The following is a 57671-nucleotide window of genomic DNA, read 5'->3' on the forward strand; positions in this document are numbered from 1 at the left end:
TCGTTGTCCAAGAAACGGGAGGCAGTTCAGTCGTGATGGGCGGGGCTTCTTGCTGTCTATGGTGCCCACGGCTACTGATGCCTACTATTGCGGCGTGCTCAGGCGGCACTCAGATACGACCGCTTAGCGGGTGTGGCGCGGCTTCTGGCCCTCTTCACGAGCGAACGGAACCTTATCGCCAGCCAGCTGCGCACGCAGGTCCGCGATGATGGTTTCCGCGGTCAGACCGACCTCCTCCAGAATCTGCTCGCGGGAAGCGTGCGGAATGAACTCCGCCGGAAGACCCAGCTCGCTCAGCGCGGTGTCCACGCCAGCCGCACGCATTTCCTGGCGGATGCGCGAACCCACGCCGCCGGAACGCACGCCGTCCTCAATGGTCACCACAATGCGGTGATCGCGAGCCAGCTCAATGACTGAAGACGGCACCGGCATCACCCAGCGCGGGTCAACCACGGTGGACTGGATACCCTCGGCGGCAAGCACCTTGGAAGCTTCCAGAGCCACGCGAGCCATAGCGCCCACGGCAACGAACAGCACGTCACGCTGACCGGTCTCCGGGTGGGGTTCACCGGTGCGTGCCAGCACGTCCACGCCATCGCTGCGGCGCTCCAGGGCGGGAATGTCCTCGCCAACGGAGCCCTTCGGGTAGCGAATCACGGTCGGTGCGTCGTTAATAGCTACAGCCTCACGCAGCTCTTCGCGCAGGGTCGCGCCATCACGCGGAGCCGCCAGGTGCAGACCCGGAATGAACTGCAGCATCGCCAAATCCCACATGCCGTGGTGGCTTGCACCATCCGGGCCGGTAATGCCGGAGCGGTCCAGCACCACGGTCACGCCCGCCTTGTGCAGGGCAACGTCCATGAGCAACTGGTCAAAGCCGCGGTTCAGGAAGGTTGCGTAGAGGGCAACCACCGGGTGCATGCCGCCGTACGCCAGGCCGGCACTCATCGCCACGGCGTGCTGCTCAGCAATACCTACGTCAATAACGCGCTCGGGGTGGCGCTTCTGGAATTCGCGCAGACCCACGGGAATGAGCATCGCGCCGGTAATACCAACGACGTTCTCCTGCTCGTCCGCAATATCTGCAATTTCGCGGCCAAAGACGCCGGTCCACGACTCGGAGGTGCTGGTCGAAACATCCTCACCGGTCAGCGGGTCAATCTGGCCCACCGCGTGGAACTGGTCGTCCTCATTCGCGCGGGCGGGCGCGTAGCCGTGACCCTTCTCGGTAATGGCGTGCACAATCACCGGGCCGGCGTAATTCTTCGCCGCGGTCAGTGCGTTCTCCACAGCCTGCTGGTCGTGGCCGTCAATCGGGCCCACGTACTTCATGCCCAGGTCTTCAAAAATACCCTTGGGCACGACGACGTCCTTAATGCCCGCCTTCATGCCGTGCAGGCCGCGGTACACCATCTGACCGACGGGGCCGCCACGCTGCAGACCGATGCGCACCGCATCCAGTGCGTGGTCGTAGCGGTGATCGAGGCGCACACGATCCACCTGCTGCTGCACACCGTGCTTCAGCTCAGAGAGCTGGTTCGCGAAACCGCCAATGGTCGGCGCGTAGGAGCGGCCGTTATCGTTGACCACAATCACGACCTTGCGGGTGCGGTCGGCAGCAATATTGTTCACAGCCTCCCACGCCATGCCGCCGGTCAGCGCGCCGTCACCAATGAGGACCACGGTGTAGCGGTCATCTTCACCGTTGAGCTTGTGCGCGCGAGAAATACCGTCAGCCCACGAAATCGAGCTGGAGGCGTGCGAAGACGCAATAATGTCATGCTCAGACTCGCCGCGATCCGGGTAGCCCGACAGGCCGCCCTTCTGGCGCAGAGTCTTAAACGCGTGACGGCCGGTCACCAGCTTATGCACATAGGACTGGTGGCCGGTGTCGAAAAGAATGTTGTCCTTGGGAGATTCGAAGACACGGTGAATGCCAAGGGTCAGCTCCACAACGCCCAGGTTCGGGCCCAGGTGACCGCCGGTCGCCGACACATTCGTTACGATGAACTGGCGGATTTCCTTAGAGAGCTCCTCCAGCTGCTCGTAGCTGAGGTTCTGCAGGTCCGCCGGGGACTGAATACCCGGGAGCAACTTGGCAGTGGCACCATCGCCAATGCTGTAGTCGGCGGTGGGTGCGCCACCGGCGGCGCTATTCGGGGTCTCCTCCTGCGGCAATGCGTTTTCAGCGGACATACACCCACACTCCTCAAGGTCGGGGCACGGCTCATTCCGTGCGTTGGTTCTTCAATGATTCTACCGTTTACGATGCCAAAAAGCAGATTTATGCGCCCGCAGAGCAAGACGCACCGGGTTGAGCGAAAACGGCCTGAAATAACCCCTAGTGGGCAGGCTGGTGAACAGCCCAACCCGTCCAACACGGCGATTATTTGCTGCTTTGTTACGGCTACTAGCCTCGCGCTACTCTCCGCACTACTTGGTGCGGCGGCGGCGCGGACGAGGCTTCGCCGGGGCACGCTCAAAAAGCGCAACCGTCTCCACATGATGCGTATTCGGGTACATATCAAACGCCCGAAGCTGCACCATATCCCAACCCAGCTCACGCAAAATACCGGTGTCACGACCCAGGGATGCCGGATCGCACGCCACGTACAGAATACGCTTGGGGTCCAGCGCATCCAGGCGTTCCAAGGTGGTGCGGTTCGCGCCCTCACGGGACGGGTCAAGGACCACCGCATCAATGGCGGGGATTTCGCCAAACTCAAGGGCGGTCTTCAAGTCCACCAGGTGACGTGCCACGTCGCCGCGAATCACCTCAATGCGGGTGTCCGCAGAGTTCTCGGTGCGGGAGCAGCCATCCGGCGCGAAGTTCGAGCGCGCATCCTTATGGGTCACCGGGGAGCCCTCAATGCTGACCACGGTGCCGGTGGCGCCCACGGCGTCCGCGAGCGCGGCGGTGAACAGACCCGCGCCGGCGTACAGGTCGAGGGTGCATTCGCCTTCCTGCGGGCGGAGCATGGTGAGCATGGTTCCGACCATGGTGGAGGGGGCAGCGCGGTGAATCTGCCAGAAGCCGCCGGCGGATACCTGGTAGCTGAATCGGCGGGAGCCGAAGGTGACTTCTTCGGTGACGGAGCGCAGGCCCGCGCCGAGCAGCTGGTCGCCTTCGGGTACGCGGCGGTAGGGGCTGTGGGCGGAACCGGGGCGGCGGCGCTTGGGCTTGCCGTTGGAGGTGGACTGCGGGGTAAAGAACAGCGAAATCTTGCGCTTGGCGAGCAGACCCCAGGCGTCGGATGCCTGCTGTTCGATGTCCTTAGCGACCTCCTCGACGGAGAAGCGCGGGTCGACGATGAACTGCAGCAGGACCCTACCGCGGGAGGAGACGGTCGCCTCGACTTCGCGTACGCCGCGCAGGTTCAGCTGTTCAAGCTGCAGGTTACGCAACTCGGTGGCGGCGAGGGGAAAGTCGACGACCGGTACGGGCTGGGAGGCGCGGTACGGGTGCATGCCGACGCGCCAGGTGACGGCAGGGCTCTTCTTGCCGCCGTTCTGCTCTTCGCTATTGTGCGCGCGGACCTTGGTCACGTTGTAGCGCACGCGGCTACGCCAGGACAGACCCTCGTTGTTATCGCGCAGGGGCAGCTCTTCAACCATGAGGTTGGTCAGCAACGGCGATTCGAGGGGCAGGCCGCCCAGGCGGTTGATTTGGGTGCGGACGATATCGGTCTTGTAGCGTCGCTGCTCATCCAGGTTGATGTGGCCGTACTCCATGCCGCCGAGTAGTTCGGGTACGCCGGTTGCTGCGGCGCGTTCCTCTTCGGTGGCGAGCGCATCCGCCTGAATCCAGGGGTGGGCACGGCGCGCCAGGGAGGGTACGGGTACGGAAATAACGTCCGCGAAGTAGAAGCGGCGCTTGGGGCCGATTGCGGTGATGCGCACTTCAGCCTGTTCGCCGACGATGCCGTGACGCACAAAGATGACGCCCTGTTCGGTGCGCGCTACGAAGGCGCCGCCGTGTGCGGGTGCCTCACAGGTGACGGTGAGGGTCTGCCCGACGCTGTATCCGTCTACTTTTTTGGAGGCGGCAGGCGTGGTAGCAGTGTGAGTCACAGCATTGTCTCCTAAAGAATCACTTAATGTGAACTATTTTACACCGGTTTGTATCTTTATTCCGATTCCGACGCCCCGCTAGGGGTACCGAATAGGGCGTAAAGGGCAAAGTCCAGGCGCTATGCGGGGTGCTCAAGCAAAGTTGCGGGGCAATTGACCGGGCTCGGCACTGGGCAATCATACTGGGCACCAGGCAAATATTTCTGGGCGCTGGGCAGTCATGCTGGGCGCCGGGCGAATATTATGGCTGGCGTTTCTTCTCGCGCGCCACAGCGTCCGCCTCGTGCAGGCGGCCGCGGTACACCGCGTGGCGGTTGCTCTGAATCAGCTCGCGGCCACCACCGGCTGAACGAGTAATCTTCGGGGCGACTGCAGCCGCAGAGCCGTCAGTATCAGCCTCTGCGGTCAGCTCATTGGTAGCCGAGTCCTTACCCTGCAGGCGCTGATCAAAAATCTCATCATACACCTCATCCTCGTGCATCGCCCAGGGCACGGTTGCCGTCATAACGCCTGGCTCATGCAGAAGCGCCTGCTTGAGGCGGCGCACCGTGCGGCGGTGCAGAAGACGCTGCCACCAGTGCTCCACCACGAATTCCGGCAGGTAGACCACCAAAATATCGCGCGGTGACTTCTTGCGGCGGCGGCGAATATACGAGACGACAGCATCCACCGCGTCACGGTACGGCGAGTCAATGACCGACAGCGGCACCGGAATACCGAGGGCGTACCAGCGCTTCTTCACGACCTCCAGGGCGGCCCGGTCGTTGTTGACCGTCAGCGCCTCAATCGTGGAGGGGCGACCGGCACGCGCATAGGAGAGAGCACGAACCACCGGGCGGCGCACACGCTCCACGTACACGATGGCGTGCACACGCGAAGGCAGGGCCGCCACATCCGCAACGGATTCGGCGTTCAGGGGGACGTCCAGGGCGGCATCCACCGCATCGTAGTGGCGGCGAGTCACAACCATACCTCCAACCATCAGGGCAATCATTCCAAGGGAGAGCCACGCACCGGCGGCGAACTTCGTCACCACGACGATGACCAGCACCGCGGCGGTTACGACCACGCCCACCGCAGAGACAGCGATATCACGTAGCAGGGCGCGACGCGGCATCTGTGCGAGAGTAATACGCAGCAGGCGCATGCGGTAGCGCACCACCGCCAGCTGCACCAGCACCATGGACAGGCACATGCCCACGATGTACAGCTGAATCAGCGAGTACACGTCCGAGCCGAAAACGGTGGTGAGGAAAATTGAGAATGCCGACAGCGCCAGCACACCGTTCGCATACAGGCCGCGTGATTCCATGCTGCGGAAGAACACCGGCAGGTACTGGTAATCAGCCAGCGACGAGGCAATCACCGGGAAGCCGGTAAACGCAGTCAGCGAGGCAATAATCAGCACGCCCACCGTGGCAAACACCAGCAGCTGCGCGAAGAACGGAACACCCTGATAAATCGCCAAAGCCACCTGGTACAGCGCCGGCTTCTGGTGGAAGTACTCCCCCGGCGCGTGCCCGTCAATGAACAAGAAACGGGTCGTATCGTGCACCATGTGCACGCGGGTTGCCGCCGCAAAACCGAGCAGGCTCACCAGCAGGACCGAGGTAATCAGGCCCATCATCATCATGGTGACCGCCGCGTTATATTTCTTCGGACGGCGGAAATACTTCACAGAATTAGAGATCGTAGAAACACCCGAGAACGCCACCACACCGGCGGAGAACGAACGCGCCAGAAGCAGCACCAGCGCCAAGCCTTCCAGGGCATGATCGTGGTATTCGGGGGCAATCACGTAGGTCGCCGACTCAGCCAGCGGCAGGGTACCCGTCGCGGCACGAATCCAACCCACAATGAGGGTCGCTCCTAACAGCGCCAAGAAAACGTACAGCGGCCAGTACGCAATCTTGCCCAGCAGCTGCACGCCACGCAGCGCAAACAGCGTCAGCGCGACAATGAGTAGCACAGCAATGTGCGTGCGCCAATCCTGAATCTGCGGATACAACGCCACCAAAAACGAGGACGCCGAAGACATCGACACCGCCACTGTGAGCATATAGTCCATCAGCGAGGAAGCGCCCATCACAATCGACGGCAGCGCACCCAGTTTGCGGTGCACCAGCTGAATATCGCCCTCAGAAGCAATCTGATTAATGTTGTACCGGTACGTGCCAATCACCAGCAGACCCACCATCGCCACCCCCAAACCAATCCAGGGCGAAAAAGCGAGCGCAGAGGCACCCGCGGCGGCAAGGGTCAAAATCATCTGGTCGGCGGCGTAGGCGACCGAGGAGATGCCGTCGGCACCGAAAAGAGGCAGGGCGTAGCGCTTCGGCAGATTGACAGCCGAAAGATTTCGCGTGCTGACCGGCCTGCCGGTCAGGGCGATGCGCATCTTATCCCAACGATTCCTCACGCTGTTAAGGCTATAGGTCGCGGCTTCAAAGCTCAATTTTATTCAGCCGAATAGTGGGCATGGCGAGCGGAATATCACGGAGCATCGGCGCGGAGGCTCACCCGCCCATTACACTGGTAGGGGTAGGCGGTAACGCCTTATCGACACAAAACATCAACACATTCGGAGGGTTGTATGCCTCACTTCGTCATTATGGGTGCCGGGCGCGTGGGCGTCATGTTGGCGCGCACTCTGGAAGCTTCGGGGCATACGGTCGCCGTCATTGACCAGGACGAACGTGCTTTCCAGCCGCTGCGTAAGGGCTTTGAGGGCCGTCTGGTGACCGGTGTTGGCTTCGATGAGGACACCCTCAAGCGTGCCGGTATCACCGAGGCGTACGCTTTTGCCGCCGTCTCTTCGGGCGATAACTCGAATATTATTGCCGCCCGTGTGGCACGCGAAATGTTCAAGGTGAAGAACGTTGTGGCGCGTGTGTACGACCCGAACCGCGCCGAGTTCTTCCAGCGCATGGGCATTCCCACGGTCGCTTCGGTGCGCTGGTCCACCGACCAGGTGCTGCGCCGCCTGCTACCTGAGCAGGCGCTCAAGGGTGATTTCCGTGAACCCTCGGGCCGCCTCATGCTCACCGAGATTCCGCTCGACGACGGCTGGGCGGGTCACGCCCTGACCAGTATCGAACGTGCCGCCGGGGTACGCATCGCCTACATCACCCGCTTTGGTGAGGGCATGCTCCCCCGCCCAGACAGCGCCTACCAGCAGGGCGATAGCGTGCACGTCATGATGCGCACCGACGACGTTGCGGACGTAACCCGTATTCTCTCCCGCCCGCCGCGCGTTGAAGACGAAGAAGTGGAGGTGGACTATGCCCCCGCCTCGGGCCACCGCAAGCACCCCCACGCCCCGAAGAAACCCGCCGAGCAGAAGCACAACGACGGCCCCGTTGTCGAGCATGAGTTCCACCTCGGTGACACTCCCCCGGAGCTGCCCGACCCCCTCGAACTCATCGGCCGCCATCGTGATTCCTCGAAAGGTGAGAAGTAAGTGAAGGTCCTCATTGTTGGTGCTGGCTCCGTGGGTGCCTCCATCGCTAAAGAGCTCATGATGAACGGCCACGACGTGACCATCATCGACTCCAAGCCCGAAGTCAAGAAACGCGCCGATCTGCCCGGTGTGCGCTGGCATATTGGTGACGCCTGCGAACTGTCCGTGCTGCGCCAGGTGCACCCGAACAAGGCGGACGTGGTCGTCGCCGCAACCGGTGACGACAAGGCAAACCTGATGGTCTCCCTGCTGGTGCGCAGTGAGTTTGGTGTGCCGCGCACCGTGGCGCGCGTGAACAACCCGCGTAATGAGTGGCTCTTTGACGACTCCTGGGGTGTGGACGTTGCGGTGTCTACCCCGCGTCTAATGACCGCCCTCGTCGAGGAAGCCGTGGAAGTCGGTGATGTGGTGCGCCTGCTGACCCTGCAGGCAGGCGGCGCGACCCTCGCCGAGTACACCGTGCCGGATGACCACCCCGTCATTGGTTACCGCGTGGACCACGTGCAGTGGCCCGCCGACACGGTACTCACCGCGATCCTGCGTGACGGGACCCCCATCCCGCCCAGTGCCGACGTGGCGATTGAGAGCGGCGACGAGCTGTTCTTCATCACGACCATTGCCGGTGAGGACCAGATCCGCGCACTGTTTGCATAGCACTGTTCGCATAGCGTTTATACGTAAGTTTTTGAGGAGGCGAAAGCCCCGGTCACGGGTACCGGGGCTTTCGCGTACTTCTACGAAGTTCTTCTATGTATGAAGTTGTGGAGTTAGCGGCTTTCTGAACCGTCAACTTCGGCAGCTTCGGAAGCTTCGGCAGTTTCGACAGCCTCGGGGTCCTCGCTCACCGGTGCCTCCTCGGGAGCCGACACACGCCACGCCAGCCACACACCCAAAGCGTACAGCGGCAGACCCATAATCAGGCGGGTCGCCCCCAGCGCCTCCACATTATTCGCAAAATACAGGGGCACCTGCACGGCAAGGCGCAGCATCATCAGCACGGTAATAATCCAGGTCGCCAGCATGTACTGGCGCAGGCGCACCGGGTTCTGGCGCCAGCTCAGCGCCTCACCGCGAATGACCGCAAAAATCAGGCCCGTAATCGGCCAACGCACCAGCATCGACAGCAGGTACGCCAGGATGTACACGCCGTTCGTCCAGAAGCCCACCACAAAGTAGTCGCTCGCATTACCGGTACGGTACGCCGCAAACGCACAAATTGCCACGCCCACCAGACCGGTCAGCGCGCTCACCAGCTTAGAGCCCTGCACCAGGCGAATCAGCGTGAACACGCCCGCCGCAGCCAGCGCCGCAATCAGGGACAGGTTCAGTTCCTTCGTCACGGTGAACAACACCAGGAACGCCACAGCGGGCAGGGAGGATTCCACCAGGCCGCGCCAGCCGCCGATAGCGTGCAGAATATCCACATCGCCGTTGGCGGTGCGGCGCATATTCGCACCCATGGAGGCGCTCAGGCTCTGCGCCAGCTGATTTTCCTCCCGCGCCGGGTCATCAGCCGGGCTAGTTGCGGGGTTAGCGTTCGGATCGGGCTGGGTCGAAGACTGCTCAGCGCTCATGTTTTCCCTTCTCAGCAAAGAATTGCGGCACGATCTCATAGCGCGGGTTATAAATCACCGGCTGATGAGCCCTCACCGACACCACACCGGAACAGCGCAGCAAGGCACCGGCAAGCACGCCGGGCACCATCCGCTGCCCCTGCCACTTCAGCAGCACCCTATCGCCCGGGTTGAACGGCGCATACGGTGGGAAAGACACCTCGTGAGGCTCCTGCACCGCCACAGTCGCCAAAGATGCCGTGTTCAAATGGTGCTGCTTCTCGAGGTCCTCGGACTCCTCCTCGAAATCCTCACCGGGCGGCTCCACAATCGGCATACCAATCAGCGCCAGCGGGCTCGACCACTGCAGGGGCTTCGACTTAGCCACCACCAGCTCGGCACGGTACATCGGCTTATCCTGCAGCGCAGGCAGCCATACCTGCTCCACGCGTCCGGCAAGGCGTACGCGAAAGCGCTCGGGGTACCCGGGAGCAAGAATCTGCTTCTCAGGAACCGCAAGCGCACTCGAGTAGTTCGAGAACTCAGGCATTAGCCAATCTCGGTAATCTCAGGGCCGCGGCGAGGCATCGGGCGCAGCTTGCTGTGCTCGTTCTCGGTTTCTTCCTCCACGGCGGGCTCTTCCTCAGCCGCAACGACCAGGTCGGCGGGCAGAGTCATGGGCAGCAGCTCGCGCGGCGGGCGCGGCTCGTCGCCACGGTCCACCACGACAGTGCGGAAGACTTCCTCCACGGAGGCGGCAGCCTTATCGTCACCGAGCACAGCCGCGCCAGAGATGACGCCGCGCAGGAACCAGCGGGGGCCGTCCACACCCACGAAACGGGCGATGCGCTCACCGGGCTGACCGTCCGGGGTGACGGCGGGCAGGCGGGTCAGCATCTCGGCGCCGAATACGCCGGCGTAGATTTCGACGATGCCGCCCTGCGATGCGACGGACTCGGTCAGATCGTGACGGATATCGTCCCAGATGCCGGTGGTGCGCGGTGCGGCGAATGCCTGCACCTGCAGGGTTGCGCCGTCGCGGGTGATGGTTGCGGCGATAACCGCGCCGGTTGCGTCGTCAGTTTCGAGGCGCAGGTTCATGCCGTCGAGCAACTTGATGCGCAGCGCACCCAGGTCGACGTAGTCTTCGAGGTCTTCGGCGGTGACTTCTTCAATATCGTGCGGGCCGTTGACGCGGTCGTACTTGATGACCTCGGGAGAGTTCTCCTCTTCCTTCAGCTCCTCAACTTCGACGTTGGTCTCCTCAATCTCTTCGGCGACAGCCTTGTCGATGGCGGCCTTTTCAGCCTCCTCGGCGTGCTTCTTTTTACCAAATCCGAACATGGTATTCCTACTTTCACCGCACGCAGGGTGCGGGGGTTTCTTCTCTTCTCTCGTGCGGTTTTCGCGGTGAGAGCAGACTAGTGGATTCCGCTGGAACCGAAGCCGCTGGAGCCGCGTTCGGTCTGATCCAGTTCGTCCACCACGGTAAAGGTTGCGTGCTCGTACTTCTGAATGATCAGCTGGGCGATACGGTCGCCGCGCTGCACGTGGAAGGACTTGGTCTTGTCAGTGTTGAGCAGGGTGACCATCAGCTCGCCGCGGTAGCCGGAATCAACGGTGCCGGGTGCGTTCACAATGGTGATACCGTTCTTGGTTGCCAGGCCGGAGCGCGGGTGCACCAGGCCAACGTAACCTTCGGGCAGGGCGATTGCCACGCCGGTGGGTACGAGGGCGCGTTCGCCCGGTTCCAGTTCGAAGTCGATACGGGAGCGCAGGTCAGCGCCGGCGTCGCCGGGCTTTGCGTAGGCGGGTGCGGGCAGCTCGGGGTCGAGCAGCTTAATGTGGACGTTTACGGGGGTCATCATGGTCAATACTCTAACCTTTCGCGGGTGTCTGTGCCATCACCTCGCGCTGTGTTGAGGCTCTACTGCGGGGTGTTTTCGTTGCGTGTTCGCGTTCAGCGCGTGCCGCGGCGTGCCGTGTTGGGTGCGACGCGGCGCTGTTCTTGCGTGCGCGGCTTTCACATACTCAACGGGGCGGGTGCACTCGGCACTCGCCCCGTCATGAGGTGTATGTCGGGTGGGTGTTAGCCCTTCCCTAAAGTTTTAGCCCTCGCACTCGATGCAGTAGGACAGGCCGCCCTCTTCGCGTGCAATCTGCGAGCGGTGGCGCACCAGGAAGCAGGATGCGCAGGTGAACTCGTCGTCCTGAGCGGGCAGAACAACAACGTTCAGCTCCTCGTTGGAGAGGTCAGCACCGGGCAGCTCGAAGCTTTCTGCTGCGCTGTTTTCGTCTTCGTCCACCGCACCGGACTGCATCTCGGAACGGCGGGCGTTCAGCTCCTCGTAGGACTCTTCGTTCTGCTCTTCGTCCTGCTTGCGAGGTGCATCGTAATCAGTTGCCAAACTTTCACGCTCCGTTGGTTCTGTGGCTGTGTGTTGAACTAGGCCACGCTGGTTTAATGAGTGCTCTAGGTGCCGCTGGTGAGGATTTAACCCCGACGGCATGCCAGGTATTGTTCACCATTGGCACCCTATTTGTCTAATCCTGGGTAGGCTTTGGACGGTTTAGGCGTCACATTCTAGCTTTTTCGGTCCGAAAAGTACATCTTTTTTTGGGGAAAATCCCGCCTCCGCTACTGATTTACCGCGCTTTCACGGTACCCTGGAAGGTAGTTTGCGTTCCGTGCAACACATTCACGAACGCGTCCGGTTCACCTATGGAGGTTCTCATGCTTGAACTGCGTCTGATTGGCGTTCACGATGACGGCGAAAATCTGGTGCTTGAGTCTGCTGACGGCACCCGCTTCTTGCTGCCGATTGACGCGAACCTGCGCACGAGCATCACCAAGGCTCGCCGTATTCAGCCCGCCCGCGGTCTGGGCGCTAAGGGCACCTACGGTCCGCGCGATATTCAGACCCGTTTCCGTCAGGGTGCCTCCGTTGAGGAAATCGCTGAAGAGTCCGGTTGGGAGCCGGAGCGCGTGCGCCGCTACGAGTGGCCGATCGTTGCTGAGCGTGCCCACATTATTCGTGCCGCTCAGAGCGTGAAGATTGGTCGCCGCAGCTCCGCTTCGGGTACCGCACAGATTCCCGTGACCCTGAGCGCCCGCATTGAGGAAGTCTCCGAGCGTTACGGTTTTGAGGACGCAACCCAGGACTGGACCACCCGCCAGCAGGAGAACGGCCAGTGGCGCGTTGAGGTTGATATTGCGCTGAAGGATTCGGTGCGTCAGAACCTGCCCGCGCAGGTCGTCTTCCCCGCACGTTGGGTGTACAACCCGGCAAACCAGGGCCTGTACGCTTCGAATGAGGCGGCGTACTTCCTGATGGGCAATAGTGAGGACGCTGTTGCCGCCGCCGCGAAGAAGGCTCCCGTGGAGGTTCCTCCCGCCCGCCTGCCGAAGGCACCCGAGCCCGCACCGGCACCCCTTACTTCCTCTGAGAGCGCTGATGAGCGTAAGCTCAAGGAGCTTTTGGAGCGCGCCCGCTCGGTGCGCCCGGCGCAGGTTGAGGAGCCCGAGGTGTTCGTGCACCGCGAGTCCGCTCAGCCCGCTGAGGCACCCGAAGCTGCTGCACCGGCAGAAGCTCCGAAGGCTGAAGAACCCGCACCGGTTGCAGAGCCTGCGGCACCCGCAGCACCCGCTACTGAAGCGCCCGCCGAGGCTGCATCTGCCCGCGGCCCGCTGACCGGTGCACCCGCCGCACACACCCCCGCGGCGCATCCGGCACCGGAAGATTACAGCGAGCACGCACCCGCCGAAGAGCCTGCTGAAGCACCGGCTGAATCCGCACCCGCAGAAGCTGCTGAAGCTCCCGCATCGGAGAAGCCCAAGTCTTCCTCGAAGAAGCAGCGCGTGAGCGTTCCCGCTTGGGACGACATCATCTTCGGCGGCCGCAAGTAAGCGACCGCCCTCGCGCCGCCCGATAGAGGCATCAAGACGAGAGCATCTAGACATACGAAAGCCGCCGGTTATTCGCGTGAATAACCGGCGGCTTTTCTATCTTCTCAGCCTGTATCCGCTGAGCGGGGCTCTTCCGAATCTTAGAAGGTCTTGAGCATGCGCAACGGCACCAGACGCTCAGCGTCCGTGAGCGAACCGTGCTGACCAACCATGTGCAGGGCACGCTCCTGGTAGTGGCGCATATCGTACAGCGCCCAGTCATCGCGAGCGCACACCATCAGGTCGCCAATACGGCCGCGCGCCGCATCCGTGATGACCGGGCCGAAGTAGCCGGCACGCATCAGCTCGCGAGAGTCAATCACCCAGGCGCGCTCGCCCCAGTACTGCGCCCAACGCTGAGCGGTGGCGGTGCGTGCCGCCTCCGAGGTGTCTTCGAGGTACAGGTGCACGGCGCGCGGTTCACCGGCGGTCATGGCGATATTGCGGGTCAGCTCCTCCACGCCAGAGTAGTCGATGCGCTGATGCTCGGGCACGTTCACCATGCCGTGATCGGCGGTCACGAAGAGTGCCGCCCACGCCGGGGCGCGCTCCGCCAGACGCTTCAGCGCCGAGTTCAGTTCCTCCAGCTGCTGTAGCCATTCGTCGCTGCCCACGCCGTAGCGGTGGCCCGCCGCGTCAATCTCGCCCCAGTACAGGTACACGGTGGTGGGGGTGCGACTGGAGAGCGCCTCCAGGGCGTAGGTGACGCGGGCGTTGTAGCCGACGGCGTCCACGAAGTCGCCGCCGCGTAGCGCCGCCTCCGTCAGGCCGGTACCGCGGTACTTACCCAGCGAAATGGTGAGCACGCGGCGGTTCGTATGGTGGCGTTCCAGCACGGTCGGCAGCGGCTGCCAGGCGTGCGGGTCCACCGACTGATCCCAGCCGGACAGGTGGTTCATGACCGAGCCCACTCCCCCATTACCTGCCGGGTTACGCACCTCGTAGCCGGCAATGCCGTGCGCGCCGGGTGCCGTGCCGGTGCCCAGCGAGGTCAGGGAGGCGGCGGTCGTGGTGGGGAACGCGGCGTCCAGCGGGCCCAGGTTCAGGGTCTTACGCAGGGCGGGCGCGTAGCCGCCGTAGCTGTTGAGCAGCTGCTCGCCCAGGCCGTCCACCATGATCACGCAGGCGTGGCGGAACGACGCCGGATCAACGTCCTGCTCCGCGAGGCGGCCGGCAAGGTTCAGCGGGTCGGCAACAGAGTTGAACGCCGGGTCGGAATCTAGCGCGTGCGCGGGGCGCGCCAGGCTTCGCTGAGCCACCAGAGAGGAGGCGGACTCCAGCACATCGGCAATGCTATTGCTGCCGTAGGCGGGCGCGGGAGGCAACGGCGCGCCCAGAACATCGTGCAGGGTGGTCTGTACCGTCATAAGGTCCTCTCAGGGGTGTGGCGGGTGTGTGAAAGTACGGGGCGCCGCGAGGGATTTATACTGTGCGGGCTGTTATTGTGCGGCGAGCGCTACCACCGGTGCTTATCGGTGGTGCTTATCGGCGGGTTGCGTACATGCGGGCACGGTGCAGAGCACGGGCAAAATGCTGCGCACGCTGAACCGACTCCGGGCCGTCAGCGGTCGCAGAAACACGCACCGCAATATCCTCACGGCGCGCATCGCCCGTGAAGCCGTGGTCGGCATTGCACTGCGGATCCTGGCAACCGGCAGGAGCCAACTCCATGTGCAGCGAACCGGTCCACGCAATCTGGAAGGAAATCTCAGTCGGGGCGGTGCTACCGGCGTTGTACGCCTGCGGCTGGCTGAAACCATAGCTGATGGTGACCGCGTTCAGGGCGCTCAGGTGCACCGCCTCCACGCTCACATGCGCCACGGTGCCCTGCGCGTCACCTTCAAGGTGCTGGTCGTCCAGGTGCGCAAAGATGACGTGCTCGCCGCAGAGCACCATCACGGTGATGTGGCGGTGAAAATCATCGCGGGAGAAGTGGGTTTCATGCTGTACGAAGTGCGCGTCCGGGTTCATGCCCGCCAGCGCGTCATCCACCACTTCCAGCACGAGGTCGGGGTAGAAACCGGCATGCTTAATGTCTGCGACCAGTTGCTCGCGTTCGGGGGTGGTGGCGTACATCGTACCTCTTTCGTGCGGTGCCCTCATGAGGCGACGTCGGTCGGCGCACACGATGAAGGCGGTTAGGTATTACTCCCCTCTACCTTAGAGGGTTCCAGCCGGGCTGTGCTACTTGACCACGCTAATACAGGCTCATATGACGGTGTGCAATCCCCCGGTATGCTTCGGTTACTGCCCCGCAACCGCCTTGGCGCACCCCACAGATGACGCCGACCAACCAGCCCGTCTCATCCGCTACCACCCGCTAAAATAGGAGGAGCGAAAACACACCGACACGAGGAGATATATGGCTCGCCGATCCAAATCCGCCGTCAGCGACTACCCGGTGGATGTGGTAGAGAATATCGTCGACATCGACGTATCCGCCGAGATGGAAACCAGCTTCCTGGAATACTCCTACTCGGTGATTTATTCGCGCGCCCTCCCCGATGCCCGCGACGGCCTCAAGCCCGTGCAGCGCCGCATCCTCTACATGATGCAGCAGATGGGTCTGCGCCCCGATAAGGGCCACGTCAAGAGCGCCCGCGTGACCGGTGAGGTCATGGGTAAGCTCCACCCGCACGGCGACGCCGCCATCTACGACGCGATGGTGCGCCTCGCTCAGCCCTTCGCGCTGCGTCTGCCCCTCGTGGACGGTCACGGTAACTTCGGCTCCCTCGACGACGGCCCGGCAGCCGCCCGATACACCGAGGCGCGCATGGCACCCGCCGCGCAGGCGCTCACCGCGGACCTCGAAGAAGACGTGGTCGACTTCGTACCGAACTACGACAACCAGTTCATGCAGCCTTCCGTGCTGCCCGCCGCGTTCCCGAATCTGCTCGTCAACGGCACTACCGGCATCGCGGTCGGTATGGCAACCAATATGGCGCCGCACAACCTGCGCGAGGTCATCGCCGGTACCTGCCACCTCATCGCGCACCCCGAGGCGACCCTCAAAGACATCATGAAGTTCATTCCCGGCCCCGACCTGCCCACCGGCGGCACCATCGTGGGTCTGAGCGGAATCCGTGACGCCTACGAAACCGGCCGCGGCACCTTCAAGACCCGTGCGAAGGTCTCCATCGAGCAGATCAGCCCCCGCAAGCAGGGCATTGTCGTCACCGAACTGCCGTACATGGTCGGCCCCGAAAAGGTCATCGAAAAGATCAAGGACGGCGTCAACTCCAAGAAGCTCACCGGCATCTCCGACGTGGTCGACCTGACCGACCGCACCAACGGTCTGCGCCTGGTCATCGAGATTAAGAACGGCTTCAACCCCGAGGCGGTGCTCGCCGCCCTCTACAAGCACACTCCGCTTGAGGATTCCTTCGGCATCAACAACGTGGCGCTCGTGGACGGTCAGCCGCAGACCCTCGGCCTGCTCGACCTGATGCGCGTGTACATTGACCACCGCCTGAACGTGGTCCGCCGCCGCACCGAATTCCGCCTGGGCAAGCGCACCGACCGCCTGCACCTGGTCGAGGGCCTGCTCGTGGCGATTCTCGACATTGACGAGGTCATCCAGATCATCCGTGAGTCTGACGAGACCGCTCAGGCACGCGAAAAGCTGAAGGTCGTCTTCGATCTGACCGACACCCAGGCGAACCATATCCTGGAGCTGCGCCTGCGCCAGCTCACCAAGTACTCCCGCCTGGAACTCGAGGCAGAACGCGACACCCTGCAGCAGGAAATTGCGGAATTGCAGCGTATCCTCGGCTCCGATGCGGCACTGCGCGAACTGGTCTCCGACGAGCTCGCCGAGGTTGCCGAACGCTACGGCACCGACCGCCGCACCCAGCTCAAAACCAAGGACGACATGCAGGTCGCCATTGAGGCGGTCACCGCGCAGTCCAAGGCGAAGAAGAGCCTGGGCCTCGCCCTCGAAATCGCGGACGATCCCTGCTGGGTTCTGCTCTCCGCCTCCGGCATGATGGGACGCACCCCCGGCAAGCCCATCCGCGAGGCGCTCGTGGATCCCGGCAAGCGCTTCAAGCACGACGTGTTCACCTCGATTGTGCCGACCACCGCGCGCGGCGAGATTGGTGCCGTCACCTCCGCAGGACGTATGGTGCGCCTGTCCGTCATGGACATTGCGGTGCTGGACGAGAACGGCGGCACCCCCTCCATGGCGTCGGCGGTGAAGGCCGCCGAGCTGGTTCAGCTCGCCAAGGGTGAGAAGCTGGTCGCCCTCGTACCGCTGAACACGGTGCTGGCACTGGCAACCGCGGGCGGCGTGATCAAGCGCCTCAACCCGGATTACCCGCTGAACCAGACCGAGTGGGACATCATGAAGCTCAAGGACGACGACGAAATCGTAGCCGCCGCCCCCTGCCCCACCGATGATATGGTGCTCACCTTCGTCACTCGCGACGCGAAGCTACTGACCTTCGACGCGGCAAAGGTCCGCCCGCAGGGACGCACCGGCGGCGGTATCGCAGGCATCAAGCTTGCCGACGGTGACCGCCTCATCGCCCTGGGCGTGACCGCGCCCGGCGACGCGGCGGAGGTCGTGACCGTCACCAACGGCAAGGACGGCCTGGCGAGCGCCAAGGTCACCGCCCTGAGCGAGTACCCGCAGAAGGGCCGCGCGACCGGCGGCGTGCGTGCGCACCGATTCCTCACCGGTGAGAGCCAGCTGGCTCTGGCGTGGGTGGGCGTGGGCCCGGCGAAGGCGGCGTCCACCGGCGGTGTGGCTCGTTCCCTGCCGACTGAGCACGGTGCCCGTGATGGTTCCGGTGTGATGCTCACTCAGAGCATCGGCATTGTGGGCCCGAACTATGCGGCTGTTTCTGCTGCGATGGCGGTTAGCCCGGAGGGTGAAAAGCTCTTCTAGGCGCGCCGTTCACGGCCTTTTGACCTTAGGTTGTTAACGAAGCCGGGGGTGAAGACACGTTGTGTGTGTCTTCACCCCCGGCTTTTATGTGGTGTACCTTAAGTAACACAGCACACATTCATTGACGCATTATTCCTAGAGGATTTGTCGTGCTTGATTTACTGTCCGTCACACCAGAGTTATTTATCGTGCTCCTGCTCGCCGCCTTCTGCGCGGGATGCATCGACTCTGTCGTGGGCGGAGGCGGCATGATCCAGCTCCCCGCACTGCTCATGGCACCCGGATTCTCACCCGTCGCCGCCCTGAGCACCAATAAAGTTGCCAGTTCCATGGGCACTTTGACGAGTGCCTCAACCTATATTCGCTCACTCAAAATCCCGTGGAAAATCCTACTCCCCGTAGCGTTCGTGGCGTTCTGCGCCTCCGCCGCCGGCGCCTACTGCGCCACAATCCTGCCGGCACATATTTTCCGCCCCGCCATTGTGGTGGTTCTAGCCGCTATCCTCGTCTTCTCGGTGCTACAACCGCGCATACCTCGCGGACAGTCTCGCGCGCTCACAACCTCATCGTTCCTAGTGCGCGGCTTTGCGCTGGGTCTGATTCTGGGCGGCTACGACGGCATCCTCGGGGCTGGCACCGGCGCGATGATGCTCGTCGCCCTGCAGATAGCCATGGGCTACGATATGCTCCACGCGACCGCCGCCGCCAAGGTTCTCAACACCGCCACCAACCTCGGCGCGCTCCTCTACTTCATTCCGCTGGGCTCAATTCACTGGCTCCTCGGAATCGCCATGGGATGCGCCAACATGGCGGGAAGCTGGGTTGGTGCCCGCACCGCAATTCACCTGGGCGAACGATTCATTCGCCGCGTGCTCGTTATCGTTATGACCCTCATGCTACTGCGGTTGAGCGCGCAGATACTCGGCTGGGTCTAGCTCCCTCCTCTCTCCCCCCCTCACCCGAACCTATCCGCGCGGAGATATAAACACTCAGAACTATCTGCGCACACAGAAATGCCCCGGTACTTCCGTGAAGTACCGGGGCCTTCCTCGCAGTTTCTTGCGGGCAGTTTCTTGCGTTCAATCTCGCACGCGGTGCCTGCGCCCGGGTGCGTTTAGAGGCGAACCACCTCGTCGCAGTGGGCGACATCCTCGGGACGATGCGACACCAGGACCGTGGCCACCGAGCTGGCGCGGGTTGCCGCATCCAAGTCGGCCATGAGCGCGCGGGCAGACTCGGCATCCAGGTGCGCAGTCGGCTCATCCAGCAGCAGAACCGGCGAGTTCACCAGCAGGGCGCGAGCCACCGCCAGGCGCTGACGCTGACCGCCCGACAGGAAGGAACCGCCGGCACCCACGGGAGTGCGCAGGCCCTTCGGCAGGGCGTCAAACCACTCGCCCAGACCCACGCGGCGCAGAACCTCGATGAGATCCTCCTCGCTCGGTCGATCCGAACGGTCGCGGGCCAGCAGCAGGTTACCCTCGAGGGTCGACTCGAAGATATGCGCCGCCTGCGGGCACCACGCCGCGTAACCGCGCAGCTCTTCGGGGGCCAGTGCCTCGCCGGAGGCCTCGATGCGGCCCGACTCCAGGGGCAGGAAGCCCAACAGGGTAGCCAGCACGGTGGACTTGCCGGATCCGGAGGGGCCGGTCACCGCGGTCCAGGAGCCCTCGCGAGCCGTCAGGTTCAGGTGTGCGAAGACCGGGTGGTCCATGCCGGGCCAGCGGGCGGAACCGTCCTGCAGACTCAGGGCGGGTTCGGTAACCTTCACACCGAGTTCCTGCGGGGTGCCGCAGCTGACCAGGGTGGGTTCACCGGGCTTCGGCGGGCGCGGGGTATCGCTCTTAGAACCAGCCGCAGATTCGGGACGGTCAAAGCGGTGGGCACGCTGACGGTCAGCCTCCAGCAGCTCCTTCATCTCAGCCTCCGCGCGGGCACGCAGACGCTCAGCACGACGCGGCAGAACGTGAGTGTCCACCTCAGCCTCGGTCGGCACGGAACGCTTCAGAGTCGAGGTGGCGACAATACCCTCCAGGGATACGTCGCGCACGCTCGGGGCAATCGTCGCCAGCAGGCGGCTGAACGCGGGCCAGGAGCGGACCGCCTCAACATGGCCCAGGGAGCTTTCCAGCATGCCGGTGCACAGCAGCACCACAATCGCGGCTTCGGGGGCACGCACGGTGCCGTCAACAGCCAGCGGGTACGCAATGATTGCGCTCGCCAGAGCCGCACCGAACCAGCTGAGGGTCACGAGGGCACGGCCCACGCCCTGAGCGGTCGAGCCCTTCTGCAGGGCGGACAGATTCTCAGCGTCCAGGGCGCCGTTAGCCTTCTCAGTGGTGGTTGCCACGCCGTTAGCGCGCAGGTCCTCAGCCGCCGAGAGCATGCCGGTACCCAGGCGCAGCATCTGCGCGGTGGAGCGGCGAGCCAGCGCCTCCGCGCGGGCATCGGCGCGGAGCACAATCCACGGAGCCACAAAAGTGCTGACCAGCACGGCAAGCAGAACCGGAATCAGAGCCTGCGGCAGGATGCACGCGGTCGTAATCAGCGCCGCGGTCATGACCAGCAGGTGCGCGGCAGGCGGAATAATAACGCGCGGCACGCCGTCACGCAGCTCATCGATACCGCCCACGAGGCGTTCGAGCAGCGCGTCACCACGCAGCAGGGCACGCACGCTGCTCACGCTCTGCCATGCACCAACCCAGGCGCGCAGACGCAGAATATTTGCGGCGGCAAGAACCTTCGAGTGGGTCATCAGACGCTCAGCGTAGCGGGCGCAGGCACGACCCAGGCCGAAGAAACGCACGCCCACAATGGCGACCATCAGGTACATCATTGCCGGGCCTTCGGCGGCGCGAACAATCAGCCAGCCGGACAGCGCGGTCAACGCCGCAGCCATCAGGGAAGTAATCGCAGCCATGATTACCGGACCGGTTGCGGCGCGAACACCAATACCGGTCAGTTCCTTCAGGGTGCGCAGGCTTGCGAACAGACCGGCAGGCGTAGCTTCCTTGACCTCGGCAGCTGCGGAGGCGCCCGCCAGGGCGGTGCTTTCAGCCTCGTACTCTGCCCTGTCCTTGAGCAGGTGCGCGGGGGCTTGCGCGGGAACCGCAACGCGGGCGGTGTTCGCCTCGGCGGTCCAGGTGTAGCCCTGGGCGGTCTGCACGGCACGAACGAGGGTGTCGCAGCCAGCGGCGAGTTCCTGCTCGTGGGTCACGATCAGCACGGTTGCGCCAAGTTCCGCCAGGCGGTGCAGGGCGCGGGTCACCAGGTATGCCGAGTAGGCGTCCAGGTGCGCGGTCGGCTCATCCACCAGGACGGTCAGCACGGTCTGCTCACCGCCGGCACGGTAGATAGCCTCGGCACGAGCCAGGGTACGTGCCACGGCGAGGCGGCGCGCCTGACCTGCACTGAGGGCACCGGGTTCAAGGGCGGTCAGCTTCTGCATGCCCAGCTGAGCCAGCGGGCCAACCAGCAGCGCGGACTCGGCATCGGTGACGGACAGCTTCTTGGAGTCCATCGCTTCGCCGAGCAGAGCGGCTGCACGCTCACGCTCCGCCTCGGTGGCGCTGAGTGCGTAGAGCGCCATTTCGGTCTGCACGGTCGGCGCGGTGAAGACCGGTGACTGCGGAATAACCAGGGTAGTTCCCAGACCGGTCACGCTACCGGTCAGGTGCACGGGCTCCTCCGAGCCGGTGGGCACCAGACCTTCACGCACGGCACCGGAGAACACGTTCAGCAGGGTGGACTTACCGCAACCGGATTCACCCATCACGCCGATAACCGCACCGCGCTCACCCTGGGCGGTTTCACCCTGGGCGGTGGCAACGCGACGGTCCAAGTTCAGGGACAGGTTAGTCAGCACCGCAGGACGCGCCGGGTAGCTCACCGACAGGTCCTCCACAGCGATGGTGGAAGGCTGAGCCTTCTGCGCTGCCGAATCCTGCGCTGCCGAGTCCGCAGCGGCGGCGGGCAGGGGCGCATCAATAATCTTCTGAGCGCTACGCAGGGCGGCAACGCCGTCCTCCGACTGGTGGTAGGCGGCACCCACATCACGCAGCGGCTGGTAGCATTCGGGAGCCAGCAACAGCACGAGAATTGCGGTGTCCAGGCCCAGGGTGCCGTTGACCAGGCGCACACCAATCAGCACAGCAATCAGCGCCACCGAAATGGTGGTGATGAGCTCCAGCGCGAGCGAAGACATGAATGCGCTACGCAGGGTCTGCATGGTGCGTTCACGGTAGCGCTGACCGAGGGCGTTCATGGCGCGGGTCTGCGCGCGTTCACGGCCCAGACCGATAATGACGGGCAGGCCGCGTACCAGCTCCAGAATATGGTCGGAGAGTCGGTGCAGTTCAGCCTGCGCTTCCGCGGTTTCGTCGCGGGTGTTCTTACCAATCAGGATCATGAACACCGGAATAAGCGGCAGGGTACATGCCAGGACCATGGCGCTCATCCAGTCCAGGGACGCCACAACGACCCAGAGGATGAACGGTACAATCGCGGTGGACACGAACGCAGTCAGGGTCTTGGTGTAGTAGTCATCCAGGGCGTTCAAGCCGCGGGACAGCAACACAGCGGTCGCGCCGGTACCCTCGGGGGTGTCTGCGCCACCGGTGGCGAGCACACGCTTGAGCAGCGAGGAACGAATCTGAGACTTCGCCCCGGAGGCGGCACGCTGCGCGCTCACAGCCAGCAGGTAGTCGGTACCCGAGCGGACAAGCAGGGCAGCCACGGCGACCGCAATCAGGCCGGGGGTAATGGTGTCTGCGTCGCCGAAGATACCACCGAGGCCGAGCAGCCAGCCGCCGTGCGCCTCCAGCTGCGCCTGTGCGGAGCCCGAGAACTCAATGTAGGCGCGGTACACGTCCGGGGCGCTCGTCTCTTTGAGGCGCGCGTGCTCGGCGGCAACAGCGGCGAAACCGGCGTGTGCTGCGCGGGCAATAATCACAGCCAAGGCGGCACTGAAAAGCACCGTCGCGATGGTGTGCACGGCGGTGATGACACCGAACGTGCTGAGGGTTTTACGGGCGTCAGGGCCCAGAGGTGGGCGGCGGTCAGTGCGGTCATTGCGCTTTCCTTCGGTCACCTCTGGTGCCTCAGTGTTCTGATGTTTGTCAGCGTGACGCGGTGTGTGCGTTCGACTCACGTGTTGTCCTTAGTCTTCTGCTGTTTTTACCTCCCATCAGTTTAAGGGTTGGGCTATCTAATACCTATTTGACCAGTCAGGTTTCAGGTAATTAGTTGGTCCTCACCCGGCGCTCACTCTAGCCGCGCATAGCGTCGGCGGGGCTCTTGCGGGATGCCACCCACGCCGGGTATGCCGAAGACACCAGACCGGTAAGGGCGCCAACGCCCACGCCGAGCACCACGAATCCCGGGGAAAGAACCGCCTGCCAGCCCTGCACGAGCGAAAGAATTATGGTCGCAATCATGCCGGAGCAGGCGCCGATGGAGCCGCCGAGCACGCCGAGCATGACGCCCTCCATGAGGAAGATGCGGGCAATCAGCCATTTACTCGATCCGATGGCGCGGCGCAGCGCAATCTCTGCGGTGCGCGATTGCACGGACAGATACATGGCGGTTGCCGCCGAGAGGGAGGCGAGCACCAGCAGAATACCGGAGAGCACACCCACGTACAGGCCCAGATCCGAGGCGATAGACGCGCGTAGGCTCTGCAGGTCGGAGGGGGTTTCCACGTTGATCTGGCTGGGTTCAGCGGGCTTGAGGGTCAGCGGAATCGCCTTGGCGACCGCTTTGCCGTAGCCCCGTTCGGTTTCGGCAATGTAGGTCACCTGGCCGCGTCCGGTGCGCTGAAGTGTGCCCGGCGAGACAATGACCGTGTTCCTGAATTCGTAGCCGCTATTGCCGGGGTCGAAGAGGCCGACGACCGGCATCAGCTGACCGTCCACCCAGATGCTCACACCGGGTGCCACCTGCGGCAGCCCGCCGAGCTTAATGCCGTAGTCGACGACGGGCATCTCGCCGGGTCTGGGCTCGGTTGTGGCGTTATCTGCCGCCTTATCTTCGGGAATAATGCCGAGGGCACGGGCAGCGGAGACCGAGACGATAGCGCCGGAGAGCTGCTCGGAGCGTTCACGGTCAGCAACGTTCTGTTGGGTGAGGGTCGAGTTCATCTGTTCGAGCGCACGCAGGGTTTCGGGGTTCATGCGGGCACCGATTTGCTCGAGCCTGGTCTTCGAGGTGGAGCTGAGGCCAATCGCGGTTTTGGGTTCGTCCTCGTAGGGGCTGAACCGGGTGATTCGCACGTCGGCGGGCGCCACGCTGCTGACGAATCCGGTGTTCTTCACGTAGTCCAGCGCGCTAATGCGGTCGGCAACATTCTGCGCGGATTCACCCTGCCGGTAGGTTCCGAGCATGTTCTGGTCATTGTCCCTGTCGCTGATGTAGAGCGTGGATTGTTCGGATCCGAGCAGGCGCTGGTTCACCTGGTAGCTGGCGGATTCGCTCATGCCGGAGGCGCTGATGAGTCCGCCCACGCCCAGCGCGAAAGACAGGCCCAGCAGCAGGGTGCGTAGCGGTCGTGAGGTGAGCGCCGAGATTGCCTCGATGCTGTCGTCGGTGAGGAAGCTTCCGCGGCGATGCGTAGCGGGCTTCTCCCCCGGTGCGAGGCTGGTGGTAGCATCTACCGGGGCACCAACCGTGGCTTCTGCCGGGGTGTCCGTTGCAACCGGCACAGCCTCGGCAACCGGCACCTCAGCGACCGGCACCGTAGCCAAGTCGGCGCGGCTCTGCTCGTGCAACTGCCCATCCTCAATGCGAATCACACGGCGGGCGGCGGCGGCAACCTCCGGGTCGTGGGTAATAACCAGCACGGTACAGCCGGTCGCGTTAATGCGCTGCAAAATCTCAATGACCTTGGCGCTATTGTGGCTGTCCAGGTTGCCGGTGGGCTCGTCGGCAAGAATCAGCGGCGGGCGCGTGGCGAGGGCACGAGCAATGGCGCAGCGCTGCTTCTCGCCGCCGGAGAGGTAGCGGGTGCGGATGCTGGCGCGGTCGCTCAACCCCAGAAATTCTAGGGTTTCTTCGGTGCGTTGCAGGCGCTCGCTGTAGGGTACGCCCTGCACGCGCAGACCCATGGAGGCGTTGGTTGTGCTGGTTTCGTCCAGCAGCATGTTTGAGGATTGGAAGATGAAGCCGAGGTGGTCTCGGCGCATTTCGTCGCGTTCTCTGTCGCTGAGTCCTTCCGTGTTTTTGCCGAAGAGGCTGTAGGTTCCGCTGGTGGGAGTGTCGAGCAGGCCAATGGCGTTGAGCAGGGTGGATTTACCGGAGCCCGACGGACCAATAATGGCGAGGAATTCGCCGCGTTCGACCACCAGGTCGAGGTGGTCGAGGACTGCTCGTTCGCTCCCCTCGAAGATGCGGGTAATGCCGTGCATTTCGATAGCGGGCGCGGTACCGAGCCCGGCGGCAGGTGTAGCGGCGGACGCTACGTTGGGCGCAACTGTAGGCGCACGTCCTGGGCTTGTGTCGGGGGTTATCTTGCGGCGGCTCATGAGACAAGCACCTTCTGTCCCGCGCTGAGGTTAGCGTTAATGGCGGCGTATCCGCCGGCGGTGCGCAGGACCTCAACGTTGACTCGTTCGGTGGCGGGCGCGTCCTTGCTGGTCGCAGTGGAGCTTCCTCCCTTTTCAACGAGCACGTAGGTGCCCTGGGAGTCCTGGCGTACCGCGGTGGTCGGCACGGCGAGGGTGGTTGAGGTGTTGCCCTTGCTGGTGATGGAGGCGCTCTGACCCGGAGTGAGCTTGCTCGGGTCGTCGGCACTAAATCGCACGCTCTTCGCCGCACCCTTGGAGGGGTCGTTCTGCAGCTCACCAATGCTGGTGATGGTGCCCTCCACACTGCCGGTGGAAGTGCGCAGGCTAACGCGGTCGCCGGCCTTGACCTTATTGGCAACAGAGAGCTCAACGCTGGATTCCACGTAGGGTTCGCTGGTTTCTACACTCGCGATGGGGTTGCCGTCGCTGATGAGCTGACCGACCGCGGCAACGGCGGTGACGGTGTGGCTGCCGCCGGGCAGAATCGCGTAGTTGCTGCGGGCAATGCTGGTGACCCCCTCGCTGGGCACGCCGGTCAGGTGCGCGCGGTGCAGGCGCGTGACGGCGTCGAGGGTGTCTTCGGTAACGGTGCCGCTTTGAGCGGTGGCATACCCGGCGGAGTTCAGTGCCTTCTGGAAGGCGAGCACGTCGTCGCCGTTATCGCCCAGGTTCAGGTCGCGGTATAGCGGTAGCGGCCCGTCCAGCACGAAGACGGGGTCGGCACCGATAATGCCGATGAAGTCACCAGCTTTGAGTACGTTACCGGGCTTCTGGTTCTGGTAGACGAGCACCGGCTCACCGTTGGTGCGTGCGCTAATCGGGGCGGTCTCTCCAGCCTTGGTGGTTCCTGCAATGGCGAGTCCCTCGCTGACGGTGCGTTCTTCGACCTTCGCCCAGACCGGGATCACGGTTTTCGCTTGCACGGTCGGGTCGGGGCCTGTTGCGGCGTAGCGGGTGCCAAGGTAGAAGGACAGCATGAGCGAGCCGATGGCGAGGATTGCCAGCAGCAGGAGCACGCGGGGTCGGGCGATGCGCTCGCTAAAGCGGTGACCGCTGTTTTGGTTCTGTGAGTGAGTGGTCATGGCGGTGTCTTTCTGAGCTGTTTTTGCGCTGTCTTTTGTGGTGCTGTCTTTCAGCGTCCCGGTTTACTGGTGCTCCATAACGTACTGCTTGAACTTCTCGTCACGCTCACGTTCTGCCTTGCGGTCCTGCTCAAGCTGTGACTGGTACTTGCGGATGAGCGGCATCTGGTACTGAGCTTCCAGGTCGTAGAGCTGCTTGCTCATGCCGACCTGCTGGTTACATTCGGCCTGGATGGTGGCGATGCGAATCTCTTCTTCGGAGGCGGGCTCGTTGAATCCGTTGTTCTTGCTCAGCTGCTCAGCCAGCGGGGTTTCCTCGGCGACGGAGCCTGCCGAGCGAGGGGTGAGGCCGCGGTCTGAGACGCACTGCTTCCACTTCTCTTCGAGCTCGCGGTGCAGTTTGCTACCGTAAACGGCGTTACCCGCCTCAGTAGAGATACGACTGGATGTGGACTGCCCTTCATTCTCGGGCCTCTTGCCTTCGGGCACCGCGGCCTCCAGGGTCTCGCGGGCCTTGGGGTAGCATTCGGTGCGAAGCTTGTCCTCGGGGCTCATGCTCTCCCCCGAGTTATAGGAGATGGGGGCGGCTGCGTTGTTGGGGTCTCGCTTCTGAAAACCGTACTTCTGGGCGTACTCGACGTTCCAGGGACCGTACTTTCGTCCCAAATCACCGCGGGGTGCGCTTTCAGAATAGGGAGCCTGGATGGTGTAGTTCTGCCCGTGTTCGGCGAAGCATTGCTTCATGGCAATCTGAAAGGCCGTGTATTCGTAGTTGGTGCGCTCGTAGTAGAGGTAATCGTCCAGGGGCATCTTCACGATGTCCTGTTCCGCGTCGAAGATGGCGTGGACGCTTTCGTCGCGTTCCAGCGGCGGGTTGAAGAGCGAGCAGGCGCTCAGGGGCATGATGCCGATACAGAACAGGGCACCCGTGGCGAGCAGGCGGCGGCGCGTGCCGGTGCGAGGGGTAGTTCCGGTGCGAGGAGCGGATGCAGTGGAGCTACGGTTGAGGGACTTCATCGTTGAACACCTTTCATAAGAGTGAGTTGCTCACCACATTACACTTTTTGCTCCTTGCCGCGCTCGAATTTCGGGGGGGGTGTGCACCAAAAATTTTTGCGCGCCCACTCATCTGCCGAGAGCTGCAGCCTCTGCGGGAATATCCTCTGTAGGAATAGTCCTCTGGGGGCATAGAAAAATCCCCCGAACTTCTCAGAAGAGAAATTCGGGGGATCCTTCAATCAGCTACATGCTACTTGGTCGGCAGTTCAGCCAGTTCGGTAGCGTCGTGAGCCTCGGGGATGTGATCCACGTGCAGACGCTTACGGAAGACCCAGTAGGTCCAAGCCTGGTAGACGAACACGACCGGCAGACCAAGGCAGGTCACAAAGGTCATAACGCCCAGGGTGTACTCGGAGCTGGATGCATTCGCAATGGTGAGCGAGTATGCCGGGTCCAGGGTGGAGGGCAGAACGTTCGGGTACATTGCGGTGAAGATTGCCAGCGCACCGAATGCGAGGAACACGGACAGACCTGCGAAAGCGCGACCCTCACGGCCACCCTTTGCGGAGATCCAAGCAATCAGAACAGCAACCACAGCCAGGATGGTGCATAGCCAGGAGATACCGTTACCGGTGGTGAAGTCCAGTGCCAGAACCCATGCAACAATCGGCAGCAGCAGGACGGGAGACCAGCGTACCAGGGTGTTGCGGGCACGGTGGCGGATGTCACCGTCGGTCTTCAGAGCGATGAAGGCAAGACCCTGAACCAGGGAGAAGCCAACGAAGCCCAGACCGCCGAGCAGAACCGGCAGGGAGACCCATGCGAAGGCGCCGCCGACGCGGTCGCCGTTCTCGTTGATGGGCAGACCCATGGAGGTCAGACCCAGCAGAGCACCAACGAGCAGTGGGATAAAGAAGGAAGAAACAGACAGAGCGATGTTCCAGTTACGGATCCACTTCTCGTCGTTCTTCTTGCCGCGGTATTCAATGGCGACCACGCGCAGAATCAGGAAGACCAGCGCGAGGGTCAGGGGGATGTACAGAGCCGAGAAGAGGGCTGCGTACCAGATGGGGAATGCAGCGAACAGAGCTGCACCACCGGTCACAAGCCACACCTCGTTACCGTCCCAGACGGGGCCGATGATGTTCAGCAGCAGACGACGTTCCTTCTCGTTCTTGCTGAACTTGGAACCCATCAGCATACCGACACCCAGATCGAAACCGTCGAGAATCATGTACATGATGAGGAAGACGCCAATGGCTACAAACCAGAGGGTGGGCAGGCCAGGCTGACCGGCAAAGATATTGAAATCAAAGTTCATGGTGAATCAATCCTTACCCGCCTAGTAGGCGAACTCCAGCACATCGCGCTTGGACTTGTCGTTGGACTCGTCCTCGTGGGGCGACTGAACCAGCTCGGGCATTGCTGCCACGACGCCGGCCTTGACGTACTTGATGAGCAGGTAGACCTCAACCACCATCAGCACACCGTAGAGCAGACCCAGGGTGAGCAGGGAGAAGAGGATTTCTTCACCGGAAACACCCGGGGAGATAGCTGCTGCAGTGAACAGGTGAATCGAGGGGTCACCCTGAAGGTTCGGAGCCACAACGAAGGGCTGGCGGCCCATTTCGGTGAAGATCCAGCCGAGGGAGATACCAAGGAAGGGAGCCAGGATGGACCAGACTGCAATGTTCTTGAGCAGCTTGGACTCGGGGACGGTGCCCACGCCCTTCTTACGGGTTACCCACAGTGCGTAGAGGTAGAAGGGCAGTACAACCGCACCCAGACCGATCATGCCGCGGAAGCCCCAGTAGGAGACCTCGAGGGAGGGCAGGTAATCAATCTTCTGACCTGCACGCTCACCGTAGAGCGGGTTGTTGGGCAGGTTGGTGCCGAACTTAGCTTCGTACTCGGGCAGCAGGGTCTGAATACCCTTCACCGGGGTATCGAAGTTGTCGTGTGCCAGGAAGGACAGCACGCCGGGGACCTCGATGACGGTGTGGATCTTATCGCAGCTCTGAGCGCCGAGTTCACCGACGGTCAGAACGGAGAAGGAGGTGCCATCGTGGCACGCGGCTTCTGCAGCAGCCATCTTCATGGGCTGCTCGTGGATCATCATCTGTGCCTGCAAGTGACCGGACGCGCCGATACCTGCGAAGGCGAGGAGGCCCACAACAGCGCCCAGGCGCAGGGACTTGAACCAGACCTGGAAGTCGGTCTTGTCACGTGCGCCCTTGTCGGACTCACCAACAACAACCTTGCCGTCAACGACCTTGTCGATACCATCCTTGCGGCGACGCCACAGCTTGTACCATGCGATACCAACCAGGAAGCCACCAGCAACCTGAATAGCGGCGGTGATGACGTGAGAGACGGTCACCCATGCGAGGGGGTTCATCAGCACTGCGCCAATGTCGGTCATGCGGGGACGACCGTCAATCATTTCTGCACCGACGGGGTGCTGCATCCAGGAGTTTGCAACCAGAATGAAGAATGCAGAAATCCAGGAGCCGAGAACTGCCATGAACAGACAGAAGGCGTGGACTGCGGGCTTGAGGCGGTCCCAACCGAAGATCCACAGACCAAGGAAGGTCGACTCAACGAAGAAGGCGAAGAGGCCTTCCATTGCCAGCGGAGCGCCGAAGACGTCGCCGACGAAGCGGGAGTATTCACTCCACGCCATGCCGAACTGGAATTCCTGAACCAGACCGGTGGCCACACCCATAGCGAAGTTAATGAGGTACAGCTTGCCCCAGAACTTCGTCATGCGCTTGTATTCGTCCTTCTTGGTACGAACGTAGCAAATGTACAGGTAGGTCACCACAAGGCCCAGACCCAGAGTCAGCGGAACCATGAAGAAGTGGTAGACGGTGGTAATACCGAACTGCCACCTACCAAAATCAAGGGGATCCATTGATAGGTCCTTACTATGTGTGTACTTAATGTGCGTTTGTGCCAGATTTCGGGTAGTCCACCATCGATGGAGGGCATACGAGAGTTACTGACACAGTGTCTCTCATGCTTCTAAGGTACAGGGTTTTCCTAAGAAGCTGTGAGTAGGCTGTGCATAGTATGGACGTTTATTGTTTGACGTTTCGCTAAAGGTACGTTGAACGTTATCCCTCGATGCAAGGGTGGTGAGAGGAATGAGACACGATGGTGCCTTGCGGGGTTGGGAGGTACTTTCGGAACCAGGGTGAAACTTTGCGGTTTTATATTATTTCTGCAAAGTTTTGGTGACAGATTCCTGAATTATGACAGGTGGTTCAAGCAGTACTCAAAGCTTAAATTTGCCTAAATCATACCAATTTTACTGAAACTTCCAAGAAATAGTGTGACTATTATCATGGAAAAATCATTAAATGTGACACGCCAGTCACCACTACCCCGCAAGGTACACCGCAAGCTACATATCGATGCTCTCAGTATCCAGCTGATGAGCACCCGCAATGATGAATTCCTTACGCGGAGCCACCTCAGAACCCATCAACAAGGAGAACGCACGCTCGGCAGCCTCCGCATCTTCAATGCGAATACGGCGCAACATACGATGACGCGGATCCATCGTCGTCTCAGCCAGCTGGTCAGCGTCCATCTCACCCAGACCCTTATAGCGCTGAATGGGTTCCTTATAGGACACACCCTGCTCCTGCAAAGAATCCAGAAGCTCGTGCAGCTGCTTCTCCGAGTAGGTGTACACCATCTCGTTCGGCTTGCCGCGGCGCACCACCTCCACGCGATGCAGAGGCGGAACCGCAGCGTACACGCGACCGGCCTCAATCAGCGGACGCATGTAACGGTAGAACAGGGTCAGCAGCAGGGTACGAATGTGGGCGCCGTCCACGTCCGCATCGGTCATCATAATGACCTTGCCGTAGCGGGCAGAGTCCAGATCAAAGGTACGACCCGAGCCCGCACCGATAACCTGAATCAGCGCCGCACACTCAGCATTCGCGAGCACATCAGTCACCGAAGCACGCTGAGTGTTCAGGATCTTACCGCGAATCGGCAGCAGCGCCTGATACGAGGAAGAACGCGCCAGACGCGCAGTACCCAGCGCCGAGTCACCCTCCACGATGAACAGCTCAGAATGCTCAACATTGGTTGAACGGCAATCCACCAGCTTGGTGGGCATGGACGAAGACTCCAGCGCGGTCTTACGGCGCTGAGTTTCCTTATGGATGCGCGCCGAAACGCGGGTCTTCATCTCAGAGACGACCTTCTCGCACAGAGCGGTCGCCTGAGCCTTCTCGGCGCGGGCGGTCGACTCCAGGCGAGCCTTCAGGGCGTCCCCCACAACTTTCGATACGATCTGGCGAACCGCCGGGGTACCCAAAATCTCCTTGGTCTGACCCTCAAACTGCGGCTCGGCAAGACGCACGGTCAGCACGGCGGTTAGGCCGGCGAGCACGTCGTCCTTCTCAATCTTGTCGTTACCCACCTTGTACTTGCGGGCATTATCGGCAAGGTGCTTGCGCATCACGCGCAGCAGACCCTGCTCAAAACCGGTAGTGTGAGTACCACCCTTGGGGGTGGCAATAATGTTCACGAAGCTGCGGACCGTCGTCTCGTAACCAATGCCCCAGCGCAGCGCAACGTCCACTTCGCAATCGCGCTCCACGTCGGTCAGCTGCGAGCGGCCGTCCTCACCCAGCACCGGCACGGTCTCGGTGAAAGATCCGCTGCCGCTAAAACGCCAGGTGTCGGTAATACGCTCATCGTGCGCCAGAAACTCGACGAACTCGCTAATGCCGCCGTCGTACTGGAAGACTTCCTCGTGGGGCTCCAACTCGCCGGGGGTGCCGGGCAGTCGGCGCTCATCGCGGATGCAAATACGCAGACCCGGAATGAGGAACGCGGTCTGGCGCGCACGAGCAGCCAAGTCCTCGTAGCTGAACTTAGCGTCGGGGGTGAAAATCTGCGGGTCAGCCCAATAGCGCACACGGGTGCCGGTCACGCCGCGCTTAGCGCGACCCACAATCTGCAGAGCATCAGTGCCCTCGGTTGCGGGAGTGAACGGATCTTCGGGCTTGGGGGTGCGGCCGGACTCAAAGAAGCCGGGAATGCCGTGGCGGAAGGACATCTGGTAGGTCTTCGAGCCACGGTCCACCTGCACATCCAGACGGGAAGACAGCGCGTTCACCACGGAAGCACCCACACCGTGCAAACCACCGGACGCGTTATAGGAGCCGCCGCCAAACTTACCGCCGGCGTGCAGCTTAGTGAACACGACCTCCACACCGGACAGGCCGGTGCGCGGCTCAATGTCGGTGGGGATACCGCGGCCATCATCGCGTACCTCAACCGAACCGTCACGGTACAGAATGACCTGAATGGACTGGCCGAAACCGGCGAGCGCCTCATCCACCGAGTTGTCGATAATCTCCCAGAGGCAGTGCATCAGGCCGCGGGAGTCGGTGGAGCCAATGTACATGCCCGGGCGTTTGCGTACAGCTTCCAGACCTTCCAGCACGGAGAGGTGACGGGCGGTGTAGTTCGAAGACGCCACGGGATTCCTTTCGGGTGAATATGTCTGCGGTGGTGAACGCGTGCCACCGGGCGGAGTGCGAGTCCGGCTCAAGTGCTACGGGGGCAGAACGACAGCGGGGCACGACGCGTGTCGTGCCCCGCAGAGCGTTCAACGTTCGGAACTCTATTCTAGCGTGGCTTGGGGAAAAGAGTGATTAAGACAGTCACCGCTAATGCGCTGCTCTGCTTCCACGTTCCTTCCCCTAGTGTGCCTCACCCGAGGCGCGCGAGGAGCTCTCGTGACGGTTCGTGACCATGATATTGGACTTGAAGTAGAACTCTTCAGGAAGCTCATTCGTGACCGGGCCGTGCGGGAATTCGCTGAGCTTTGGCACGAAGTACCAGTCCATCAGCTCGCCGCTACTCTGCTTGAGGACGCGGCGTTCCCTCATGGCGTGGCGTACCTTGCGGCGCAGGCGCGGGCTGTCTTTCAGGGTGCTGGTGAAGACCCACGGAGTCTCGTAACCCTCGGTAATCATGCCGAAGGTGATGCGCAGGTTGCCGTTCTCGTCGGCGTCCATCGTGAAGTCGCCGTCTGCGATATCGGTGAAGGCGAGCATCCAGCTGTGTCGGCGTTCGTAGCTTTCGCGGGTGGTCTGCAGCGCCGCAATGAGGCGGTGGTCGACCAGCAGCTCCACCTTGCGTTCGGTGATTTCGCCCAGACGAGCGTAGGAGCCGAAGGCGCGGTTCGCACCGCTGCGGCGAGGCCACTTCGTCACCGCACCGTGCGGCACCTCCCCCGCAAAGGTGAAGGGGCCCGTCATGGTGCCGGGCAGACGCAGACGCTCAAACGGAGCTGTCGGCAGGAAGGTCGTCAGCAGCTGATCGGAGCTGACCGATTTACCCCAGCGCGCCATCTCAAAAATGGTCGGTTCAGGGCCTACAGGGTAGATATGCGGCATCTTGCGACCGAACTCGTCAAAGCCCTCAATAAACTCGCCGTTGGAGCTGTACCCGGGCATGGTCGCACCGAGCGGGCGAGTCCACGACCCCGAATACGGCTTGGTCAGGTGCGGGTTCTCCACCGGCAGGATGCTGGTGCGAGCACCCAGGTAGGCGGGCATGCGCGAGAGGTTACGCCAGGCGAACTTCGCGGCAACCGCCTCGCGCCACCACATGGGGCGCTTGCCGGGGGTTTGGCCGCCCAGGCAGTGCATGAGCAGCCAGAATCCAGACCAGCCGAGGCACCCTGCGGCAACCACCCAGAAAATAATCGTCAGCACAGTGTGCAGGGTTCCGGTCGCCCAGATATTCGTGGCGATCAGAGCCATGAACGCCACCCACGCCGCCATGACGTACGGGCCGAGCGTAATCATCGGATCGACCACCTTCACGGCGGCAATGACGCGGCGGTTCAGGCCGCGCCACACGTAGGAGTACGCCCAGCATCCGGCGGCAAGGGCGAGTGCCATCAGCAGAAGAAGGATGAGCATCGGTGTGTCTCTTTCGCTGCAGGTTTTTCTACCGTGGTCGGTGACAGCAAGCGTCGGGCAGATGCCCCGTTGAATGGCTCTTCAATAGCAAAACTCGCCTGCCGAAGGTACCTTCAGCAGACGAGTTTCTTTGGTGTCACTAACCTTGAGGTAAAGCTTCTCACACTATTGTGCCTTTAATTGGTATCCCTGTGGGGGATTTTAGGGGGATGCACGAAAAAATCGTACCCAACCCCGCGTTTTCACCCATCAGACCGGCACAGTGAGACAAGCAGACCGAGTAAGCTCTGGCGCCTCAGCGACTGTTTTAGACAGCGGTTTTAGGAGACCAACGCGGCAGCAATCTGAGGAATCAGCGCCTCAAAAGCACGCGCACGGTGGCTAATCGAGTTCTTAATCTCGGCGGGAATCTCAGCGCACGACTTGCCAGCGTACTGCCCCTCGTACAGGGCGTTCTCACCGTTCAGTTCCACGGGACGCAGAATCGGGTCGTAACCGAAGCCGCCCTCCCCCGCCGGTGCGGTCAGCAACTCGCCGGGCAGCTCGCCGTACTCGACCGCCTCAAAACCGCTCGGGGAGGCAACCGACGCCGCGCAGCAGAACTTCGCGCCGCGGTGCTCGGCAGAAATGTCGCTCAGCTGAGCCAGCAGCAGGTTCAGGTTCGCGGAGTCATCGCCGTGGCTACCCGCCCAGCGTGCCGAGAAAATACCGGGAGCGCCGTTGAGCACATCCACCGACAGACCGGAATCGTCAGCAATAGCGACCAGGCCGGTTGCCTCGGCAACAGCGCGCGCCTTCAGCAGGGAGTTCTCCGCGAAGGTCACGCCGGTCTCGGGAACGTCGGGGGCGTTCACGCTGGAGGCGTCAACCACCTGGGTGTCAACGTCCAGGCCGTCAATGCGTCCGCGCAGAATTTCACGCAGTTCCTTGAGCTTGCCCTTATTGTGGCTTGCCAGAACGATCTTTGCGTCTGCCATAGTTTCTCCTTGTCGACGGAACTAGTTACTGGGACGGGTTAGTGTGCCAGTGCTTCACGCTGAATCTGAGCCAGCTCAGCGGTGCCTTCCAGCGCCAGGTCGAGCAGGCTGTTGAGCTCGTCGCGGTCGAAAGGTGCACCCTCGGCGGTGCCCTGAACCTCAACGAACTTGCCGCTACCGGTGACGACCACGTTCATGTCGGTCTCGGCGCGAACGTCCTCGGTGTAGGGCAGGTCCAGCATGGGGGTGCCGTCAATAATGCCCACCGAAATTGCGGACACCGAATCGATCAGCGGGTTCGCCTTAGCGGGCAGAATCTTCTGCTCCTTCGCCCAAGAAATAGCGTCAGCCAGCGCCACGTACGCGCCGGTGATGGAGGCGGTGCGGGTGCCGCCGTCAGCCTGCAGAACGTCACAGTCAAGCACGATGGTGTTCTCGCCCAGCTCATCCATGTTGATGACCGCACGCAGGGAGCGACCAATCAGGCGAGAAATCTCGTGGGTGCGGCCACCCACGCGGCCCTTGAGCGACTCGCGAGAAGAACGGGTGTTGGTGGCGCGCGGCAGCATCGCGTACTCGGCGGTCACCCAGCCCTTACCTTCGCCCTTGAGCCAGCGCGGCACGCCCTCAGTGAAGGATGCGGTGCACAGCACGCGGGTGTTGCCGAACTCGATGAGGGCGGAGCCCTCAGCGTTGCGGGACCAGCCGCGGGTAATGGTGATGGGGCGCAGCTCGTTGAGGGCGCGGCCGTCTTCGCGGGTTGCAGTCATGGGTTCTCCTTGAATCTGTCTGCGGAATCTGTGTCTGTCTGTTGACTCTATGTCGAAAGGCAGGCGGAGCTGAGCGCAGTTTGCACTAGTCCAGCTCGTTTTAGCCTAGCTCGGTTTGGTCTAGTCCAGCTCGGGTTTGGTCTAGTCCAGCTCGGGCTTGGGCAGCGCAATCGCGGTGTTCAGCGGCGGATCGAGCACCTCCACCACGTTCAGGGTGGACGTGACCGGGTGAGCCTCCGTCGGGCGCGGGTAGATGCGGTAGCTTGCCGCCATTTCGGCAATGCCGACCGGGCCGGAGAAGGCGCTGCGCGCCTCCGCGCGGGCGATGTCCGGGTCGTTCCACACGGGCAAGTGGGTCAGCAGCAGGTTACGCACACCCGCCTCCGTGGCGGCCTCGCCGGCACGCTTGCCGGTCAGGTGAATACCGCGCAGGGCGTCGTCGCGACCCTCCTGGTATGCCGCCTCGCAGAGGAACAAGTCAGCACCGCGCGCAGCCTTGACCAGGCCCTCGCACAGGTCGGTATCGCCCGAGTACGAGAACACGGTGTGGCCCTCGCGGTCGTTGCAGGTGATGCGCAGCGCGTACGGGTCCTTCGAGGGGTGAACCACGCGGAACGGCTCCACGCGGAAGGGACCAATCTGCACGGGCTCGCCCTCAGTCCAGGTGTGGTAGTCAAACTCGGTGCTCATGCCCGGCTCCGGGTCCAGGCCGTGAGTTGCCGAAAGGTACTCGTTAATCGCGGCGGGACCGTACAGCGGAATGCGACCCTTGGGCCAGCCGCGCGGATCCCACTTGACTGCCACGTGCAGACCGGACAGGTCGATGCAGTGGTCTGGGTGCAGGTGCGAAATCAGAATCGCGTCGATATCGCTCAGGTCGATATGGCGCTGGAGCATGCCGAGGGAGCCGTTGCCCATGTCCATGATGATGCGCCAGGTTCGACCCGCGAAGTCCGTGGCGGTGAGCATGTAGCAACTAGCCGGTGAGACGGGGCCGGGAAAGGAGCCCGTGCAACCGATAACGGTTAGACGCATGAGGTGTCGTCCTTAGGGGTGGTGCCGGAAAATTCGGTGCCCGCGACAGTGTGTGCTGCCTCTGCAGGGTCTGCCGATTCGTCGAGGGTGATGTTGCGGTGTGCCGCAAGCATTTCGGGGGTGAGTGCTGCCAGCGAGCCGGTCGGGTAGCGTTCCGCCACGGAACTGGTGTGGCGCACGTTGGTGACCTCGGGGCCGAGGAAGCGGCGCGCCAGCTGCGAGAACGTCTCAGATTCGCCGGTGGCGAGGAATTCGTGGTGCGGGTTTTCCTCGGGGACCGGGCTTTCAATGGCGTGGTTGAGCAGTTCGCGGTACACGTCCTTCGCGGTCTCATCCGCAGAGGAAACCAGGGTGACGTCCTCACCCATAATGTAGGAAATCACGCCGGCCAGCAGCGGGTAGTGGGTACAGCCGAGCACGAGGGTGTCCACGCCGGCATCCTTGAGCGGCTGCAGGTACTCGCGGGCGGTCTCCAGCAGCTCGGGGCCGGAGGTAATGCCCTTCTCCACGAACTCCACGAAGCGCGGGCACGCCACCGAGTGCACCTCAAGGTTCGGGGTGATCGCGAAAGTGTCCTCGTAGGCGCGGGAAGTGACGGTCGCCTCCGTCGCAATCACGCCGATCTTGCGGTTGCGGGTTGCGGCGAGCGCACGGCGGGCGGCGGGCTGAATCACCTCAATGACGGGGATGCCGTACTGGCGGGTGTAGCGTTCGCGGGCGTCACGGAGCACCGCTGCGGAGGCGGTGTTACAGGCGATGACGAGCATTTTCACGCCGGAGTCGACGAGTTCGTCCATGATGCGTAGCGCGTTGGCGCGTACTTCTGCGATTTTGAGGGGGCCGTAGGGGCCGTGGGCGGTGTCGCCGACGTAGATGATGCGTTCGTGAGGCAGCTGGTCCATGATGGCGCGTGCCACGGTGAGTCCACCGACACCGGAGTCGAAGACGCCAATGGGGGCCGCGGCGGTGGGGCCTACGGGCGCGGGGCTACCCCAGGGGGTGCGGGCACGGTAGGGATTGGTCGCGTCAATGCTTTCACTCATGTGTCACCTACACTTCGTTATCGGTCGGGTACCTCGTTCTATGCTAACTCGCTAAGATTACCCTTTTAGTCCGTTGAGCGCTTAGATGAGTCGAGAACCACCATTATGTGGTTGTATATGACGGTAGTTTGAGGGGTAATTCGAAAAATTCGTTCTATTCTTGCTCGTTTGCCCCGCCAAATACTCCGCCAGGCTTTTCCTCTTCTTCGTCGTCCAGCCCGTCGAGCATGGCGAGCATGAGCGAGTCCTGAACCCAAGAGACGAAGTTGTACACCACAGCCATGTACTCTTCCTGGGTCTCAATCTCGGAAGGGTCGGTGAATGCCGCAATATCTTCTGCGGTGTCTTCGTCCACGATGTAGAGGCGGTCGGCGAGCACCAGGCGAATATCGCCGAGCGCGGCAGCCCAGGCGCGGGCGTGTTCTTCGTTCAGGCGCAGGTCGCTGGATTCAATGTCGAAGGCGAGCATGGCGAGGTTCGCGCGTTTGGTTTCTCGCAGGTCGCGTTCGGTGTAGCGGCGGTATTCGGTGGCGGCCTCGTCGTCGCTGCTTGCGGCGGGGAGCAGACGCGCCACGGCGCTGTCGGCGGGGATGGTGGGGTTTTCGGTGATGCCGACCAGCGCCTCCAGCGGGTCGACGGTGCCGCCGTCGGCGGTGGTATCTGCCGGGCGCAACAGCGCGCGCACGTCTTCGGCGAGTTCGCGGATCAGGTCGCGTTCGGCGGGTTCGAAGGAGGCGGTGTAGCCTCCGGGGGTGCGGCGGAAGGGTCGCGCCATTAGTTTTCTACTTTCTCGAAGGTTGCCAGCAGACCCCAGGCGTGCATTGCCTGGGTGTGTTTTTCGGCGTCTTCGCGCGAGCCGGTGAAGACGATTGCCTTGCCGTTGTTGTGCACCTGCAGCATGAGCTCTTCTGCGCGGGCGCGGGAGTAGCCAAAGTGGCTGCGGAAGACGTAGGACACGTAGGTCATGAGGTTGACTGGATCGTTCCAGACGATGACTTTCCAGGGGGTGTCTGTGGCGAGGATGTTCTCTAAGGCGGTGTCGAGGTCGGTATCCTCGAGGGTTCCGGTGGAGAGGGTCACGGCGGTAGTGTTCATTGGTTTCCTTTGCGGCCGGTTCCCTTTGATTATACGGGCGGGTATGTGTTGCCCCTGTGTTGCCTCTGTATTGCTCTGGTGTTCGTCCTGCGCTACTGCGGTGTTCGCCCTGCACTACTGCGGTGTTCGTCCTGCGTTGCTCCCGCACAGAGTGCTGGTAATTTGTCATACTACACCACTTAGAGTCAAGAATACTTTATGTAGTGATTGACACGCCGACTCAAGAGGAAAAATACCCTGATCCCCCACTACAATAAACACATGGCTACTACCTCTCTTCTCACCGACCACTACGAACTGACCATGCTCCAGGCGGCACTCGCCTCCGGCGCAGCCAACCGTAAGTGCACCTTCGAAGTCTTCACCCGCCGCCTGCCCGCAGGCCGCCGCTACGGCATCCTCGCAGGCACCGGCCGATTCCTCGAAGGCCTCGCAGACTTCCGCTTCAACGACGAAGAACTCTCCTTCCTCTCCTCCCGCAACATCGTCAACAAAGAAACCCTCTCCTACCTCGAATCCTTCACCTTCAGCGGCAACATCCGCGGCTACGCAGAAGGCGAAGCATTCTTCCCCCACTCCCCCGTCATGCAGGTCGAAGGCACCTTCGCCGAAGCATGCGTCCTCGAAACCTACCTGCTGTCCATCCTGAACTTTGACTCCGCCGTGGCGAGCGCTGCCTCCCGCATGAGCGCCGCCGCAGGCAACCGCCCCTGCCTCGAAATGGGTTCGCGCCGCGCCCACGAACGCGCCGCAGTCTCCGCCGCACGCGCCGCCGTGATTGCCGGCTTCGCGGGCACCTCCAACCTGGCGGCTGGCCTGCGCTACGGCCTGCACACCATCGGCACCAGCGCCCACGCCTTCACCCTGCTGCACGACAGCGAACGTGAAGCGTTCGAGGCGCAGCTGCGTTCCCTCGGCGCCCGCACCACCCTGCTCGTCGACACCTACAATGTGGACGATGCAGTCCGCCTCGGCGTGGAACTCGCCGGCGAAGAGCTCGGCGGCGTGCGCCTGGACTCCGGCGACCTGGTCGCCACCGCGGCTCGCGTGCGTGAACTGCTCGATTCGCTCGGCAACACCCACACCAAGATCACCGTCACCAGCGACCTGGACGAGTACGCTATCGCTTCCCTGGCGGCAGCACCCGTGGACTCCTACGGCGTGGGCACCAAGCTGGTCACCGGCTCCGGTGCGCCGACCTCCTCCATGGTGTACAAGGTCGTTGAGCGTGAAAACTCTGCCGGTGAAATGCAGCCGGTCGCTAAGGCGTCGGCTGGCAAGGCCTCCATTGGTGGCGCCAAGCGTGCGGCCCGCCGCCTCAACGGCATGGGTATCGCCACCGCCGAGGTTCTGGGCACCCACGAGGACCCGAACCTGCTCGAGGACACCCGCCCGCTCATGGTGGACTTCGTCCGCAACGGCGAGCTGCTGCCCGGCTTCACCGGTGAGGAAGGCGTGCGCCGCGCAACCGCCCGCCACGCAGCCTCCCTGGCTGAGCTTCCCGAAGCTGCCCGCCGCCTCTCGGAGGGTGAGCCAATCATTCCTACCGAGTTCATCTAAACCACCCTTCTGAGATACTGTTTTCATCTGGCGAATCAGAGTGAAAACTCACTCCTACTTGTAAAGGACAGACATGTCTAAGGCACTGATTATTGTTGATGTGCAGAACGATTTCTGCGCCGGCGGCACCCTCGCCACCGAGCGCGGTGCGGACGTTGCCGCGCTGATTAGCGAATACGTGGAGAACAACCACCACCGCTACGACGCGATTGTTGCCACCCAGGACTGGCATATTGATCCGGGTTCGCACTTCTCCGATACCCCGGACTACGTTGACTCCTGGCCGGTGCACTGCGTCGCCAAGAGCGAAGGCTCGCAGATTCACGAGAACCTGGACACCGACTACATTGAGGCGTACTTCCGCAAGGGCCGCTTCGAGGCAGCCTACTCGGGTTTTGAGGGTCTTCTCGCTCCCGAGGATGAGGTCGCGACCGGCGAGCACGAGCCTGGTGCGGATGCATCCGAGGACGGTCCGCAGACTCCCCTGTCGGAGTGGCTGGATGAGCGCGGTATCGAGTTCGTCGATGTTGTCGGTATCGCCACCGATTATTGCGTGTCGGCAACCGCTCGCGATGCGGTCGATGCAGGCTACGAGACTCGCGTGCTGCTTGACCTGACCGCGCCCGTGCACGAGGACAAGCTCGACGACGTGGTTGCCGAGCTTGAAGATGAGGGCGTCGAGGTGGTTGAGGTTCTCTAACCTCCACTATCACTGTAGACAGCTCACCATTTCAGGCGGGCGTTGAATATACAGAGACCTTGAATATACAGAGGCGGGGAGCCTGGGATGTACTATCCCAGGCTCCCCGCCTTTTCGTAGGTGTATACCTTCCGGGGTTATCTGTTCTGACAACCCAAGGCTGTGGTGAACATGTTTTGGGTGTAGCGAAGGCCCGCAGGCATCAAAGTGTCTGCGGGCCTTCAGGTTGGCGCATTACTACCAACCTTTTCCTCAAAGCCATTGGTTTCACCGTTGAGACTCAACGAGACATCACTCAATGGCGTTCTCCGTGAGTGGCCAAAATACACCAAGAGACCACTCGCCAGAGAAGTACACAGTCCTCATGCCAGATATGCGCGGATGCACCTCTGGGGGACTAAAACTTAGGGGCCGGTTCTCCCCACTCCTGATGAGTTTTCAGGAGAGGGAGAACCGGAGGGGTTAGTGTCTAACCCACCGAGCACTCAGATAGGAATACTCGGGTATGCACGCTATTAGGAGCGCTCGCAGAGGGTTACCTTTACGTAACCGGGGTTACGAGTACCGGCTTCCTTTGCGCCGTTACCAGCGGAAGCGATGGAGCTCTCGGCAACGGAGGGTGCAACGTAGGAGCCACCTGCGCCACCAGCACCGGCCTGGATCATGGTACCCACATTCTGACGCAGACCGTTAGGAGCGGAGTTACCGTTCCACTTCTGGCTGGTCTGGATTGCCGCCAGTGCACGAGCTGCACCGGAGCCACCGCCACCGTAGCCTGCGCCACCACCTGCGGAGACAACGCCCTGGTAGCCGTTGAAGTTGTAACCAACGTTGGGGTATTCCAGGACACCGAGACCACTACCGTCAGTCTTGGGCAGCTTCTCCGGAATGTTCGGGTCGTTGTTATCTACTTCGTAGGAGTATGCACTGACACCGTCTGCACCCTTACCATCGAAGCCGTTGCCACCCTGGTTACCTGCGGTGGAGGAGCTGTAAATCTCCTGGTTGTTGGTGGAGACGAAGCTTGCGAAGCCGTAGGCGTTCTTAGCAGTGAAGAGCTCGGGCTTTTCGCCACCGGCACCACCGGTACCGTTGCCGCCACCAGCGCCACCTGCAACCATCATCTTGCCGCGAGCAGGACGCTTACCCGATGCATCACGCATGTGAGTGAACCAGGAAACACCGGTCTCAGCAGTGTCACCGGTAGCTGCGGATGCGCTTGCACCTGCAGCAATCAGACCGGGGTTCTCGGAATCGCTAAGGAGAGCAACACCCATATCCTTAGCGTCCTTGTTGTAGTAAGGGGAGCCCTGGCCGTAGTTGTTCGAGCCGGGCTGGGTGCGCATACCCGCACCGCCACCGCCGCCTGCGAGGGCAACCACGGTGCCGTCAACCACCAGCGCAGAGGAGCCGCCACCGGAACCACCGTAGAGGTAACGGTTCATGTCAGATGCGCTACTCCAACGAGCAGTCACCTTAGAAACCACATCCGAGGGAACGGTAAAGGAATTCACGTCACCACCGTTACCGTAACCCTCACCACCGGTTGCAGGGCGAGTAACCCAGAGCTTATCGCTCTGAACGCCAGCTTCCTGAGTCAGGTATGCTACACCACCGGCAGCGGCGACCAGCTCAATAACCTGGCCTTCCTTAACGGGAATCTCACCGGTAATGAGAGCACCGGAACCACCGGCGACAGATGCAGAACCGCCACCTGCGCCACCGGCAACCTCGAAGCGAATCTTGTCGACCTTCGCGGGAACGGTGAACTTCTGGGTGTTCTTAGCACCGGAAGGCTGGCCAGAGATATTGAACTTGGGAGCAGATGCGTACGCGCACTCAGTAGAAGATGCGAAAGCGGGAACCGCAGCAGATGCTGCAACAACCGGAGCAGCCCATGCTGCGCCAGCAACAACCTTGCGGCGAGAAATGTTAGTAGACATGTATGTCCTTCGAGAGTGATATCTTGGGCATTCACTCCCACCAAGAACGCGGCCGATAAATCCACGCAGGGCAGAACTCACACACAAAAAGTGAACATAGCGTGCAGAAGAGAGTGAATGCATGATGTTTCTATACAAGCGTCAGCCCCTGCACAGCCAGAAGATCAAAAACACAAAGGTCAGCTTCAAAAGCACAGGGAAACCCAACACTTGGAGAAAGCATACCCCCCCCCCGTATTAAAATTTCAAGCGAAAAACGCACACAATCTTCCATAAACCCACTTTGACATGCAGTATTCAACCAGTACTTGAACTTTTATTCACACACATTTCTCCCCTAAATCCCTCTGATACATCTTCCATAAACAACCTTCAGGCGATGTTTTTCTCGAAATAAAGATTCAAAAGCCACATCTAGAATTTAAGAACCACACATTCCCACCATTCACCCGGCAGATTTTTCCTCTTTTGTGCTTTTAAGCACCTGAAAAAACCTTCAGGTAAAAATCACTCAAAGAACTATAGTTTTCCTTCATATACGCAGAAGCCCCGCGAGCGCACTCACTCGCGGGGCTTCTCTATACGTTCTATTCACGTTCTAGCGTCGGCCCACGAACCAGTCCGACAGCTTATCGATACGCGCCTGAATCTGCTCAGCAGAAGCCTGCGCAACCGCCGGGCCGCCACAAATCTTACGCAGCTCATTGTGAATCACGCCGTGCGGCTGACCCGAACGAATCGACCACGCCGCCACGTTCTTCGCCAGCTTATTGCGCAAATCCTTCAACTGGCGGTGATCCACCACTGAAGGCGCCGCAATCGCCGGGCGACGCGCCGCATGCTCACGCTGATGCGCTCGCAACAGCGTACCGACCTGTTCGGCATCCAGCAGGCCCGGAATACCCAGGAAGTCCTGCTCCTCCTCACTACCCACGGCAAGGTTGCCGGAGGCAAACTCGGCGCCGTCGAACAGCACACCGTGGAAGGACGCCTCGGAGCCGAGCGCCTCGAACTTGCCGCGTGCCAGCTGCTCGGAGGCGCGCTCCTCGAGGTTTGCTTCTTCGAGCAGGTGATCGTCCAGGCCCTCAACCATGGGGTCGATTTCCTGGGGTGCGCCGCGGTCGAGGGCGTGGTCGCGTTCTACTTCCATGTCGTTGGCGAGCATCATCAGCTGCGGCACCGACGGCAGGAACACGGAGGCGGTTTCGCCGCGCTTGCGGGCACGCACGAAACGGCCAATAGCCTGGGCGAAGAATAGCGGGGTGCTGGTGCTGGTGGCGTACACGCCCACGGCGAGGCGGGGCACGTCCACGCCTTCGGACACCATGCGCACGGCAACCATCCAGCGCTGCATGCCTTCACGGAATTCGTCGATTTTCGCGGAGGCTTCACGGTCGTCAGAGAGGATCACGGCGGGGTATTCGCCGGTGATTTTCTGGATCTGTTCGGCGTAGGCTTTGGCGTCCGCGTGGTCGGTTGCGATGACGAGCGCACCGGCGTCGGGCACGGTGCGGCGCACCTCGGTCAGGCGCTTATCGGCCGCCGCGAGCACGGTCGGAATCCATTCTCCGTTGGGGTCGAGGGCGGTGCGCCATGCCTGGGAGGTGATGTCCTTGGTGAAGCCTTCGCCGAGGTTTGCCGCCATTTCCTCACCAGCGGAGGTGCGCCAACGCATCTGGCCCGAGTACGCCATGAAGATGACCGGGCGCACCACGTGGTCCTTCAGCGCGGGGCCGTAACCGTAAGAGTAGTCCGCTTTGGAGCGGCGGATACCGTCATTGTCGACCTCGTAGGTGACGAACGGAATCGGGGAGGTGTCCGAACGGAACGGGGTACCGGTCAGCGCCACGCGGCGGGTCGCATCGTCGAATGCCTCGCGCAGGCCGTCACCCCAGGAGAGGGAGTCGCCGGCGTGGTGAATCTCGTCAAAAATCACGAGGGTCTTCGTCGCCTCGGTGTTGCGGGCGTGCAGCTGCGGCTTATTCGCCACCTGCGCGTAGGTCAGCGCCACACCCTTGTAGTGGCGGCTGATGGTCACATCCGCGTTCTTGAAGTTCGGATCAATAGGAATACCGACCTTCGCGGCGGCGTCTGCCCACTGCTTTTTCAGGTGGTCGGTGGGCGCCACAACGATGAGCTGGCGGACCGTGCCGCGGTTAAATAGTTCCTTGGCGAGGGTCAGCGCAAACGTGGTTTTACCCGCGCCGGGGGTTGCCACAGCCATGAAGTCGCGGGGGTTGGTTTCGAAGTACTTCTGCATGGCTTCTGCCTGCCAGGCGCGCAGGCTGACGGAAGTACCCCAGGGGGCGCGGTCGGGGTATGCCGGGGAGAGCTTCGGCTTCACCATACTGTCGAATAGGGTGGTTTCCTCTGCGGGTGCGCTCATTCTCTCCTTCTTCCTCGTCTGCATCTGCTGTTGCGGCGGGTTAGGCTCGGGACGGCTGATGCCCGCCGGGCACAGCGAGGTTAAATTCTAGCACCACATCCGCGGGTTGGGCCGGGCTGTGGTGCAAGAATTTGGTGCTCGTCAGCAAAGTCTCATGAGCGGTGTTGGGCCGTTGAGTCTTGCTGCGGCGTGTTATTTATTCGTATTTATTCAGGCGTATCGCCCAGGTTGTATTGCCCAGGATGTGTTGTCTGAGGCGTGTCGTCTGGCGTGTATTATTCGCCGGAGCCGTTGTCGCCGTCGTTGCCGGGTGCGAGGCCTTCGTAGATTTCCTTGCACTGGGGGCAGACGGGGAACTTCTGCGGGTCGCGGCCGGGTACCCACATTTTGCCGCAGAGGGCGCGCACGGGTTCACCGGTCAGCGCCGATTCGAGGATCTTTTCCTTGCGTACGTAGTGGGAGAAGCGCTCGTGGTCGCCGGGCTCAGAAAGCTGGGTTTCTTCGCGTTCGAGCAGTGCGGTGCCGCCTGCGGTTCCTGGGCCAAAGGGGTCTTCGATGCCTTCGATCGAGCTCATGTTTCTCCTTGATGATGAGGTGGGATACATAGGGTGAGGGGTGCCGCTGCACGGTTGGGTGATTGGCGCCTTCTCTATTTTAGTAGCAGTTGGGAGGTGCTGAGCCCCCGGGCGGTCAATATGGAGGCAGACCACAGCTCAACCATAGACTCTTAGGTATTGCGGTGAGCTTCTTTCCGCTAGAAGTTCGGGGCTAGAAAGTTCAGGGCTAGAAATTCGTGCGGCACAGAAAAGGGGTTCCGCGCCAGGCTTAGTACCTAACACGGAACCCTTCTCTTTTATTCCTGATGTGCTGGAGCTTCGACTCTTGTTAGTTCGCCTGGAAGCGTGCCACACGCTCCAGCATCTTGGAGCTGACCTTGTCGTAGCGGTGACCGCCCCATGCCACGCCGCCCACGAGCAGTGCGGCACCAATCAGCAGCTGAATCAAGCCACCGTAGACGAGGGTTAGTAGATCTTGGGTCACGAAAATGTACACAACAACCGAGATACCGCCGGGTAGCGCGCTGAGCATCACCAGAATTACGGTGAGCATGAGCAGCAACTGATTAGCGAAGCCCTCATTGTTCTTCGGGTTCTTGAACGGGTTAGCACCCGGAGGCGCCACGGGCGGGCTAATGAAGGTGTCCATCACGCTGCCCATACCAGCCGCTGCGGCGAGCACGCCCAGCTGGTGCATCAGCACGATGGGGAAAAGCTCCAGGTGTCCATTTGCCGCTGAGGCGACGAACACCATCACCACCACGATCGGAACCATCAGGATGCTGTAACCCCAAAGACGGCCGAGACGATCGTCAATACCGCGTAGCGGGGAGAGCACGTGCAGGCTGAATGCGGTGTTGTCGTAGGAGACGAGATAGCACATGTAGTAGCCGGTGAAGACGGTGCAGAAGTACATCCAGAATCCGAAGAGCTGCATCACGCCGCTATTGATGATCTGGTTAGCTTCAGCCGCGTTGACGCCGTTAAAACTGGCCCGACTTTCGAAGGAGCCTACAGAGCTCAGGAACAGGGGCATAGCCACCGTCAGTATCAGGTAAAGCATGGCGGTGCTTGCGGTCAGCAGCTGCAGACGGTTGTCTTTCAGAAATGAGTGCAGGGTTCGTGCCGCCACGGCACCACGCGGGGTTGCGGGGAACCGTGCCAACAGACCCAAATCACCCGCGGCGACTTCAGCTGCGCTCGCGTGGTGCGCGCTACCGCCCACATTCGCCATGGAGCGTGCCAGGTTCTTACCCCACAGCCACCATCCGCCAGCCAGGTAGACGAGGGTCAGAGCCAGGCAACCAAGGGCGGTGCCCATATTGCCGGTCGCCATAAAGTAGGGCACCGCAAATGCCGACCCGAAGGGCGTCACGCTGAGCCACGGCAGGTAGGGCAGCACCTCTTCCCAGTGCTTGGTCAGGTAGGTTATCGTTCCACCGAAGATAAAGCCGGCGCTCATCATCAGTAGCATGGCAACGATCATCAGGGTGTTGGCGATGCGCGGGTTATCATTCAGCGCCATGCCCAGGCGGTTGGCGAGACGAGCCCACACCATGAGGTTCGCAAGGCCGAGCACGCAGCAGATGAGGTACACGACCAGCGCGAGCGGTTGCGATATAAACGCGATCGCACCCAGCAGCACGGCAATGATGCTGGCAATGCCGGGGATACCCACGAACCCGCCGAGGAACTGGCCCTTCTGCAGGGTGGAGGGCTTGATGGGGAAGAGCACGAATCGGCTCTCGTCCAGGGTGCCGTCCAGTCCGCTAAAGAAAATGGGGACAATAGCCCAGGCGAGCGCAATAACCGCGCCTACCAGGAGGGTTCCGAGCTGACCGTATTCGGGTACCTCCGAGTTAGCGATAAAGTATGCGGAGCCGAGGCCGAAGAGCATACCGCCCGCGTAGAGCGCCGCAAAAATCAGGCCGATGAGCGCCCAGATGCTACGGCGGAAGGCGGCGAGCACATACTGCCACTTTAGTGAGACGAGGTGCCCAACCATGACAATCCTTCCGAGGAGGTGCGGCCGCCGACCAGCTGCACGAATCGTTCTTCAAGGCTCATGCCGGCGCGTACTTCGTCGACGGTTCCGGCGGCGAGAATACGGCCGGAGTCCATGACGGCTACGTGGTCGCACAGGCGCTGGACAAGGTCCATCACGTGCGAGGAGATGATGACAGTTCCGCCGGAGGCAACGAAGCCACGCAGAATGTCCTGAATATTAGCGGCGGAAACCGGGTCGACCGCCTCAAAGGGCTCGTCCAGGATCAGCACGGAGGGCGCGTGAACGAGAGCGGCGGCGAGCGCAATCTTCTTGGTCATACCGGCGGAGTAGTCGGCAACGGCACGGCCCGCAGCGTCGGTCAGGTCCATTGCGGCGAGCAGGTCCTTGACGCGGGAGGCAACGGTTTCCTTATCGATCCCGTGCAGGTAGCCGGAGTAGGTGATGAGCTGTTCACCGGTGAGCTTGTCGAAGAGGTGCACGCCGTCGGGCAGCACACCCAGGTGCGCTTTGGCTTTGAGCGGGTCGGCCCACATGTCGATGCCGCGCACGTAGGCGGTGCCTTCATTGGGCTTGAGCATGCCGGTGACCATGGAGATGGTGGTGGTTTTACCGGCGCCGTTGCGGCCGACCAGTCCGTAGAAGGATCCGGAGGGGATGTCGAGGTTGATGCGGTCGACGGCGACCTTCTGACCGAATGCCTTGGTGAGACCGCGGATTTCGATGGCGGGGCGAGCGCCAGCTGCAGGTATAGTCTGCGGGGTGACGGGTAGCTGCGGTGCTACCGATGCGGGAACTACAGCTTCAAGAGCTTCTGGGGCTACAGATTCGGAGGCTACAGCCTGGGGTGCTGCCGCGGCGGGGGTTGCCTCTACTGTGGTCTCTAGTACCGGGTTGGTCTCTTGTACCGGGTTCTGCGGTGAACCTGGTTCTTGCAGGTTCGGGTCCTGGGGAAAGTGACTAGTGTTCATATTTTCACCCTACCACCCCCCCCCATGAGGTCTAGCAGGTTTGGTGATGAAACCTGCATTATTAAGTACTCACAACGCATATTATGGACATTCCGGGGCTCTACATATAGCGTCCTAGCGCGCTATCTGTCAGATTGGGCTGGCCGTTCTCCCCACCCTCAAAACCGCCAAAAACCGCAAAACAGAACGGGCTACCGCCTCCCCCGCATCCCGAGCGCAGGGGTAGACGATAGCCCGTCCGCATTCAACGTTTCAGCCGCCTAGATTAGCCAGAGCTAGCTAGACCGGCTCATGACGTTTCCGGGGTGACAGCCGTTTTTAGAACAGCGCCATGGTCAGTGCCGCACGCGCCTTGACGGTGCGCGGGTCAGATGCACCCACCACGTCGAAGAGCTGCACGAGACGCTCGCGCACACGCGCCTTATCATCGGGACCTACTGCGCTGAACAGGCGCAGCAGACGGTTGTACGCGTCCTCCACGTGGCCGCCCACCAGATCCAGATCTGCTACGTTGAATGCCGCCTCAATGTTCATGGGGTCTGCCGCGGCGGCCGCACGTTCGGTTGCCATGTCCAGGTCCTTCACGCGGGCGAGCAGTTCAACCTGTTCCAGGCCGAGCTTCGCTTCCTTATCGCCGGGGTTCTCGGTGATTGCCTTGTGGTATGCGGCGCGGGCACCCTCCAGGTCACCGCGGTCGAGGGCGGCGACGGCTTCGGCATGCAGAGGCGGCAGGGGCTTTTCATCGTCGGGAACAACCGGGTCGAAGCCGCCGGGCAACTGGTACTGTGCCGCGAGCTGCAGAACCTGGGAGAGCACATCACCGAGGTCTTCTGCGCTGACCGGGCCGGTATAAATCGGTGCCGGGCGGCCCGCCAGAACAGCAACGCCCGCGGGCACGCCGCTCACGCCGAATGCCTGGGCAGCTTCGGGGAGCTTGGTGACGTCCACGGCGGCGCAAATCATGGTGCCTGCGGCGGAATCAACAAGCTTCTGCACGCCTTCGAGCATCTGCAGAGAGGAGGGCGAGTGCGGCGCGTAGAGCGCAAAAATCACGGCACCCTGGCTGGAAAGCTGCACGAACTTCTGGAACTCTTCGGGGGTGTTGACCTCGTAACGCCAGGTGGGGGCGGAGGGGGTCTGCTCGCCGCCCTGTTCGCCAGCAGACTGTGCCGCTGCGTTCTGTGCCCCAGCGTTGGGGTTCAGTTCCATGGCGTTGCGTACGGAGGCGGGAATCTCCTGCGCTGCCCCGTTCTGCGCTGCACCACCCTGCGCGACATGACCCTGTGCCGCGTTCTGGGATGCGCCGCGGTCTGCCGGATCAAAAATAATGCTCATCCTGGGCTCCTTTACGTTCTGTACCTATTGTTGCGTGCGGGCTAAATCCTTCACGCGTTCCTTCCTCTATTATCCCCACAACGCACCGTTGCGAGCGCCCGTTCTCTGTCGCCTACGCTCTGAGCTCATGCCGGGGATAGCGTTTGGGCTATTGCCCGATCCGTCCCGCAAATATCTCTCCCACATGCACTCCCCTGTCCTTGGGATTCACCGTGGACGCCGTAACAAAGTAAACCAGCCGGTAGAATGGCACAGTAGAGAAAAAATACCCGGAATGATTCGGAAAGGAAGAGCATGAGCGAGAAGAAAGCCTCAGAAGCTCCCGCAGAGACGACATCGTCCCCCGAGACGCGCAAGAAGGAATCCCTCACCGATCAGCTAACGGAGACCTTCAGCGAGCTGACCGAAAGCATTAGCCAGGTGCGTTCCAACCGCCGCCGCGCTTCTATGCCTCCTACGGATACCATTCCGGTGGTTCCCGCCGCTTCTGAGGATGCGCCTCCCGCACCGAAGGTGGTCGGCAACGGCAAGACCTCGATGATGCATAACCCGGTCGCTTTTGGTTTCCTCATGACCGTGGGCGTGGGTCTGGCGCTCTTCGCCTACTACATTTTCAATAATGTGGGTGCCCTGGTGGGTTGGGTGACCGGTGCTATTTTCATTGCTCTGGGTCTGGACCCGATTGTGCGCCGCCTGGAGTCTTGGGGCATTAAGCGCGGTATCGGCGTGATTGCTGTGCTTGCTGGTTTTGCTGGCGCTGTGACCGGTCTGGTGATGACGATTGGCCCGGTCATTAGCGAGCAGGCGTCTAAGTTTGTGCAGTACGCGCCGGGTATTTATCAGAACACGATTGATTCTGATTGGTACCACGAGCTTGATCAGCGTTTTAGCATCAGCACCTGGGTGAATGAGAACGTCCCTAAGTTCTTGGAGTCGACGTTCTCCTCTTCGCAGGTCAATAGCTTCATGTCGAGCCTGGTTTCTGCGGGTTCTACCCTGGCGCAGAGCGTGACCGGCGTGATTATTGTGCTGTTCCTGTCCCTGTACTTCCTCACGTCGATGGACACGATTAAGGCGTGGGGTGTGCGTTTGGCGCCGGCGTCTAAGCGTGTGCGTGTCAAGTACATTACCGACAAGATTACTGAGTCGGTGGGTAACTACGTGATGGGCCAGGCGATGGTAGCCATTCTGAACGCCCTCTTCGCATTCTTCATAATGTTGTTCTTGGGCTTTAGCTTCCCGCAGTTGATGGCTTTGGTCGTTATGATTCTGGCGTTCATTCCGCTGGTTGGTGGCGTGATTGCGCTGATTTTGACCTCGCTGATTCTGCTGACTCAGGGTTGGAGTCTGGCGCTGTGGTTTGCGGTGGCGTACTTCCTGTACTTGCAGGTGGAGGCGTACCTGATTTCTCCGCGTATTATGGCTCGCGCTGTGTCGGTCCCTGCCGGTGTTGCGATTATTTCGGTGGCTGCCGGTGGCGCGCTATGGGGCGTGCTGGGCGCGCTGATTGCTATTCCGGTGGCGGCTTCCATGCTGATTCTGGTGCGTGAGGTGTTCATTCCTCGCCAGGACCAACTATAGTCACCGCCCAGTTGTAGTCGCCTCCCAGCTGTAGAGTCCCCTCTAGGTTCTCTACGCGCTCACGGCTCTTCCACCGAGCAGGCGTTTAAGACATAAGGCGGCGGCTTTGGATGTTCTATCCAAAGCCGCCGCCTTGATATTTTTATGCAGTGTTTTTACGCTGTGTTTTTATGCCAAACCTTTAGAGCTCAGTGATTTCTTCTGCCACCGGGCCGCTGTATTCGGTGGGCAGTTCAGTGGGCACACCGGTTACGATGCTGACAATAGTGTTCAGGACCTGCTGCACGGACTTCTCGCCCACCCACAGGTGCTTGCAACCCTCGAAGGGAATTACCCGAGTACGCGGTACAGCCGCGAAACGCTCACGCGCTGCCGGAGGCTGCAGGTAGTCGTCATGCTCGGGCACCAGCGCGTACAGCGGGTTCGAGATCTTGTTCCACTCGTCCAGCTCAGCCGGGTGCACGCGGTGCAACGGCGGGGAGAGCAGAATGGCGCCGGTGAACTCGTTCGCGTATTCGGGCGCGTACTTGAGCACCAGCTCGGTGCCGAAGGACCAGCCGACCAGCCAGGGGTTCGGCAGGGCGCGCTCGCGTACGAACTTCAGAATTGCGTCAAAGTCCTTCTTCTCGGCAAAGCCGCCGTCAAAGACGCCTTCGCTGGTGCCGCGAATCGAGGAGGTACCGCGGGTGTTGAAACGCAGCACCGCAATGTTCGACAGCGCCGGCAGGCGGAAGGACGCCTTCTTGTACACGTGCGAGTCCATGTAGCCGCCGTGGGTGGGCAGCGGGTGGAAGGTCACCAGGGTTGCCTTGATTTCGCCTTCGGGCAGGGCGAGTTCACCGACGAGGCGCTTACCGTCCGCGGTGATGACGGTGAAGTTCTCGCGGCGTGCAGGAAGCACAGTACGTGCCTTAATGGGGGTGGGCTCAGCAGCGGTGCTGAAGACGTAGCGGGCGGGATCGAATTCCTGCTCGCGAGTGATATCGGCGGTGTTGCTCATTGCGTTCCTTCAAGAATTGGATTCGAGAATGTGGACTAGGGTCTAGGGTCTTGGGTCTTGGGCTGCACTTTAAGTGCAGTGTTCAGCCTATTTACGGCGGGTGCGCCAGCAATGCTGATGCCAGTGCCTGCGCTCATCAATGGCGCGGCTACGGCCCATCGTGTGGCTTTCTTGCCACACCACCAGATGCGCTGTTCTGGGCGGAATCGGGCGGTAGCATTCGGGGCAGGTGTAGGTTTTTTGGGCGTTGACGGCTGCAATGTATTGCACCAGCCAGTCACCGTATCGGTCACGTTCCAGTCGGGGCGCTGGGTCGAGAATCCTGCTGATATCACGCCCTGCGGGTGCTTGACGGTGCCACTTATCGCTGGTGGTGCCGGATGCTCGCCTGCCGGGATGATTCTTACGTGCCATGAGCCCTATTCTACCGCGCCACTCAACTATCTCTACCTATCGGCCCTGCCGCTGTTCGCTCTGCGCTCTTCCTCATTCTGAGGCGGTACTCCCCCGCTCTGTAACCCAACCTGTACCAAGCACGGGTTCCCTAGCTCATACCCTCACCTGCTAGAGCCAAACACTCGTACCTGCTAGAGTGGACGGATGCGTATTGTCATTGCTGAATGCTCCGTAGATTATGAGGGCCGCCTCCGCGCCCACCTGCCCCGCGCTACCCGCCTGCTGATGGTCAAGAATGACGGCTCCGTCCTCATTCACTCCGACGGCGGTTCCTACAAGCCCCTGAACTGGATGAGCCCTCCCTGCTCCCTGCTGGTGGCTGAGCGTGAGGACGTTCCGCAGAGCATCCGTGAGGACCTGGAGTCCGATGTTCAGCAGCTGTGGACCGTTCAGGCAGCTAAGAGCGATGATCGCCTCATGATTCGTATCTACAAGATTGAGCACGAGCACGCCACCGACCTGGGTGTTGACCCCGGCCTCATTAAGGACGGTGTGGAAGCTGACCTGCAGCGCCTGCTGGCCGAGCAGATCCACACTCTGGGTGAGGGCTATTCGCTGGTGCGCCGCGAGTACCCGACCGCTATCGGTCCGGTAGACATCATGGCGAAGGATGCGCACGGCGTCTCCGTGGCGGTCGAGCTCAAGCGTGTGGGCGATATTGACGGTGTGGAGCAGCTGACCCGTTACCTGGAGCTGCTCAACCGTGACCCGCTGCTGGCACCGGTGCGCGGCGTGTTTGCGGCGCAGACGATTAAGCCGCAGGCTCGTACCCTGGCTGAGGACCGCGGTATCCGCTGCGTGAGCCTGGACTACGACGCGATGCGCGGCGTGGACGATTCGGCTGACCGCCTGTTCTAGCTGACCGGCCTGTTCTAAACGGCTCTAGCTAAGCGGCTACACATAGCTTGAGGGGCGCCTCCCGATACATGGGAGGCGCCCCTTTTCTGTGCACATCATCTTTCTACACACGTAGTCGTTCTGCGCGTGCTCTTTCTATGCACGCTGTCGTTCTGCACGCGCGCTCTTTCTGCGCACACGCTCTACCCCAGATACACCAATCGCCGGTGCCCGCCCCTTTCGGGGAGGAACACCGGCGAGGTGTACACAGTGGTCAATTCCCCTTACGGGGAACCGGCTTTAGATCTCTGCGTGCTTTGCAACGATGGTCACGTGATCGTTCGAGACGGTCAAGAAACCTGCGTTGAGGATGGTCTTAATGGGCTCACCATCAACGGGTTCAATGAGCAGCTCGCCGTCCTGTGCCAGCAGCGTGCAGGTGGGGATCATACCCGGCAGGATGCCGAGGTCACCGCTGACGGAGCGTGCACGAACGTACTTCGCTTCGCCAGTCCACACGACGCGTTCGCGGGAAACAACTTCAACTTTCAGAGCCATGATTACTTAGCTCCAGTCTGTGCCTTGATTTCCTCGTAGCGGCGCATAACGTCGTCCATACCACCAATGTTGTAGAACGCCTGCTCGGGGATGTGGTCGACATCGCCGTTGCAGATCATCTGGAAGGACTCGATGGTGTCCTTCAGCGGAACGGTCGAACCCTCGACACCGGTGAACTGCTTTGCAGTGTAGGTGTTCTGGGAGAGGAACTGCTCGATACGACGTGCACGTGCCACGACGATCTTCTGCTCCTCGGAGAGCTCGTCCACACCCAGAATCGCGATGATGTCCTGCAGTTCCTTGTTTTCCTGCAGAATAGCCTTCACACGAATTGCGGTGTCGTAGTGCTCCTGACCGATGTACTGTGCGTCCAGAATTCGGGAGGTGGAGGACAGCGGGTCAATTGCCGGGTACAGACCGCGCGATGCGATTTCACGAGAGAGCTCGGTGGTCGCATCCAGGTGCGCGAAGGTGGTTGCCGGCGCCGGGTCGGTGTAGTCATCCGCAGGCACGTAAATTGCCTGCATGGAGGTGATGGAGTGACCGCGGGTGGAGGTAATACGCTCCTGCAGCAGACCCATTTCGTCCGCCAGGTTCGGCTGGTAACCCACTGCGGAGGGCATGCGGCCCAGCAGGGTGGAAACCTCAGAACCTGCCTGAGTGAAACGGAAGATGTTGTCGATGAACAGCAGCACGTCCTGGTTCTGAACATCGCGGAAGTACTCCGCCATGGTCAGACCGGTCAGTGCCACGCGCAGACGGGTTCCCGGGGGCTCATCCATCTGGCCGAACACAAGAGCGGTGTCCTTCAGAACGCCTGCTTCTTCCATTTCGACCCACAGGTCGTTACCCTCACGGGTACGCTCGCCAACACCGGTGAACACGGAGGTACCACCGAAGTTACGAGCCACACGGGTAATCATTTCCTGGATCAGCACGGTCTTACCCACGCCTGCACCACCGAACAGACCAATCTTACCGCCCTTGATGTAGGGGGTCAGAAGGTCGATGGACTTAATACCAGTCTCCAGCATTTCGGTGGAGCCTTCCAGCTCTGCGAAGCCGGGAGCGGCACGGTGGATCGGCCAGTAGGTGTCAGCCTTGATCTCGGAGTTCGGCACGTCGAGTGCGTCACCGAGAACGTTGAAGATGTGGCCCTTCACGCCGTCACCAACGGGGACGGAGATCGGTGCGCCGGTGTCGACTACAGCCTGACCGCGGACCAGGCCGTCAGTCTGCTGCAGGGAGATAGCGCGAACGATCGAGTCGCCCAGGTGCTGTGCGGTCTCGAAGGTGATGGTGCGGGTGCGGCCGTCGAGGGTCAGCTCGGTGGTCAGAGCGTTGTAAATCTCGGGGACCTGACCGGCGGGGAACTCGACGTCGACCACGGGGCCGATGACGCGGGCAATACGACCCGTTGCGCCCTGAGTCGGTGCGGAGACCGATTCGTTGTAGGTGGCAGTCATATTTCTCACTTACTTAGAAAGTTTGGACAGTTGATGGCTTCGTTGGCGTACCAATACTAGGAGCCGAGGGCGTCTGCGCCGCCCACGATTTCGGAGAGCTCCTGAGTAATTTCCGCCTGACGTGCGTTGTTCATCAAACGGGTGTACTTGGTAATCAGCGTCTCAGCGTTGTCACCTGCGGTCTTCATTGCGCGCTGGCGGGATGCCAGCTCACTTGCTGCTGCCTGCAGGAGGCAGGAGAAGATACGGGATGCAACGTAGCGCGGCAGCAGCTCGTTGAGCACTTCCTCAGCGGAGGGCTCGAACTCGAAGGATGCCGCCTGCTCGTACTCAGCCTTGGTCAGTTCCTGGTCGGGAACGATTTCCTCGCCCATAGCCTTTGCGTCACCCACGTGGATGGGCAGCAGGCGCAGGATCTTGGGTTCCTGAACAACCATCGACTTGAACTCGGTGTACACGATGTGCAGTTCGTCCACGCCGCCCTCTTCGAAGGGCAGGTCGTAGGCTTCGAGTAGCGCGTCACGAATCTCGACGGCGGTTTCGACGCGAGGTGCATCGGTGTGGCCCTCCCACGCACGGGCGTAGGGGCGCTCACGGAACTCGAAGTAAGCCTTTGCCTTACGGCCAACCAGGTACAGCTGTACCTCCTGGCCGTTAGAGCGCAGCCTCTCAATCAGAGATTCGGTACGACGCAGGATAGCGGAGGAGTACGAACCTGCCAGACCGCGGTCGCTGGTAACAACCAGGATTGCGGAGCGGCGGTGTTCGTAGGTTCCGAACTCGTGCGGCTTGTGAATCAGCGGGTGCTTAATACCGTGCTGAGTCGCAACCGCAGTCACCACGCGGGTCAGAGCGTTCGCGTAAGGGCCGGCTGCC

The 57671-nt window shown here is 61.6% G+C and carries 44 protein-coding genes (1 of these 44 running past the window's edge); 9 read left to right on the top strand and 35 right to left on the bottom strand.

From position 1 onward, the window contains the following. Positions 1–123: 123 nt before the first annotated feature. From dxs to HMPREF2971_RS08325, 3 genes are all read right to left on the bottom strand, one after another. Positions 124–2196 carry a 1-deoxy-D-xylulose-5-phosphate synthase gene (dxs, locus tag HMPREF2971_RS08315; RefSeq protein ID WP_083314101.1) on the bottom strand — a complete coding sequence of 691 codons (2073 nt, stop codon included), beginning with the start codon at positions 2194–2196 and terminating at the stop codon, positions 124–126. Between the two features lie 237 nt (positions 2197–2433). Then, the gene (locus HMPREF2971_RS08320) at positions 2434–4071 is read right to left on the bottom strand and encodes a class I SAM-dependent RNA methyltransferase (protein WP_012903711.1); all 1638 of its coding nucleotides are present in this window, start codon (positions 4069–4071) and stop codon (positions 2434–2436) included. 241 nt (positions 4072–4312) lie between these two features. After that, complete coding sequence (locus tag HMPREF2971_RS08325; RefSeq protein WP_070692475.1) at positions 4313–6469, bottom strand: APC family permease; 2157 nt, start codon at positions 6467–6469, stop codon at positions 4313–4315. Positions 6470–6664: 195 nt separating this feature from the next. On the opposite strand from HMPREF2971_RS08325, the gene HMPREF2971_RS08330 reads away from it, so the two are divergent. Together HMPREF2971_RS08330 and HMPREF2971_RS08335 are read left to right on the top strand one after the other, a co-directional pair. Continuing rightward, a complete protein-coding gene (locus tag HMPREF2971_RS08330; protein WP_070692478.1) occupies positions 6665–7531 on the top strand; it encodes a potassium channel family protein in 867 nt (288 codons plus the stop codon). After that, a complete protein-coding gene (locus HMPREF2971_RS08335; RefSeq protein WP_070692481.1) occupies positions 7532–8185 on the top strand; it encodes a potassium channel family protein in 654 nt (217 codons plus the stop codon). It begins immediately after the preceding gene. Between the two features lie 113 nt (positions 8186–8298). On the opposite strand, the gene HMPREF2971_RS08340 is transcribed toward HMPREF2971_RS08335, so the two are convergent. From HMPREF2971_RS08340 to HMPREF2971_RS08360, 5 genes are all read right to left on the bottom strand, one after another. Beyond that, on the bottom strand, positions 8299–9105 hold the full coding sequence (locus HMPREF2971_RS08340) for a DUF3159 domain-containing protein (RefSeq protein ID WP_070692484.1): 807 nt from the start codon (positions 9103–9105) through the stop codon (positions 8299–8301). Beyond that, positions 9095–9634 carry an asparaginase gene (locus HMPREF2971_RS08345; protein ID WP_070484229.1) on the bottom strand — a complete coding sequence of 180 codons (540 nt, stop codon included), beginning with the start codon at positions 9632–9634 and terminating at the stop codon, positions 9095–9097. Before HMPREF2971_RS08345 ends, HMPREF2971_RS08340 begins: the two co-directional genes overlap by 11 nt. Next, complete coding sequence (locus tag HMPREF2971_RS08350; RefSeq protein WP_070484226.1) at positions 9634–10428, bottom strand: DUF3710 domain-containing protein; 795 nt, start codon at positions 10426–10428, stop codon at positions 9634–9636. Before HMPREF2971_RS08350 ends, HMPREF2971_RS08345 begins: the two co-directional genes overlap by 1 nt. Positions 10429–10505: 77 nt before the next feature. After that, positions 10506–10952, bottom strand: coding sequence for a dUTP diphosphatase (dut, locus tag HMPREF2971_RS08355; protein WP_049354821.1), 447 nt, complete (start codon positions 10950–10952; stop codon positions 10506–10508). Positions 10953–11192: 240 nt separating this feature from the next. Continuing rightward, a complete protein-coding gene (locus tag HMPREF2971_RS08360) occupies positions 11193–11492 on the bottom strand; it encodes a DUF4193 domain-containing protein (RefSeq protein WP_005506382.1) in 300 nt (99 codons plus the stop codon). A gap of 326 nt (positions 11493–11818) precedes the next feature. On the opposite strand from HMPREF2971_RS08360, the gene sepH reads away from it, so the two are divergent. Then, entirely contained in the window at positions 11819–12991 is a 1173-nt protein-coding gene (gene sepH, locus HMPREF2971_RS08365) for a septation protein SepH (RefSeq protein ID WP_210389025.1), read from the top strand. Between the two features lie 140 nt (positions 12992–13131). Here the strand turns inward: sepH and HMPREF2971_RS08370 are convergent, their stop codons facing one another. Next, positions 13132–14397 (bottom strand): alkaline phosphatase family protein, encoded by a 1266-nt coding sequence (locus HMPREF2971_RS08370; RefSeq protein ID WP_070666993.1) that lies wholly within the window; start codon positions 14395–14397, stop codon positions 13132–13134. A gap of 115 nt (positions 14398–14512) precedes the next feature. After that, positions 14513–15106, bottom strand: a complete 594-nt coding sequence (locus HMPREF2971_RS08375) for a DUF5998 family protein (protein ID WP_005506389.1) — start codon at positions 15104–15106, stop codon at positions 14513–14515. Positions 15107–15392: 286 nt separating this feature from the next. Here HMPREF2971_RS08375 and HMPREF2971_RS08380 point away from each other — a divergent pair, with 286 nt between their 5' ends. Beyond that, positions 15393–17918 (top strand): DNA gyrase/topoisomerase IV subunit A, encoded by a 2526-nt coding sequence (locus tag HMPREF2971_RS08380; RefSeq protein WP_070692487.1) that lies wholly within the window; start codon positions 15393–15395, stop codon positions 17916–17918. A 149-nt stretch (positions 17919–18067) separates the two neighbouring features. Then, entirely contained in the window at positions 18068–18853 is a 786-nt protein-coding gene (locus tag HMPREF2971_RS08385; protein WP_070692490.1) for a sulfite exporter TauE/SafE family protein, read from the top strand. A gap of 179 nt (positions 18854–19032) precedes the next feature. Here the strand turns inward: HMPREF2971_RS08385 and HMPREF2971_RS08390 are convergent, their stop codons facing one another. The 14 genes from HMPREF2971_RS08390 to clpS form a co-directional block, all read right to left on the bottom strand. Beyond that, positions 19033–23007: a thiol reductant ABC exporter subunit CydD/CydC gene (locus HMPREF2971_RS08390; protein WP_246825103.1), complete on the bottom strand. Its 3975-nt coding sequence runs from the start codon at positions 23005–23007 to the stop codon at positions 19033–19035. Between the two features lie 178 nt (positions 23008–23185). Next, positions 23186–25435 (bottom strand): ABC transporter ATP-binding protein/permease, encoded by a 2250-nt coding sequence (locus HMPREF2971_RS08395; protein ID WP_070692502.1) that lies wholly within the window; start codon positions 25433–25435, stop codon positions 23186–23188. Beyond that, a complete protein-coding gene (locus HMPREF2971_RS08400; RefSeq protein ID WP_049359799.1) occupies positions 25432–26559 on the bottom strand; it encodes an efflux RND transporter periplasmic adaptor subunit in 1128 nt (375 codons plus the stop codon). Before HMPREF2971_RS08400 ends, HMPREF2971_RS08395 begins: the two co-directional genes overlap by 4 nt. Before the next feature lie 63 nt (positions 26560–26622). After that, positions 26623–27576: a hypothetical protein gene (locus HMPREF2971_RS08405; RefSeq protein WP_049340615.1), complete on the bottom strand. Its 954-nt coding sequence runs from the start codon at positions 27574–27576 to the stop codon at positions 26623–26625. Positions 27577–27808: 232 nt separating this feature from the next. Beyond that, a complete protein-coding gene (gene cydB, locus HMPREF2971_RS08410) occupies positions 27809–28879 on the bottom strand; it encodes a cytochrome d ubiquinol oxidase subunit II (RefSeq protein ID WP_049352963.1) in 1071 nt (356 codons plus the stop codon). A gap of 21 nt (positions 28880–28900) precedes the next feature. Further along, positions 28901–30472: a cytochrome ubiquinol oxidase subunit I gene (locus HMPREF2971_RS08415; RefSeq protein WP_049346334.1), complete on the bottom strand. Its 1572-nt coding sequence runs from the start codon at positions 30470–30472 to the stop codon at positions 28901–28903. Positions 30473–30964: 492 nt separating this feature from the next. Continuing rightward, entirely contained in the window at positions 30965–33067 is a 2103-nt protein-coding gene (locus HMPREF2971_RS08420) for a DNA gyrase/topoisomerase IV subunit B (RefSeq protein WP_070675117.1), read from the bottom strand. Between the two features lie 223 nt (positions 33068–33290). Beyond that, entirely contained in the window at positions 33291–34520 is a 1230-nt protein-coding gene (locus HMPREF2971_RS08425) for an RDD family protein (RefSeq protein ID WP_070692506.1), read from the bottom strand. Positions 34521–34840: 320 nt separating this feature from the next. Further along, the gene (locus HMPREF2971_RS08430) at positions 34841–35497 is read right to left on the bottom strand and encodes a non-canonical purine NTP pyrophosphatase (protein WP_070687924.1); all 657 of its coding nucleotides are present in this window, start codon (positions 35495–35497) and stop codon (positions 34841–34843) included. Positions 35498–35535: 38 nt separating this feature from the next. Further along, a complete protein-coding gene (gene rph / locus HMPREF2971_RS08435) occupies positions 35536–36267 on the bottom strand; it encodes a ribonuclease PH (RefSeq protein ID WP_005506419.1) in 732 nt (243 codons plus the stop codon). Between the two features lie 141 nt (positions 36268–36408). Next, positions 36409–37302: an MBL fold metallo-hydrolase gene (locus tag HMPREF2971_RS08440; protein WP_049350312.1), complete on the bottom strand. Its 894-nt coding sequence runs from the start codon at positions 37300–37302 to the stop codon at positions 36409–36411. Next, a complete protein-coding gene (gene murI, locus HMPREF2971_RS08445) occupies positions 37293–38345 on the bottom strand; it encodes a glutamate racemase (RefSeq protein ID WP_070692509.1) in 1053 nt (350 codons plus the stop codon). Before murI ends, HMPREF2971_RS08440 begins: the two co-directional genes overlap by 10 nt. Before the next feature lie 154 nt (positions 38346–38499). Next, positions 38500–39120, bottom strand: a complete 621-nt coding sequence (locus HMPREF2971_RS08450; protein WP_070506624.1) for a DUF2017 domain-containing protein — start codon at positions 39118–39120, stop codon at positions 38500–38502. Next, complete coding sequence (gene clpS / locus HMPREF2971_RS08455; protein ID WP_005507825.1) at positions 39120–39440, bottom strand: ATP-dependent Clp protease adapter ClpS; 321 nt, start codon at positions 39438–39440, stop codon at positions 39120–39122. Before clpS ends, HMPREF2971_RS08450 begins: the two co-directional genes overlap by 1 nt. A 261-nt stretch (positions 39441–39701) precedes the next feature. Between clpS and HMPREF2971_RS08460 the strand changes: the two genes are divergently transcribed. Further along, on the top strand, positions 39702–41000 hold the full coding sequence (locus tag HMPREF2971_RS08460; RefSeq protein WP_049350315.1) for a nicotinate phosphoribosyltransferase: 1299 nt from the start codon (positions 39702–39704) through the stop codon (positions 40998–41000). Between the two features lie 73 nt (positions 41001–41073). Beyond that, positions 41074–41700, top strand: a complete 627-nt coding sequence (locus HMPREF2971_RS08465; protein ID WP_070692512.1) for an isochorismatase family protein — start codon at positions 41074–41076, stop codon at positions 41698–41700. A gap of 515 nt (positions 41701–42215) precedes the next feature. On the opposite strand, the gene HMPREF2971_RS08470 is transcribed toward HMPREF2971_RS08465, so the two are convergent. The 6 genes from HMPREF2971_RS08470 to HMPREF2971_RS08495 all read right to left on the bottom strand — a co-directional run bounded on the left by HMPREF2971_RS08470 (position 42216) and on the right by HMPREF2971_RS08495 (position 50897). Next, positions 42216–43643, bottom strand: coding sequence for a transcriptional initiation protein Tat (locus HMPREF2971_RS08470; RefSeq protein ID WP_070692515.1), 1428 nt, complete (start codon positions 43641–43643; stop codon positions 42216–42218). 598 nt (positions 43644–44241) lie between these two features. Next, a complete protein-coding gene (locus HMPREF2971_RS08475) occupies positions 44242–46029 on the bottom strand; it encodes a DEAD/DEAH box helicase (protein WP_070692518.1) in 1788 nt (595 codons plus the stop codon). Positions 46030–46304: 275 nt separating this feature from the next. Beyond that, complete coding sequence (locus tag HMPREF2971_RS08480) at positions 46305–46604, bottom strand: DUF3039 domain-containing protein (RefSeq protein WP_005506434.1); 300 nt, start codon at positions 46602–46604, stop codon at positions 46305–46307. A gap of 310 nt (positions 46605–46914) precedes the next feature. After that, positions 46915–48591 carry a transporter gene (locus HMPREF2971_RS08485; RefSeq protein WP_070600362.1) on the bottom strand — a complete coding sequence of 559 codons (1677 nt, stop codon included), beginning with the start codon at positions 48589–48591 and terminating at the stop codon, positions 46915–46917. Continuing rightward, complete coding sequence (locus tag HMPREF2971_RS08490) at positions 48567–49562, bottom strand: ABC transporter ATP-binding protein (RefSeq protein WP_070692522.1); 996 nt, start codon at positions 49560–49562, stop codon at positions 48567–48569. Before HMPREF2971_RS08490 ends, HMPREF2971_RS08485 begins: the two co-directional genes overlap by 25 nt. Positions 49563–49880: 318 nt before the next feature. Continuing rightward, positions 49881–50897 (bottom strand): co-chaperone YbbN, encoded by a 1017-nt coding sequence (locus tag HMPREF2971_RS08495; protein ID WP_070692525.1) that lies wholly within the window; start codon positions 50895–50897, stop codon positions 49881–49883. A 294-nt stretch (positions 50898–51191) separates the two neighbouring features. On the opposite strand from HMPREF2971_RS08495, the gene HMPREF2971_RS08500 reads away from it, so the two are divergent. Then, entirely contained in the window at positions 51192–52478 is a 1287-nt protein-coding gene (locus tag HMPREF2971_RS08500) for an AI-2E family transporter (protein ID WP_049347476.1), read from the top strand. A 181-nt stretch (positions 52479–52659) separates the two neighbouring features. Here HMPREF2971_RS08500 and HMPREF2971_RS08505 read toward each other — a convergent pair whose 3' ends face one another. Further along, positions 52660–53478 (bottom strand): alpha/beta hydrolase, encoded by an 819-nt coding sequence (locus HMPREF2971_RS08505; RefSeq protein WP_070692528.1) that lies wholly within the window; start codon positions 53476–53478, stop codon positions 52660–52662. Between the two features lie 87 nt (positions 53479–53565). Beyond that, complete coding sequence (locus tag HMPREF2971_RS09145) at positions 53566–53892, bottom strand: ATP/GTP-binding protein (protein ID WP_083297885.1); 327 nt, start codon at positions 53890–53892, stop codon at positions 53566–53568. Between the two features lie 186 nt (positions 53893–54078). Here HMPREF2971_RS09145 and nucS point away from each other — a divergent pair, with 186 nt between their 5' ends. Further along, complete coding sequence (gene nucS, locus HMPREF2971_RS08510) at positions 54079–54792, top strand: endonuclease NucS (protein WP_005506450.1); 714 nt, start codon at positions 54079–54081, stop codon at positions 54790–54792. Positions 54793–55071: 279 nt separating this feature from the next. Here the strand turns inward: nucS and HMPREF2971_RS08515 are convergent, their stop codons facing one another. The 3 genes in view from HMPREF2971_RS08515 to HMPREF2971_RS08525 are tightly spaced (at most 56 nt apart) and all read right to left on the bottom strand, a layout consistent with a single transcriptional unit that may run on beyond the window. Then, the gene (locus HMPREF2971_RS08515) at positions 55072–55329 is read right to left on the bottom strand and encodes a F0F1 ATP synthase subunit delta/epsilon (RefSeq protein WP_070635166.1); all 258 of its coding nucleotides are present in this window, start codon (positions 55327–55329) and stop codon (positions 55072–55074) included. 2 nt (positions 55330–55331) lie between these two features. Continuing rightward, positions 55332–56795, bottom strand: coding sequence for a F0F1 ATP synthase subunit beta (gene atpD, locus HMPREF2971_RS08520; RefSeq protein ID WP_005507810.1), 1464 nt, complete (start codon positions 56793–56795; stop codon positions 55332–55334). A gap of 56 nt (positions 56796–56851) precedes the next feature. Then, a protein-coding gene (locus tag HMPREF2971_RS08525) for a F0F1 ATP synthase subunit gamma (protein WP_005506457.1) crosses the window boundary here: on the bottom strand, positions 56852–57671 show its 3' portion. The gene runs 122 nt beyond the window's last position; 820 of the gene's 942 nt are visible here — the last part of the coding sequence; its start codon lies off the right edge, out of view; it ends in the stop codon at positions 56852–56854.

The organism is Rothia sp. HMSC066G07, from assembly GCF_001814485.1.
Taxonomy (GTDB): Bacteria; Actinomycetota; Actinomycetes; order Actinomycetales; family Micrococcaceae; genus Rothia.

Coding starts and splice junctions, on each gene's coding strand:
- dxs (WP_083314101.1), bottom strand. CDS start 2,196: ATGTCCGCTGAAAACGCATTGCCGCAGGAGGAGACCCCGAATAGCGCC.
- HMPREF2971_RS08325 (WP_070692475.1), bottom strand. CDS start 6,469: ATGCGCATCGCCCTGACCGGCAGGCCGGTCAGCACGCGAAATCTTTCG.
- HMPREF2971_RS08330 (WP_070692478.1), top strand. CDS start 6,665: ATGCCTCACTTCGTCATTATGGGTGCCGGGCGCGTGGGCGTCATGTTG.
- HMPREF2971_RS08340 (WP_070692484.1), bottom strand. CDS start 9,105: ATGAGCGCTGAGCAGTCTTCGACCCAGCCCGATCCGAACGCTAACCCC.
- HMPREF2971_RS08345 (WP_070484229.1), bottom strand. CDS start 9,634: ATGCCTGAGTTCTCGAACTACTCGAGTGCGCTTGCGGTTCCTGAGAAG.
- HMPREF2971_RS08350 (WP_070484226.1), bottom strand. CDS start 10,428: ATGTTCGGATTTGGTAAAAAGAAGCACGCCGAGGAGGCTGAAAAGGCC.
- dut (WP_049354821.1), bottom strand. CDS start 10,952: ATGATGACCCCCGTAAACGTCCACATTAAGCTGCTCGACCCCGAGCTG.
- sepH (WP_210389025.1), top strand. CDS start 11,819: ATGCTTGAACTGCGTCTGATTGGCGTTCACGATGACGGCGAAAATCTG.
- HMPREF2971_RS08370 (WP_070666993.1), bottom strand. CDS start 14,397: ATGACGGTACAGACCACCCTGCACGATGTTCTGGGCGCGCCGTTGCCT.
- HMPREF2971_RS08375 (WP_005506389.1), bottom strand. CDS start 15,106: ATGTACGCCACCACCCCCGAACGCGAGCAACTGGTCGCAGACATTAAG.
- HMPREF2971_RS08380 (WP_070692487.1), top strand. CDS start 15,393: ATGGCTCGCCGATCCAAATCCGCCGTCAGCGACTACCCGGTGGATGTG.
- HMPREF2971_RS08395 (WP_070692502.1), bottom strand. CDS start 25,435: ATGAGCCGCCGCAAGATAACCCCCGACACAAGCCCAGGACGTGCGCCT.
- HMPREF2971_RS08400 (WP_049359799.1), bottom strand. CDS start 26,559: ATGACCACTCACTCACAGAACCAAAACAGCGGTCACCGCTTTAGCGAG.
- HMPREF2971_RS08405 (WP_049340615.1), bottom strand. CDS start 27,576: ATGAAGTCCCTCAACCGTAGCTCCACTGCATCCGCTCCTCGCACCGGA.
- cydB (WP_049352963.1), bottom strand. CDS start 28,879: ATGAACTTTGATTTCAATATCTTTGCCGGTCAGCCTGGCCTGCCCACC.
- HMPREF2971_RS08415 (WP_049346334.1), bottom strand. CDS start 30,472: ATGGATCCCCTTGATTTTGGTAGGTGGCAGTTCGGTATTACCACCGTC.
- HMPREF2971_RS08425 (WP_070692506.1), bottom strand. CDS start 34,520: ATGCTCATCCTTCTTCTGCTGATGGCACTCGCCCTTGCCGCCGGATGC.
- HMPREF2971_RS08430 (WP_070687924.1), bottom strand. CDS start 35,497: ATGGCAGACGCAAAGATCGTTCTGGCAAGCCACAATAAGGGCAAGCTC.
- rph (WP_005506419.1), bottom strand. CDS start 36,267: ATGACTGCAACCCGCGAAGACGGCCGCGCCCTCAACGAGCTGCGCCCC.
- HMPREF2971_RS08440 (WP_049350312.1), bottom strand. CDS start 37,302: ATGCGTCTAACCGTTATCGGTTGCACGGGCTCCTTTCCCGGCCCCGTC.
- murI (WP_070692509.1), bottom strand. CDS start 38,345: ATGAGTGAAAGCATTGACGCGACCAATCCCTACCGTGCCCGCACCCCC.
- HMPREF2971_RS08450 (WP_070506624.1), bottom strand. CDS start 39,120: ATGGCGCGACCCTTCCGCCGCACCCCCGGAGGCTACACCGCCTCCTTC.
- clpS (WP_005507825.1), bottom strand. CDS start 39,440: ATGAACACTACCGCCGTGACCCTCTCCACCGGAACCCTCGAGGATACC.
- HMPREF2971_RS08460 (WP_049350315.1), top strand. CDS start 39,702: ATGGCTACTACCTCTCTTCTCACCGACCACTACGAACTGACCATGCTC.
- HMPREF2971_RS08465 (WP_070692512.1), top strand. CDS start 41,074: ATGTCTAAGGCACTGATTATTGTTGATGTGCAGAACGATTTCTGCGCC.
- HMPREF2971_RS08470 (WP_070692515.1), bottom strand. CDS start 43,643: ATGTCTACTAACATTTCTCGCCGCAAGGTTGTTGCTGGCGCAGCATGG.
- HMPREF2971_RS08475 (WP_070692518.1), bottom strand. CDS start 46,029: ATGAGCGCACCCGCAGAGGAAACCACCCTATTCGACAGTATGGTGAAG.
- HMPREF2971_RS08480 (WP_005506434.1), bottom strand. CDS start 46,604: ATGAGCTCGATCGAAGGCATCGAAGACCCCTTTGGCCCAGGAACCGCA.
- HMPREF2971_RS08485 (WP_070600362.1), bottom strand. CDS start 48,591: ATGGTTGGGCACCTCGTCTCACTAAAGTGGCAGTATGTGCTCGCCGCC.
- HMPREF2971_RS08490 (WP_070692522.1), bottom strand. CDS start 49,562: ATGAACACTAGTCACTTTCCCCAGGACCCGAACCTGCAAGAACCAGGT.
- HMPREF2971_RS08495 (WP_070692525.1), bottom strand. CDS start 50,897: ATGAGCATTATTTTTGATCCGGCAGACCGCGGCGCATCCCAGAACGCG.
- HMPREF2971_RS08500 (WP_049347476.1), top strand. CDS start 51,192: ATGAGCGAGAAGAAAGCCTCAGAAGCTCCCGCAGAGACGACATCGTCC.
- HMPREF2971_RS08505 (WP_070692528.1), bottom strand. CDS start 53,478: ATGAGCAACACCGCCGATATCACTCGCGAGCAGGAATTCGATCCCGCC.
- HMPREF2971_RS09145 (WP_083297885.1), bottom strand. CDS start 53,892: ATGGCACGTAAGAATCATCCCGGCAGGCGAGCATCCGGCACCACCAGC.
- nucS (WP_005506450.1), top strand. CDS start 54,079: ATGCGTATTGTCATTGCTGAATGCTCCGTAGATTATGAGGGCCGCCTC.
- HMPREF2971_RS08515 (WP_070635166.1), bottom strand. CDS start 55,329: ATGGCTCTGAAAGTTGAAGTTGTTTCCCGCGAACGCGTCGTGTGGACT.
- atpD (WP_005507810.1), bottom strand. CDS start 56,795: ATGACTGCCACCTACAACGAATCGGTCTCCGCACCGACTCAGGGCGCA.